The organism is Brevibacillus fulvus (assembly GCF_016908525.1).
Lineage (GTDB): Bacteria > Bacillota > Bacilli > Brevibacillales > Brevibacillaceae > Brevibacillus_G > Brevibacillus_G fulvus.
Genome location: NZ_JAFBEB010000001.1, coordinates 632,872 through 676,071, shown reverse-complemented (window position 1 = coordinate 676,071; position 43,200 = coordinate 632,872). Strand labels below are relative to the sequence as shown.

The 43,200-nt window shown below is 50.1% G+C and carries 54 protein-coding genes and 2 riboswitches (1 of these 56 only partly in view); of the genes, 40 read left to right on the top strand and 14 right to left on the bottom strand.

What is annotated here, in order from left to right:
* The first annotated feature begins 626 nt into the window (after positions 1 to 626).
* The 6 genes from JOD01_RS03380 (at position 627) to JOD01_RS03355 (ending at position 6,176) form a co-directional block, all read left to right on the top strand.
* On the top strand, positions 627 to 1,976 hold the full coding sequence (locus JOD01_RS03380; protein WP_204516787.1) for a DNA sulfur modification protein DndB: 1,350 nt from the start codon (positions 627 to 629) through the stop codon (positions 1,974 to 1,976).
* A complete protein-coding gene (locus JOD01_RS03375) occupies positions 1,969 to 2,973 on the top strand; it encodes a site-specific integrase (protein ID WP_204516786.1) in 1,005 nt (334 codons plus the stop codon). Before JOD01_RS03380 ends, JOD01_RS03375 begins: the two co-directional genes overlap by 8 nt.
* Positions 2,974 to 3,099: 126 nt before the next feature.
* Positions 3,100 to 4,467 (top strand): helix-turn-helix domain-containing protein, encoded by a 1,368-nt coding sequence (locus tag JOD01_RS03370; RefSeq protein WP_204516785.1) that lies wholly within the window; start codon positions 3,100 to 3,102, stop codon positions 4,465 to 4,467.
* A gap of 15 nt (positions 4,468 to 4,482) precedes the next feature.
* Positions 4,483 to 4,626, top strand: a complete 144-nt coding sequence (locus JOD01_RS03365) for a hypothetical protein (RefSeq protein ID WP_204516784.1) — start codon at positions 4,483 to 4,485, stop codon at positions 4,624 to 4,626.
* Between the two features lie 330 nt (positions 4,627 to 4,956).
* Complete coding sequence (locus JOD01_RS03360; protein ID WP_204516783.1) at positions 4,957 to 5,394, top strand: hypothetical protein; 438 nt, start codon at positions 4,957 to 4,959, stop codon at positions 5,392 to 5,394.
* Positions 5,395 to 5,513: 119 nt separating this feature from the next.
* On the top strand, positions 5,514 to 6,176 hold the full coding sequence (locus tag JOD01_RS03355) for a C39 family peptidase (protein ID WP_239565130.1): 663 nt from the start codon (positions 5,514 to 5,516) through the stop codon (positions 6,174 to 6,176).
* 21 nt (positions 6,177 to 6,197) lie between these two features.
* Here the strand turns inward: JOD01_RS03355 and JOD01_RS03350 are convergent, their stop codons facing one another.
* The 3 genes from JOD01_RS03350 to JOD01_RS03340 form a co-directional block, all read right to left on the bottom strand.
* Positions 6,198 to 6,551, bottom strand: coding sequence for a group I truncated hemoglobin (locus JOD01_RS03350; RefSeq protein ID WP_204516782.1), 354 nt, complete (start codon positions 6,549 to 6,551; stop codon positions 6,198 to 6,200).
* 210 nt (positions 6,552 to 6,761) lie between these two features.
* Entirely contained in the window at positions 6,762 to 7,220 is a 459-nt protein-coding gene (locus tag JOD01_RS03345; RefSeq protein WP_204516781.1) for a CBO0543 family protein, read from the bottom strand.
* Positions 7,221 to 7,501: 281 nt separating this feature from the next.
* Positions 7,502 to 7,708, bottom strand: a complete 207-nt coding sequence (locus JOD01_RS03340; RefSeq protein WP_204516780.1) for a hypothetical protein — start codon at positions 7,706 to 7,708, stop codon at positions 7,502 to 7,504.
* A gap of 72 nt (positions 7,709 to 7,780) precedes the next feature.
* Here JOD01_RS03340 and JOD01_RS03335 point away from each other — a divergent pair, with 72 nt between their 5' ends.
* From JOD01_RS03335 to JOD01_RS03315, 5 genes are all read left to right on the top strand, one after another.
* Positions 7,781 to 9,271, top strand: a complete 1,491-nt coding sequence (locus tag JOD01_RS03335; RefSeq protein ID WP_204516779.1) for a helix-turn-helix domain-containing protein — start codon at positions 7,781 to 7,783, stop codon at positions 9,269 to 9,271.
* A gap of 169 nt (positions 9,272 to 9,440) precedes the next feature.
* Entirely contained in the window at positions 9,441 to 11,108 is a 1,668-nt protein-coding gene (gene hutU / locus JOD01_RS03330; RefSeq protein WP_204516778.1) for a urocanate hydratase, read from the top strand.
* 47 nt (positions 11,109 to 11,155) lie between these two features.
* Complete coding sequence (gene hutI / locus JOD01_RS03325) at positions 11,156 to 12,433, top strand: imidazolonepropionase (RefSeq protein ID WP_204516777.1); 1,278 nt, start codon at positions 11,156 to 11,158, stop codon at positions 12,431 to 12,433.
* Positions 12,430 to 13,431: an agmatinase family protein gene (locus JOD01_RS03320; protein WP_204516776.1), complete on the top strand. Its 1,002-nt coding sequence runs from the start codon at positions 12,430 to 12,432 to the stop codon at positions 13,429 to 13,431. The genes hutI and JOD01_RS03320 overlap by 4 nt, the downstream gene beginning before the upstream one ends.
* A 62-nt stretch (positions 13,432 to 13,493) precedes the next feature.
* Positions 13,494 to 14,822 (top strand): YjiH family protein, encoded by a 1,329-nt coding sequence (locus JOD01_RS03315; RefSeq protein ID WP_204516775.1) that lies wholly within the window; start codon positions 13,494 to 13,496, stop codon positions 14,820 to 14,822.
* 48 nt (positions 14,823 to 14,870) lie between these two features.
* On the opposite strand, the gene JOD01_RS03310 is transcribed toward JOD01_RS03315, so the two are convergent.
* Entirely contained in the window at positions 14,871 to 15,089 is a 219-nt protein-coding gene (locus JOD01_RS03310; protein ID WP_204516774.1) for a hypothetical protein, read from the bottom strand.
* 249 nt (positions 15,090 to 15,338) lie between these two features.
* Between JOD01_RS03310 and JOD01_RS03305 the strand changes: the two genes are divergently transcribed.
* Positions 15,339 to 16,007, top strand: coding sequence for a CBO0543 family protein (locus tag JOD01_RS03305; RefSeq protein ID WP_204516773.1), 669 nt, complete (start codon positions 15,339 to 15,341; stop codon positions 16,005 to 16,007).
* 110 nt (positions 16,008 to 16,117) lie between these two features.
* Here the strand turns inward: JOD01_RS03305 and JOD01_RS03300 are convergent, their stop codons facing one another.
* Both JOD01_RS03300 and JOD01_RS03295 read right to left on the bottom strand, forming a co-directional pair.
* A complete protein-coding gene (locus JOD01_RS03300; RefSeq protein ID WP_204516772.1) occupies positions 16,118 to 17,542 on the bottom strand; it encodes a glycosyltransferase family protein in 1,425 nt (474 codons plus the stop codon).
* A gap of 129 nt (positions 17,543 to 17,671) precedes the next feature.
* Positions 17,672 to 18,184: a CBO0543 family protein gene (locus JOD01_RS03295; RefSeq protein WP_204516771.1), complete on the bottom strand. Its 513-nt coding sequence runs from the start codon at positions 18,182 to 18,184 to the stop codon at positions 17,672 to 17,674.
* Positions 18,185 to 18,316: 132 nt separating this feature from the next.
* On the opposite strand from JOD01_RS03295, the gene JOD01_RS03290 reads away from it, so the two are divergent.
* Both JOD01_RS03290 and JOD01_RS03285 read left to right on the top strand, forming a co-directional pair.
* Positions 18,317 to 18,790, top strand: coding sequence for a CBO0543 family protein (locus tag JOD01_RS03290; RefSeq protein WP_204516770.1), 474 nt, complete (start codon positions 18,317 to 18,319; stop codon positions 18,788 to 18,790).
* Between the two features lie 81 nt (positions 18,791 to 18,871).
* Positions 18,872 to 19,750 carry a GNAT family N-acetyltransferase gene (locus tag JOD01_RS03285; protein ID WP_204516769.1) on the top strand — a complete coding sequence of 293 codons (879 nt, stop codon included), beginning with the start codon at positions 18,872 to 18,874 and terminating at the stop codon, positions 19,748 to 19,750.
* Positions 19,751 to 19,798: 48 nt separating this feature from the next.
* On the opposite strand, the gene JOD01_RS03280 is transcribed toward JOD01_RS03285, so the two are convergent.
* The 3 genes from JOD01_RS03280 to JOD01_RS03270 form a co-directional block, all read right to left on the bottom strand.
* Positions 19,799 to 20,434 carry an FMN-dependent NADH-azoreductase gene (locus tag JOD01_RS03280; RefSeq protein WP_204516768.1) on the bottom strand — a complete coding sequence of 212 codons (636 nt, stop codon included), beginning with the start codon at positions 20,432 to 20,434 and terminating at the stop codon, positions 19,799 to 19,801.
* Between the two features lie 89 nt (positions 20,435 to 20,523).
* A complete protein-coding gene (locus JOD01_RS03275; protein WP_204516767.1) occupies positions 20,524 to 20,853 on the bottom strand; it encodes a YnfA family protein in 330 nt (109 codons plus the stop codon).
* Between the two features lie 101 nt (positions 20,854 to 20,954).
* The gene (locus JOD01_RS03270; RefSeq protein ID WP_204516766.1) at positions 20,955 to 21,182 is read right to left on the bottom strand and encodes a hypothetical protein; all 228 of its coding nucleotides are present in this window, start codon (positions 21,180 to 21,182) and stop codon (positions 20,955 to 20,957) included.
* 99 nt (positions 21,183 to 21,281) lie between these two features.
* Between JOD01_RS03270 and JOD01_RS03265 the strand changes: the two genes are divergently transcribed.
* Together JOD01_RS03265 and JOD01_RS03260 are read left to right on the top strand one after the other, a co-directional pair.
* Positions 21,282 to 21,713: a GNAT family N-acetyltransferase gene (locus JOD01_RS03265; RefSeq protein ID WP_204516765.1), complete on the top strand. Its 432-nt coding sequence runs from the start codon at positions 21,282 to 21,284 to the stop codon at positions 21,711 to 21,713.
* Positions 21,714 to 22,178, top strand: coding sequence for an aminoacyl-tRNA deacylase (locus JOD01_RS03260; RefSeq protein WP_204516764.1), 465 nt, complete (start codon positions 21,714 to 21,716; stop codon positions 22,176 to 22,178).
* A gap of 75 nt (positions 22,179 to 22,253) precedes the next feature.
* Here the strand turns inward: JOD01_RS03260 and JOD01_RS03255 are convergent, their stop codons facing one another.
* From JOD01_RS03255 to JOD01_RS03245, 3 genes are all read right to left on the bottom strand, one after another.
* Positions 22,254 to 22,739 (bottom strand): GNAT family N-acetyltransferase, encoded by a 486-nt coding sequence (locus JOD01_RS03255; RefSeq protein WP_204516838.1) that lies wholly within the window; start codon positions 22,737 to 22,739, stop codon positions 22,254 to 22,256.
* A 107-nt stretch (positions 22,740 to 22,846) separates the two neighbouring features.
* The gene (locus JOD01_RS03250; RefSeq protein ID WP_204516763.1) at positions 22,847 to 23,824 is read right to left on the bottom strand and encodes an NTTRR-F1 domain; all 978 of its coding nucleotides are present in this window, start codon (positions 23,822 to 23,824) and stop codon (positions 22,847 to 22,849) included.
* A gap of 168 nt (positions 23,825 to 23,992) precedes the next feature.
* Positions 23,993 to 24,187, bottom strand: a complete 195-nt coding sequence (locus tag JOD01_RS03245) for a hypothetical protein (protein ID WP_204516762.1) — start codon at positions 24,185 to 24,187, stop codon at positions 23,993 to 23,995.
* Positions 24,188 to 24,404: 217 nt separating this feature from the next.
* On the opposite strand from JOD01_RS03245, the gene JOD01_RS03240 reads away from it, so the two are divergent.
* From JOD01_RS03240 to JOD01_RS03215, 6 genes are all read left to right on the top strand, one after another.
* Entirely contained in the window at positions 24,405 to 24,653 is a 249-nt protein-coding gene (locus JOD01_RS03240) for a hypothetical protein (RefSeq protein WP_204516761.1), read from the top strand.
* 16 nt (positions 24,654 to 24,669) lie between these two features.
* Complete coding sequence (locus JOD01_RS03235; protein ID WP_204516760.1) at positions 24,670 to 25,020, top strand: DUF952 domain-containing protein; 351 nt, start codon at positions 24,670 to 24,672, stop codon at positions 25,018 to 25,020.
* A gap of 6 nt (positions 25,021 to 25,026) precedes the next feature.
* A riboswitch (cobalamin riboswitch) is annotated at positions 25,027 to 25,219 on the top strand.
* A gap of 162 nt (positions 25,220 to 25,381) precedes the next feature.
* Positions 25,382 to 26,416: a DUF4430 domain-containing protein gene (locus tag JOD01_RS03230; RefSeq protein ID WP_204516759.1), complete on the top strand. Its 1,035-nt coding sequence runs from the start codon at positions 25,382 to 25,384 to the stop codon at positions 26,414 to 26,416.
* Positions 26,413 to 27,078, top strand: coding sequence for an ECF transporter S component (locus tag JOD01_RS03225; RefSeq protein WP_204516758.1), 666 nt, complete (start codon positions 26,413 to 26,415; stop codon positions 27,076 to 27,078). The genes JOD01_RS03230 and JOD01_RS03225 overlap by 4 nt, the downstream gene beginning before the upstream one ends.
* Complete coding sequence (locus JOD01_RS03220) at positions 27,068 to 27,964, top strand: energy-coupling factor transporter transmembrane component T family protein (RefSeq protein ID WP_204516757.1); 897 nt, start codon at positions 27,068 to 27,070, stop codon at positions 27,962 to 27,964. Before JOD01_RS03225 ends, JOD01_RS03220 begins: the two co-directional genes overlap by 11 nt.
* Positions 27,965 to 27,966: 2 nt before the next feature.
* Entirely contained in the window at positions 27,967 to 29,568 is a 1,602-nt protein-coding gene (locus JOD01_RS03215; protein WP_204516756.1) for an ABC transporter ATP-binding protein, read from the top strand.
* Between the two features lie 4 nt (positions 29,569 to 29,572).
* On the opposite strand, the gene JOD01_RS03210 is transcribed toward JOD01_RS03215, so the two are convergent.
* A complete protein-coding gene (locus JOD01_RS03210; RefSeq protein WP_338028511.1) occupies positions 29,573 to 30,208 on the bottom strand; it encodes a LysE family transporter in 636 nt (211 codons plus the stop codon).
* A gap of 209 nt (positions 30,209 to 30,417) precedes the next feature.
* Here JOD01_RS03210 and JOD01_RS03205 point away from each other — a divergent pair, with 209 nt between their 5' ends.
* From JOD01_RS03205 to JOD01_RS03180, 6 genes are all read left to right on the top strand, one after another.
* Entirely contained in the window at positions 30,418 to 30,603 is a 186-nt protein-coding gene (locus tag JOD01_RS03205) for a hypothetical protein (protein ID WP_204516754.1), read from the top strand.
* An 82-nt stretch (positions 30,604 to 30,685) separates the two neighbouring features.
* Positions 30,686 to 30,907, top strand: coding sequence for a small acid-soluble spore protein Tlp (gene tlp, locus JOD01_RS03200; RefSeq protein ID WP_204516753.1), 222 nt, complete (start codon positions 30,686 to 30,688; stop codon positions 30,905 to 30,907).
* 202 nt (positions 30,908 to 31,109) lie between these two features.
* Positions 31,110 to 32,213, top strand: coding sequence for a tRNA 2-thiouridine(34) synthase MnmA (gene mnmA, locus JOD01_RS03195; RefSeq protein ID WP_204516752.1), 1,104 nt, complete (start codon positions 31,110 to 31,112; stop codon positions 32,211 to 32,213).
* Between the two features lie 24 nt (positions 32,214 to 32,237).
* Entirely contained in the window at positions 32,238 to 32,561 is a 324-nt protein-coding gene (locus tag JOD01_RS03190; protein WP_204516751.1) for a hypothetical protein, read from the top strand.
* Positions 32,562 to 32,589: 28 nt separating this feature from the next.
* Positions 32,590 to 33,111, top strand: a complete 522-nt coding sequence (locus tag JOD01_RS03185; RefSeq protein ID WP_204516750.1) for an ACT domain-containing protein — start codon at positions 32,590 to 32,592, stop codon at positions 33,109 to 33,111.
* Positions 33,112 to 33,348: 237 nt separating this feature from the next.
* Positions 33,349 to 33,675, top strand: a complete 327-nt coding sequence (locus tag JOD01_RS03180) for a thioredoxin family protein (RefSeq protein WP_204516749.1) — start codon at positions 33,349 to 33,351, stop codon at positions 33,673 to 33,675.
* Between the two features lie 151 nt (positions 33,676 to 33,826).
* On the opposite strand, the gene JOD01_RS03175 is transcribed toward JOD01_RS03180, so the two are convergent.
* On the bottom strand, positions 33,827 to 34,225 hold the full coding sequence (locus JOD01_RS03175) for a DUF2203 domain-containing protein (RefSeq protein WP_204516748.1): 399 nt from the start codon (positions 34,223 to 34,225) through the stop codon (positions 33,827 to 33,829).
* Positions 34,226 to 34,318: 93 nt separating this feature from the next.
* Between JOD01_RS03175 and JOD01_RS03170 the strand changes: the two genes are divergently transcribed.
* From JOD01_RS03170 to JOD01_RS03120, 12 genes are all read left to right on the top strand, one after another.
* Positions 34,319 to 35,560, top strand: a complete 1,242-nt coding sequence (locus tag JOD01_RS03170; RefSeq protein ID WP_338028515.1) for an alanyl-tRNA editing protein — start codon at positions 34,319 to 34,321, stop codon at positions 35,558 to 35,560.
* 6 nt (positions 35,561 to 35,566) lie between these two features.
* Positions 35,567 to 35,953, top strand: a complete 387-nt coding sequence (gene kapB, locus JOD01_RS03165; protein WP_204516746.1) for a kinase-associated lipoprotein KapB — start codon at positions 35,567 to 35,569, stop codon at positions 35,951 to 35,953.
* A 79-nt stretch (positions 35,954 to 36,032) separates the two neighbouring features.
* Positions 36,033 to 36,143, top strand: a riboswitch (TPP riboswitch).
* Positions 36,141 to 36,275: a hypothetical protein gene (locus tag JOD01_RS19820; protein ID WP_275581910.1), complete on the top strand. Its 135-nt coding sequence runs from the start codon at positions 36,141 to 36,143 to the stop codon at positions 36,273 to 36,275. It overlaps the preceding riboswitch by 3 nt.
* Positions 36,276 to 36,334: 59 nt before the next feature.
* On the top strand, positions 36,335 to 36,535 hold the full coding sequence (gene thiS, locus JOD01_RS03160) for a sulfur carrier protein ThiS (protein ID WP_204516745.1): 201 nt from the start codon (positions 36,335 to 36,337) through the stop codon (positions 36,533 to 36,535).
* A 3-nt stretch (positions 36,536 to 36,538) separates the two neighbouring features.
* The gene (locus tag JOD01_RS03155) at positions 36,539 to 37,312 is read left to right on the top strand and encodes a thiazole synthase (RefSeq protein WP_204516744.1); all 774 of its coding nucleotides are present in this window, start codon (positions 36,539 to 36,541) and stop codon (positions 37,310 to 37,312) included.
* A gap of 1 nt (position 37,313) precedes the next feature.
* Positions 37,314 to 38,603, top strand: a complete 1,290-nt coding sequence (locus JOD01_RS03150; protein WP_204516743.1) for an acetylornithine deacetylase — start codon at positions 37,314 to 37,316, stop codon at positions 38,601 to 38,603.
* Positions 38,600 to 39,274, top strand: a complete 675-nt coding sequence (tenA, locus tag JOD01_RS03145; RefSeq protein ID WP_204516742.1) for a thiaminase II — start codon at positions 38,600 to 38,602, stop codon at positions 39,272 to 39,274. Before JOD01_RS03150 ends, tenA begins: the two co-directional genes overlap by 4 nt.
* Positions 39,271 to 40,053, top strand: a complete 783-nt coding sequence (locus tag JOD01_RS03140) for an ABC transporter ATP-binding protein (RefSeq protein ID WP_204516741.1) — start codon at positions 39,271 to 39,273, stop codon at positions 40,051 to 40,053. Before tenA ends, JOD01_RS03140 begins: the two co-directional genes overlap by 4 nt.
* Positions 40,050 to 40,838: an ABC transporter permease gene (locus tag JOD01_RS03135; protein ID WP_204516740.1), complete on the top strand. Its 789-nt coding sequence runs from the start codon at positions 40,050 to 40,052 to the stop codon at positions 40,836 to 40,838. Before JOD01_RS03140 ends, JOD01_RS03135 begins: the two co-directional genes overlap by 4 nt.
* Complete coding sequence (locus JOD01_RS03130) at positions 40,835 to 41,878, top strand: ABC transporter substrate-binding protein (protein WP_204516739.1); 1,044 nt, start codon at positions 40,835 to 40,837, stop codon at positions 41,876 to 41,878. The genes JOD01_RS03135 and JOD01_RS03130 overlap by 4 nt, the downstream gene beginning before the upstream one ends.
* A 117-nt stretch (positions 41,879 to 41,995) precedes the next feature.
* Positions 41,996 to 42,247 (top strand): CDGSH iron-sulfur domain-containing protein, encoded by a 252-nt coding sequence (locus tag JOD01_RS03125; RefSeq protein ID WP_204516738.1) that lies wholly within the window; start codon positions 41,996 to 41,998, stop codon positions 42,245 to 42,247.
* A gap of 355 nt (positions 42,248 to 42,602) precedes the next feature.
* Positions 42,603 to 43,200, top strand: partial view of a glycosyltransferase gene (locus JOD01_RS03120; protein WP_204516737.1) — the 5' portion only. Its footprint extends 191 nt past the window's final position; 598 of the gene's 789 nt are visible here — the first part of the coding sequence; it begins with the start codon at positions 42,603 to 42,605; its stop codon lies beyond the right edge, outside the window.

The window sequence follows — 43,200 nt, the reverse complement described above, 5'->3', positions numbered from 1 at the left end:
CTTTCATATTCCATCACTCTTTCAATTCATTGTTACCGTATAATTCGGCAACACCGTGGGAAAAGCCTGCTTAGGCGGACTTTTTCACCGGACTTTTAGACACGTTCTCAATCGCTCGATTTGTTCTTCCAGATTTACCTTATCTGGGTTCGTCACCATAATCACATCCGTCATGGTTTATTGGGGGTATTTACCAACAAATCTCAATATCTAACAGCGGATTCAGTTCGTGCTGGACGTTTTTTGGGACAATAAGACAGACATTTCACCTAAATAGGAAGATTGCAGGCTAAAGATTCGTTCTGTGAGGACTTCCATTGAAAATGCGCAAGGTGAGTGAGGAATATTTATAAAAATAATATATTATTAAATAAAAATATAACGCATTTTCAACTTCGGAACAACTGTGAAATCAACACTTCAATTATTTTTATATCTGTTTGACCGCAAAACTCATCGACATTTCTTATGAACAAAAGTAAACACGGATCACCGAACAAGAGTGGAATGTGCAAACCAACGCTGGTAATTAAATCTAAAATTGTATTGTAATACATAATAGTCAGATAATATAATAAAAATAATGGAACTGTAACGGGATTCTGCAACAATAAGGAGTCGAGCTCATGCCAAAAGTTGAACGAGCCATACTGGAAACGACAATTGGGGAGCATTTGGCTGCTTTCAAGAAAAACAAAAGGTGGACGAGCAAATTTCGCAAGGAGTTGTCGCGGTATGGAATCAGTACGGCAGATACTCAGGAGATTTTGTCTGGCAAGAAGTCTTTGCAAACGCTTTCCCTGGAAGTTTTATGTATCATGACGACGACATTGTTCGAACTGAGCAACCATACAACCGTTCATCCTGAGGCGCTGTTTACCAAGCAGGAATTGAAAAATTCACGGACCTTTGAACGCCAGAAGGTTGCAAAATTATCCTTTCCATATACATTTCAAAACGTTATCTATGTCAAAGACGGAAATTATACGACAACGATTACAGCGCAAGAAATTAAAAGACTTTGGGAGAGCAATCTGCTTGTCTATAATTTCGAAGTGCAGCGAGAGGCGCGAATCGAGAAAAATAAAGAGGACCAGATTGTTTACAAACCAAAAACTATCCCCAAAAGCGTCAATGAGATTGCGCAACTGTTGCTGTCTGGAGAACTGGAAACAACCATGCTTACCTTTAACGCGCGTGCCAACACAGCGGACAGCGGGGAAGAAGCAGTCTATGACCATCAGCACAAAACGCTGACGATTACAAAAGGAACCCAATTAGACATCCTTGACGGCTACCACCGGATTAGCGGCATCATCCAGGCGCTGAGCACGGATGAATCGATCCATGCCGTGTTCGATTTAAAAATTTTAAATTACAGCACCCGCAGAGCGGTTCAGTATTTTAACCAGATCAACACAACCAATCCCGTTTCGGCATCTCGTCTGCAAGAAACAAATACGGGAAATCTGGCAGCGGTGGCGGCAGAAGAGTTGAAAGACAAGTGCGAATATTTGCTGGGGAAAGTTGCTTCCGGCGACAAATTGTCTGCTGCCGCGGAGCAGTTGGTCAGCGCAAAGGTTTTGATCGAGTCGATTGATGCGCATTTTCGTCCAGCCGATCGTCTGCAGGCCAAAGAGGTTGGCAAATATTTGGCCGAATTTTTCACGGAGCTGTTTGAACAGCACCCGGATGGTTTTATTCGCAACATCAACGAGGTGCGGAAAACTTCGCTTATAAACGCCAATTATATGTTCGATGGGTATATCTGTTTGGCGAAACGGATGCGGGACAAGCAGATACCAGTCGAACAAGCAGGTTCCATTCTCAAGCAAATCAATTTTGAACGAACCAGCGAAATGTGGCGGGAGCTTGGAGTGTTGGATGACAACAAAGCGATTACCGCAAATCCGAAAGGAAAGATACGTCACCTATTTCACACTCTTGATTTATGCGAGGTGAAAGCGAATGTCTAATCTCGTCTTTGAAGATCGATCCATGTACAATCGGGAGCTGAAAGAAAACTTTTTGCGCAGATACCCTGAGCATACGTGGAATGCTTACAAGCGCATTTTTTATTATAGCGAACCGCTCGAGCAGATGTATCAGACCGATCTTTACGAGTTTCATCTGGATCAAATTGGCGAAATTATCCGAACGATGGAACCGTCATCCCTTGCGTCGGTTAAGGCAGCCGTTTCCGTAATTAAGTCGTATATTGACTGGGCGATCTCTTATCGTACGAACAATCTCAATCCGCTTGACGTGATCCATGCAGACTGGGAAAAGAAGTTTGTGGATACGTCCAAAAAGTTATATTGGTCATATGAGGAGATTCAGGAGATACTGGACAATTGCTTGAACGCGCAAGATGCGGTGATTATTGCTTTATTGTTTGAAGGGGCCAGCGGCAAAGAAGTTTCTGAATTACGGAATTTGACATACAAAGACATCGATTTTGCCACAAACACCGTCAGATTGGTGAATGAAAAAGCGGCAGAACGAACGATCACCGTTTCCGCGCGATGTCTCCAATTGTTAAAAGAGGCTTGGCAACAAACGGAGTATTTGAAAAGAAACGGACATCTTTCAGCCAATGCGCGAAACATCAAACCGACGAGCGATCTGCTCCAGACAGGATACATCATCAAGCCTGCCAATACGAAGAACGTTCATCTGGCACAGGTCAACGCGCATGTAATCTATTCCCGCCTGTCGATCATCAGCGAGTTGTTTGATTTGCCTCATTTTACGGTGAAAAATATCCAACGCAGCGGCATGATTTATTGGGCCAAAGTCCTGCTCGAACGAGACGGAAAATTGCAACGCAAACAATTACATGAGATTTGCGAGAAATTTGATGTCAGCAAGATCGATAATCACGGTTATATCCAATACAATACATTCGGATTGAAAGATTATATTAACCTTGGAATGATTCATAAATTGTACGGAGAAGGCAGTTCAGAGTAAGCTACTGAACTGCCTGTTTTGGCAAAAACAGACAAATGAGTTCATAATTTATTAAAAATTGACAATTTATGGTTAGTTAGTCTATTATTATTTATAGCAAATAGGTTCAATCAAGGAGTTGAATCTTTGAAGACGAGCAAACTTTTTCATCCGGATGACAATTCAATCGGCCTCTATGATTTCTATAAGAATGAGTTGCGGAAACGGCTCAATTTCACCATTAAAGCGAGACAGATCAAACAATATGAAATGGCAGTTTATCTTGGTTTACCTTCGTCAACGATTTCCAAATTGTTGACGGTGAACAAGCCGCAATTGTTTTCCTTGGCACAATTGGACAAGCTGACAGAGATGCTCGGTTTCGAAGAAGGACATTATTATGATTGGTTTCTATCTGAGTTGCGGAGAAAACCGGTAAAAGGTGAGAGCAGCTATTTTGATTTTCAAAAAACAGAACAATTTTTGCAAAAATGCGTCAAATTGTCGAAGTTTTCTGTTATTAAAGAAGCATTGCGCTTAATCGTGGAAGAGCGTTGGGGGAACCTTGAATTTGTCTACAATTTTACCGAGAAATTGTTCGACTATGCGGAAGCGAAATACAAGCGGCTGGACCCGACGTTTGATTCCGAAGAATACCAGCTTTGCGCCTCTCTGTATCAATTAATCATCGACACCGAGCAGTTTAACCGTTCTGAACGTTTGGCGGTAAGCCATTTCAAGCTTTACTACCTGCGTCGAAATGATGGCAAACAAGTGCATCGGTTATTTGAATTAATGCTTGGTTTTGTGAAGTTTTTGCCGGAAAAATATATCCTGGAAGCTTATGAGCGCATCTGCTCCTACTATTACATTAACGATAACTTTAACGAAGTGATCGAGTACTCGTTGAAATTGGAAGAGCTTGCAAAAGCCATTGATGAAGACAAGTATGGATACAGTTTGTTGATCAGGGGATTGGCGTATAAAGGTTTGGGCAAGTATCAACAATCGTTGCAGATGATTGATAAATACAAAAATATAAAAGGCTTTGAACATCATGCGTACATTAATCAACTAGAAATAAGATTCGCTTTGGGAGATTTAAACGTTCTTACAGAGATGCTGCGATATATTCGGCATGAAGATGAGTACAAGGAAGCCAATTTGTCCGTCATCATTGAGCACTTAATCCGGTTCGATATGATTGATATGGCTTATAACATTATCAACGAATTTAAAGAAAACATTGACGCAAATCAACTGAAAAATTTTCATCGGATTAAGCGAATTATTACCTATAAGAAAGTGGAAGGCTTATGTTATTTACTGAAGGAAGAATATGACCAAGGATTTGATTCACTCCTTTTCGTTATTGAGAAGGCATTGGAGATTGGCGTGAAAAATATTTTTGGCGAGGCAATGGTCATTCTGCATAAGTATAGAAAATATTTACGAGAAAAGCATGAAGCAAAGATCAATGACATTTTTACCAAGATCAGCCTCGGGGACTTATGAGAGGAGGTGATTTCAATGAAAAAAGCTCTTTTGCTTGCTGTTCTACTCATCTCGTTAGTATCGTCAACTGCATTGGCCAGCTCTGGTGATCGTGGTGTAATATCAAATGATACGCCTGATACACCGATTACGATTTTAAGTTCAGGTGACAGAGGTTAATAAGATAAACAATGGATGGGGCTGTCCCAAAAGGTCTAAGTTAGACTGAGGGATGGCCCCATCTTGTGTTGCCGATACGCAAAACGTTGCCATATCTCAATCGGGTATAAAAACGGCATGTCGAATTGTGCGGAAAAGTTTCTGTTAAACTGGCTACTATACAGAATATGGGCAAAATGGTTAAATGAGTGTATCAATAGCTTCATTATCTTGTTTTTTCAGAAACACCTATTATAATATTGAATTTTCCGTATGAAATGGTGTTACGATCCCTCGCCAGAAGTTCGTGAGCAACACATCGACTCACATTAAAACCAAGGGGTGATTTTAATGTTGAATCATGAAATCGCAGTACAATATGGCAAATTAAAAGGGAGTACTCACCATCTGGTTCTCTGCGGTGTTCTGAAAATTCATGCGATCCTTGATCGCAACAAACAACCATTGATCAACAACGAGTCGGTTGCGCTCAAATCACTGCCGCTCAAAACCACCTGTGGACAAGCGATCAGCTTGACCGTAAATCACCTTCATATAGAGTGGACAGAGGCGGAAGAATACAGTTATTGTACCTTGACCCTGTATGTATCGAGAGATTATCACAGTTTCCTGAATGAGCAGGAAGTATTCGTCAAAACACAGTACGACATGAATATCCAGAATCTTTCCATTCCCCGGATTGAAATCCCGCTTCGAACAGGCGAGTCAACCGTTCCTGTAAAAGTGGACGACTTCGATTTTGAGTGGACCATTGCTTACGAGCCGTAGGAGGGGCCGATCATTGCGGCTCGCCGTTGTTGGCAGACGAAGCAGCACATATTCGAACAAGATCGAGAACCGAACGGGGACTTTGGAATGAAGCACGATACGATGGAAACGACAAGGAAATGAGCCGACGATTGTTCATGCCGATCGCGAAAGAAGGGTTGGAAATGAATGCAGTGCCGTATTTTGCACAATGGGAATCTCGAGACATGGTAGCCAAATTTATTTCCGGGGAGGCGAACGCTGCCGAAGATCCATTGTGGCAGATGTCCGGGGCGTCCGATCCGCAAGAGTATGCGAACTGGAGTCAACATCTTTGCGGAATGGCCTGTTTGAAAATGCTGCTTGCCCACTGGCAAAACAAAATCGTTCCGACGTTTGAACTGATGAGAGACTGCCGTGATTACGGCGGTTATGTCGTTGCGGCCGACGGGATGATCAAAGGATTGATTTATCGTCCGTTTGTTACCTTTATCGCTGAAAAGTTTGCTCTGTCAGCCGAGGTAAAGGAGCATACGCCGCTCGCGGAGATATGTGAGTTGCTCGGCAAAGGATACGTTTTTTTCGCCTCCGTTCACCCGTCTATTCGCACGCCGGAAGTGACTCCGCCAAGACAGGGGGGACATCTGGTGTATGTGTTCGGATGGGAGGAGCATCGGCAAGAGCTGTTGTTTCACAACCCGTCCGGCCATACTATGGCGAGCCAGGAGAACGTTCGGCTCAACCGGGACACCTTTGCACGATTCTATGCCAATCGCGGCATATTGATCAAACCCGTGGAATAAACGACCACGGGCCATTCACTTCTATTTGTACTGAATATCGTCTCGTAATGTTTCAACTTTGGCGATTGCCTGTTCGATATCTGCCGCTTCCACGCCAAAATGGGCAAGTGCCGTCCGTAGATGTTTGAGGATCGCATCGAAATGGACGGGCTGCAAGTTCATCCCTTCGTGGACTTTGGCCATTGCCTGACCGGTGTATTGATTCGGCCCGCCAAGCGCATAGCTGATAAATTTTGTTTGATGCCGACGTTGCTTCTCCATATCCGTATGTTCAAAAAAGTGGTTGACGGTTTCGTCGGCGAGCACAAGATCGTAAAAGGAATCCACGACTTTGGCAATAGTCCCTTCGCCGCCGTATTTTTCGTAAATGGTCATCTTGGTATTTTTTCTTCCTCCTTGGTGGATCAAAATTTATTTTAGCTATTCCCCGTCAAGAAAAAATTATTAACAACGGGTGGGACAGTCATCGTTCACGATGATCATATGGCAACGAAAAAACGATTGGGATACAAGCGATTAGCGGGGAGCGCAAAGGCCGGCGGAATGGTTGATCCGCGAACGGATGGCATACTGGCAAAGGATAGCCTATGAACGCGTATGGAAAAACTTGCGGATCAACCGGCAATGGAGGAGCAAAACCAGCAGGAGGACCGGATACGCCAATAATGAATAGAATAACGTCCAGCCATTGTGATAAAAGAAGCCATATTTTTGGGTATAGACCCATTCAAGTGCCGTGGAAAGCACGGACATCAGCAAGATGTAGAGCACCTTCGTCCATCGTTTTGCCTGAGCGGGATACAAATTGAGATAAATGATGTTGAATGCGGGATATAATCCGAAGAAGATCAGCAACGTACGATAATCAGGTCCGGGACTAAAGTAGCCGTATAATTGATGTCTTAAGTTCAGGTACACATCAACTTCGCAAGCCAGGTAAACCGCAAACAAAGAAGTGACATACATTTCCAGACGAGTGAGCTGTTTCGGAATATAATAGGCGATCAAGTTCAATATGATGATACTAACGAGTAATATGTACATATTGTTCTTCCTTTACAACGATTTGCAACCAGACAGTACGAACGGCTGATCCGAATAGGCCTTTCTGTTGATTGTTTTCCTTACTATTCCACCGAAAAGCATCCCTTATGACAGTGGTCAGCGGGACTGGCGGTACGATCGGTCGGCGTTTGGGAAAGAGCGGAAGCTTCATTTCACCGGAAAGCGCGGCGGTTTTTGCTCCTGGCCTTTCTCCCAGACGATCATGAGCGAACCAAAAAACAAGAGCAGAAACAGGCCGACGATCACAATCCAAACTTGCATCATTTCCAGATCCCTCCTTTGGCATGTAAATAAATACGAATCAGTTGGAAAGTGGTTACACACAATTTTGCCCCGTTTGGTAATAGGAAAAAGCTACCATTAAAAATGTCTTTTGTGATATGATTTGGATGGAAGGTCACAGAGATCCCTTCCTGTGCTGCTACTTGCGGTGCTCTTTTGTTTAAAAAGTGCACCGCTTTTTTCATTGCGCCACTCTAGCGGCATAGCTGAGGGAATGATTTGAAAGATGTTATGCGGGGAAACAGGGAGGTGAACAAGTGGCTACTTTGTTGATTGCAGACAGAGATCCTTATGAACGGACCGGATTGAACTGGCTGATACACTCTTACGGATTACCATTTGACCGCGTTTTGCTGGCGGAGTCGGCCATGGCGCTGATCGAGCATATCGAAACCAGTCAGCCGGAGATTATCTGTATGGAATTGGATATGGTTCCCAAAGAGTTATGGGAACGGACAAAAGCTGTGCTGCGGCAGTATCGACCGGTTGTCCTGGTGATGACGGCGGAAGCGACGTTTGAACGCGCGTTGCAAGGCATTGAGCTGCATGCCTGGGATTTGTGGGTTAAGCCGCTTTCGCCGGACCAAATCCGTCGCGTCCTCTCGAGATTGAGCAGACGAGCCCAGGAGGCGAAAGCAAACCCGGCCGTCTCCGCAGCCGGGGAAGCACGGCAAGCGGGGATCACTTATCGGAGTCTGTTTTTGCCAGGTGAATCGGCCGGGCGGGATTTGGAGCTTATGCTGCTGCAATTGGAAAATACGGCGAAGCATCCCTTGCTGCTCTCCTTCCTGGAGGAATATCCATTTCGGCAGATGCCGGTGCTGTTGCCGCTGAGTGATTTAATTGTTTGTATTTTTCCGCAAATGAAGGAGAATTCGCTGGTCGATTTGACGCTGGCAGGCAAAAGGCTGCTGGCAGATTGGGAGAGCGCCAGTGCTGAACCGCTCTCGTTGATTATCTACACCTCCACCGACCAGGAGCTCACCTTGCACCAAAAATATTTGTATGCGAAGCAAGCATTGGAAATCCGCTTTTTCCGGGGGTATCGGCAAATATCCGTTGTGGAGGACCGAATGGATTGGCTGATGATCGATCCGTTTTTGACCCCGGCGGAACAGCGCACCTGGATCGGCATGCTGAACGACGCGGACAAGCAAAAGATCAAGGGGTGGATGTACCAGGAATTTCTCAATCGGGGGGAGCCATATCCGGAGCCAGGGCTGTTGCGGATTCGTCTTACCAGCATCTTGGCGCAGATTCGCCGGTATATGCTGTCTTTTTGCATGGGAGATTTGCGATTGGAAGAGAAATACCATCGCGTATTTGAAACAATCCTGTATACGCCGATCCTTTACCGGATTGTCCAGGAGTTGTTGCTGTTTGTGTTTGAAGTGTTGGAAGTAGCCAACAGCAAGCAGGAACATGTACGGACGGATGTGGTCGAGCAGGCGATCCGCTACATGGAAGAACACTTTCATGAACCGGATTTGCGGTTGGAGGACGTAGCGGCACATGTAGACAGAAGCCCTGCCTATTTCAGCGCTTTGCTCAGCAAAAAAATGGGCACATCCTTTCGACAATTGTTGACATCCATGCGAATCAAGGAAGCGGAGCGACTGCTGATGACCGGCAAATTGACCGTCCAGGAAGTGGCGGAGCGGGCCGGCTTTGGCAACAGCAACTATTTCAGCAAAGTTTTTAAAGAAAAAACGGGAACAACCCCACGTTCATTACGGAATCGTAAATAATGTGAAAAATCGTAAAAAAAGAGAGAAATAAAGTGAAAGCGCTTGCCTTCTGCTCCCCGCTATCATAAATAACAACTGATATTCAAAAGCGAACCATCTGTTTTCGCTTTTTTTCCTTTTTTATACTACCTGTAGGGTTCAAAATTAACGAGGAAGCAGGTGATTCGCTTTGAGCAGACAAACCATTGCCAAATTGATTGAACAATACTCCGGAACGACCTTGCATACGAAAGGCTGGATTCAAGAGGCGGCGCTTCGCATGCTTTTAAACAACCTGAATCCTGACGTGGCGGAAAAACCCGATGAATTGGTTGTTTACGGGGGAATCGGCAAAGCGGCCCGCAATTGGGATGCTTTCCACGCAATTATCGAAACATTGCAAAAACTGGAGGGCGATGAGACTTTGCTGGTACAGTCCGGCAAACCGGTGGCTGTATTCAAAACCCACGCAGATGCACCGCGCGTATTGCTGGCCAACTCCAATCTGGTGCCAGCGTGGGCGACTTGGGATCATTTCCATGAGTTGGACAAAAAAGGTCTGATGATGTATGGACAAATGACGGCAGGAAGCTGGATATACATCGGCAGCCAGGGGATCGTGCAAGGAACGTATGAAACGTTTGCCGAGTGTGCTCGCCAGCATTTTGGCGGCACGTTGGCGGGAACGATCACACTGACCGCCGGACTTGGCGGCATGGGCGGCGCCCAACCGTTGGCAGTCTCCTTAAATGGCGGTGTCAGCATTTCGATCGAAGTGGACCGATCGCGGATTCAGCGTCGGCTTGATACGCGCTACCTTGATGTGATGACAGATAGCCTGGATGAAGCGATTCAAATGGCACAGGCAGCAAAGGCTGAGCGAAAAGCGGTCTCGATCGGTTTGCTGGGCAATGCGCCGGAAGTATTAAATGAAATGCTGCAGCGCGGTTTTATCCCTGATGTACTGACCGACCAAACGTCGTCACACGATCCGCTCAATGGCTATATTCCGTTGGGGATGTCGCTTGCGGAAGCAGCCGAACTGCGCAAACGGGACCCGAAAGCTTATGTAACCAAATCCAAGGAAAGCATTGCCGAGCACGTTCGGGCGATGCTGAAAATGCAGCAAAAAGGCGCGGTGACGTTTGACTACGGCAACAACATACGTCAAGTAGCCAAGGATATGGGTGTCGAAAACGCCTTCGACTTTCCGGGATTCGTTCCTGCGTTTATCCGTCCGCTGTTTTGCGAGGGCAAAGGTCCATTCCGCTGGGCGGCACTCTCCGGTAACCCGGAGGACATTTACAAAACCGACGAAGTGATCTTGCGCGAGTTCAGCGACAATCCTCATCTGTGCAACTGGATCAAGATGGCGCAACAACGTATCCAATTTCAAGGCTTGCCGGCGCGTATTTGCTGGCTCGGTTACGGGGAACGTGCCCGTTTTGGCAAGTTGATCAACGACATGGTGGCCAGCGGTGAATTGAGCGCGCCGATCGTGATCGGGCGGGATCATCTCGATTCGGGTTCTGTGGCATCGCCCAACCGGGAAACCGAAGCGATGCTTGATGGCAGCGATGCCGTTGCCGACTGGCCAATCCTGAATGCACTGGTTAATGCGGTGGGCGGAGCCAGTTGGGTATCGGTGCATCACGGCGGCGGAGTCGGTATGGGCTATTCCTTACATGCCGGCATGGTGATCGTGGCCGATGGCACAAAAGAAGCGGAAAAACGATTGGAACGCGTCCTGACAACCGACCCCGGCATGGGTGTCGTTCGTCATGCGGACGCCGGCTATGAATTGGCGAAAACAACCGCGAGAGAAAAAGGGATTCACATCCCGATGCTGAAGGAGTAGGCCCCGGCCTGCTCCGCCTCGCAATTTTGCAAAGAGAGGAGTCGCCTATGAAGAACAGACCGATATGGATTCGGCATGCCAGCCAAATGGTGACCTTGGCAGGGAGTTCGGCTGCGCCGCTGGCAGGCAAACGGATGAGCGAACTGGGCTTGCTTGAAAACGGCAGTCTCTGGCTGGAAGATGGCTTGATTCAAATGGTGGGGACAACCGATGAGGTAGCCGCTGTCTACCAAGAGCGGCTGGGCGAGGCCGAAGTCATCGACGCGGCGGGAAAACTGGTGACGCCTGGGCTTGTTGATCCTCATACGCACCTCGTCTATGCCGGCAGTCGTGAGCATGAGTTTGCGATGCGTTTGAACGGGGCGACCTACATGGAAATTATGAACAGCGGCGGCGGCATCCACGCGACTACCCGGGCGACCCGAGAGGCCAGTCACGAGACACTGTTTAAAGAGAGCTTGCAAAGACTCGATCAATTTCTGCTGCATGGGGTGACGACCGTGGAGGCGAAAAGCGGCTACGGGCTGACCCTGGAAGCGGAGCTGAAACAGTTGGAAGTGGCCAAGGCGCTGCATGAACATCATCCGGTTGATCTCATATCGACCTTTATGGGAGCGCATGCGGTTCCGCCGGAATACCGTGAATGCCCGGATGCGTTTGTCGATTATTGCGTCGATGTAATGATTCCTGAAGTAGCCAAGCGGAGACTGGCCGAATTTAATGACGTTTTTTGCGAGCGCGGCGTCTTCACCCCCGCCCAGTCACGCCGGATTTTGCAAGCCGGCATCAAGCACGGTTTGCTGCCGAAAATCCACGCGGACGAGATTGAGCCTTATGAGGGGGCAGAACTGGCGGCGGAGGTTGGCGCTGTGTCTGCCGATCATCTGTTGCGCGCATCGGATACGGGAATTGTCAAAATGGCGGAGGCTGGCGTCATCGCCGTGCTATTGCCGGGGACCGCGTTTTTTCTGATGGCGGCGTCGGCTGATGGCCGGAAAATGATTGATGCCGGTGTACCGGTCGCTCTGTCGACCGATTGCAATCCGGGCTCGTCGCCAACGGTCGCCATGCCGCTGATCATGAACCTCGGATGCCTGAAAATGGGAATGACCCCGGCGGAGGTGCTTGCCGCAGCCACGATCAATGCCGCGCACGCAATTAAACGAGGGCATGAGATCGGCAGTCTGGAAGCCGGCAAAAAAGCGGACATCACGTTGTTTAATGTCCCCAATTACATGGCCTTGCAATACCGATACGGGGTGAACCATGTTCATACGGTGATCAAAGCGGGTGTGAAAGTGGTCGAAGGAGGGGTTCGTCTATGAGTCAATATCCGTATCCGCTGCTAAAGCCGCCCAGCTTTTGCTGGGATCGCAGCGCCGCGTCTGTCGAGCCAAAGGTGAACGAATGGATACAAACGCTTGATCCGCTGTCGGCCGAGCAACCGGACTGGAGCCGATACGATGCCGCGCTGCTCGGTGTGCCGCTGTCCCGTTCGTCCATTTCCGCGTCGGCGGCAAGCGAGAATCCCGATGCACTTCGGCGGGCATGGAAATATTTCACCACCTACAATCTCGACTATGAGGAAGATTTGTCAACGCTCAATGTGGTCGACCTCGGCGATGTCCGGCAACATGTCACCGATATAGCCAAATGTCATGACAACATCCGGCAGGCGATGAAGGCAATGCGAACGTATCATCCCGGGGTATTGCCCATTTCGCTGGGAGGTGATCATTCGATAACCGCCATGCTGGTGAAAGGCTGGAAGGATGTGCATCCGACCGAACGAATTGGCATTTTGCAGCTCGATACGCACTTCGACCTGCGTGACCTGGCAGACAACGGTCCGAGCAATGGCACGCCAATCCGCAATTTGTTGGAGAGCGGCACCGTTCGCGGAGAAGATGTGCATAATATTGGCCTGCACGGCTTCTTTAATGCCCGTTCGCTGAAGCTATACGCTGATCAGGCCGGCGTCCGTTATACAACACTCCGGCAGGCGCGTCGGCAGGGGATCGAGGTTACCATTCAGCAAGCGTTGGATGAATTGGCTCGCAAGGTCGATACGATTTATCTTACGGTTGATATGGATGTGCTCGATATTGCCTATGGGCCGGGCGCTCCTGCTTCCACACCTGGCGGAATGCGGACAGACGAACTGTTTGAAGCGGTCTACACTGCGGGGCGTCACGATAAGGTAAAAGCCATGGATCTCGTGTGTCTTGATCCTTTTAAGGATCGCGGGGAAGCGACGGTCAAGGCCGGCGTGCATGTGCTGCTTTCTTTTTTAACCGGGTTTAAACAACGAGAGAGAAAATAGAGGAGCCATCCGGGAGCGAGTGGAGAAGAACCAGATTATCCAAAAAGAGGGGGTTTTCCGAGATGAGCAATCCGCAATCCGAGTTGATAACCAGGCCGAAAGCAACGTCTTCCGCAAACGCAGCCAGGTTCGTCTTGTTCAGTTTAATTGGAATTTTCATGTTTTTTGTACCGATTACTATTAACAATACCTCATCCATTCCATTGGATCATCTGACAACTTGGATCCGGACGATGTTTCCATCAGTGGTGCCGTTGTATGCATTGCTTGTCATTTTGCTGGGCGCGATCTACCCGTTTGTGAAGAACACTTGGCGCAAGGATGCCGTAACGATGGTTTTCTCGTTCCTGAAAGTGGCTGGGGTTGTCGTTGCCCTGATGATTTATTTTCAGGTCGGACCAGCCTGGCTGATGGACAAAGACATGGGCCCCTTTCTTTTCCAAAGTCTGGTCATCCCGGTGGGGCTGGTCGTTCCGATTGGATCGATTTTCCTCGCTTTGTTGGTCGGTTATGGGCTGATGGAGTTTATCGGTGTGCTGGTACAGCCGATCATGCGCCCCATCTGGAAAACGCCGGGGCGATCAGCCGTCGATGCGGTCGCATCGTTCGTCGGGAGTTATTCGATTGGTTTGCTGATTACCAACCGAGTCTTTAAAGAAGGAAAGTATACGGTGAAAGAGGCGGCGATCATTGCCACCGGTTTTTCGACGGTTTCCGCCACGTTCATGATCGTGATTGCCAAAACTTTGGATTTGATGAGTTATTGGAATTTGTATTTTTGGGTTACCTTGGTCGTCACGTTCATTGTCACCGCGTTGACGGTTCGGCTTTGGCCGCTCAGCAAAATGAGCGACAGTTATTATGACGGACAGGGGGAACCGGAGGAAGTGGTTACCGCCAACCGTTTGCAGCATGCCTGGAATGAGGCGATGGTATCGGCAGACAAGGCTGCGTCGATCGGCCGCAACATTTGGGAAAATTTGCGCGACGGTTTTATCATGACCATGGGCATTCTGCCGTCCATTATGTCCGTTGGCTTGCTTGGTCTTGTTCTCGCGGAATTTACCCCGTTGTTTGATTGGGTGGGCTACATTTATTATCCGTTTACCTGGTTGTTGCAAATTCCGGAGCCGCTGCTTGCTGCCAAGGCATCGGCAATCGAGATCGCCGAGATGTTCTTGCCGGCATTGCTCGTTACGACAACACCGCTGGTCACCAAATTCATTATTGCCGTCGTCTCGGTCTCTTCGATTCTGTTCTTTTCCGCCAGCATTCCTTGTATTTTGTCTACCGATATTCCGATCAGTATCCCGCAGCTTTTGGTGATCTGGCTGGAACGCACCATATTGACGCTCATCATTACAACACCGATCGCCTACTTGTTATTGTAGGGGAGCCGGCCCGGCGAAAGGAAAGCCTGATTGTCAGCGTGGCGGGCCTTACAAGGGATAAGGTTCGCCATCGCGTCCAAACAATTTTCGCACCATGCCGTACAAGCTCGCGGGCATATTGGGAAAAACGATCCGGCAGGCAGAGGAACCTTCCCGCAGCAAAACGACCGGTTCTTCAACGAGATAAGGCACTTTCATCAGATTCAGGATTTTGGTATATTCGGGAACGACCGATTTGTCAATGGTGTAAAAAAAAGATTTGTTCAAGATGGCACACACTCCTTTTGTGATATTATAGCAAAAAAGGCGGGCGTCCGCTGAACATGAGCAAACAGGAACTGCTTATACGAGGGTGGTTTTTCAGGCTGTCGACAAGTCGGCAGCCTTCTTTGACTTTAACTGGCCGTAGGAAGGATTTTGCCAGCCGCGGAAAGTTTACGTCTTTTGGCCACACAATACATAGATACGTATCCTTTAACGAATTACTATAAGAAACTCATTCGGGAGGAGTATTCTGTGAGCAGTGAGCAACAAGCAATGCTCGTTAAGATTCGAGAACTCAGCGAAGAAAGAACGCAAGCATCCATCGACCATTGGCTGCAGTTTTCCAATATGGGCACTTGGCAATTTTGGGTTAGTGTTGTAGCACTCATTTTTCCTCTTGCCGTTCTGCTCATTTATTTGGATCGTCGAAGAACATTCGAAATCCTTTTTTTCGGTTTTGTGGTTCATGTATTAATGAACTATCTAGACGCTTATGGAGTAGCCAATGGATTAGTGGAACATCCTTACATAATCATACCGGGTATGCCGATTAACCTGGCCATCAACACGGCTTTGATCCCTGTCCTGTTTATGCTAACGTATCAGTACTGCATCAATCAGAGCCGTAATGTGTATTTTTTTGGACTCATTGCGGCAGTCTTCACCGGACTGGTACTTGGCGGTCTTGCGACTGCAACGGAATTTCTTCATCTCTTTAAAGGCATGAATATCTGGTATATTTTCGTCATTGATTATTTGGAATTTGTGCTTGCTTATTGGCTGACCTCTTTCTTCCTGAAAATTGGTAATCAAGACCTCAACCGCAAGGAAGGCAATCAAGCGATAACATCACCGAGGAAAAGACAAATCCGTTATGATTTCTTCCGTAAAAAAAGAGAAGCCGGTGGCGGAGCTTCATAACGCCGGAAGGGCGCCGTGTTGGTTCAACAAACGAAGCCAGTCGGACACGTTCGCAGCGTGTTGACTGGCTTACTTTAATTCACCTTTATAACGGATGTTTGGGGGGGCAGCTATTGTTGTCGCTGTATCTCCACTTTTTGCAACACAATCGGAGCGCTGGATGGCTGGGGAAGTTTATTGAGAATCACCAAAGCATAGCGGGCGTTCTCCGGAACCTTTGCCAATGAATAGGTAATCGTTTGGCGGGAGGGGCTTTTGATTGGGACCGTTGCGGCCAACCCGTAGGAAATGAACAGATAATCGCTATTGAGATATTGCACAATGGTGTTTAATTCCGGATGGTTTCCGATTTGTTGGCGGGCCGCAGTGACGGCCAAGGTACCGAGCTCATTCGTTTGAACGGGAATTATTTTTTGCACAAAACTGTTTACTTCTCCGCCAGCCAGCAAATAACCAGGGCGAGTATTGAGAGCATTGTAGGAAGACCAATCATCAAAGGACATTTTCTCAAGCTCAAGGGTGATTTTCGGGCGGTTTTCCACCGGATTTTTCCGGAAAGCGGTGTAGTATTGGAGTATAGTCGGCCAGATCGTGGTCAATGTCTTTTGATAAGCAAAATGCTCGATGGCATATTTGCGTCCGGCATTGGCGATTTCTGCCCGTTCGTCCGGATGAGCCAAATAATATTGGATCAGCTCAATCGTTTCTTGCGGCGAGCTGGAGACAACACAATGCACCCCGGGAGTCAGCTTTTCCCTGACACAAGGTGTATCGGAAGTCAGCAGGAAGCCGCCGCTTGCCAAAATATCAAAGGTCCGGTTGCTTAACTGATCGTTACAGGTTTGCACGCTGATCGAGATTTTCGCCGAATTGTATACCTTCGGTGTTTCCGTGAACGGCAAGCTTCCCTGCAGCATGTGAGCAGGCGCTGATACCCCCGCAAAATAATGCTGCAATTGATCCCAGCCTCTTCCCCAGATTTTGGTGTGAAACGGTTGATCGAATAGAGGGAGAACCAGATCTGAGATGCTTTTTTCCCGGATTTCGCCAAAACCAAAGTGAGGGTTGGCTGTGACGGCGACATCGCAAGCATAGGCGGGTTCGAACGGAACCGGTTTGTGAAACTCAGGGTTGCAACCAACATCAAAAAAGGCGGCGGGTACGCCCATTTGCTCGTAACGCTCGATGCAGGCAGCACTTCTTGTCAGGACAAAATTGGGCTGAATCTCGGACACATAAATGCGCGACCAGGCATCATGATGCAGCCAATCTTCTTCGGCAAAATAGACGTGAAACAGATTGTGCTTGTGCAAAATCTCCTTGACGGCGGGGATACGTCCTTCATTGGAATAGTTCACATGCCAAATATCCCATCCCATGCTGAAGGCCAGATCGGGTTGGAATTCCTCGATTGTTTGGTCCAACTGATCCAACTCAAAACTTCCCAGATAACACACTTCATGTCCGAGACTTTCCAACGCCTTGCCGATGGAGCAGCTGAAAATGTCGAACGATAATAAGGCGAGAATACGCATTGCACCACTCCTCTCCCATGCTCATGACGGCTGACATGCAGGAAACATTCACTACATCATATGAATAGCGTCAGGGAAGGAATGGACGGATCACCATTCATCAGCCTGTTTTTGGAAAGGCTGTTCGATTTATTTTCGCTGTTCGATCGGAATATGGATCGGAACGTTGAAGTACCATACCAAAATGATGATGATAAGAACGGAAAGCCCGTACGCGACGAGCGGTCTTTTGTGATGCAGATGCAACATTGGGAACATGATCAGGTCAAACAGAGCGGACCATAACAAGTTCCAGCCATATTGGTAATCGATGTGATGCGTCAGGACGAACACCGATTCCATCCCGACATAGAGCAGATACCAGCGTACATAGTGCCTCCACTTTCCGCCGCGAGAAGCGGGGAAATTGCCAAGAAAAAGCAGGGCTGTGCCAGGGAAGATCAGGAAGGTGTAGAGCAATTCCGTCAAGGTATGGTTCAGAAAACGATCAGGAAGCAGTCGCCAAAGGTAATGATTGGCCGTCAAATATTGATAAAGCAGGTTGCCGGCGGCATAGTAGAGCATGGTGGGATGGTACCGTGCCCAGTTTCGCCAGTCCCCCCAGCGCCAAAAAATAACGTACAGGCCAATAAGCACGTGCATAAAAAAATCACCTTGGAGTTCATATTGTCAACTATCATTACCAATAAAAGGAAATTTATAAGACTTTCTGGCGTAATAGGTCCGTTTAGGCGAAAGCAAGCGAGGAAAAGCTAGGATGAGAAAAACAGAAAAATGGTGATACGGTTGATTGTGTTGGTTGCCTCCATCTTGCTGTTCAATGCGTGCGCTTTTTTGGTGCCTAAACGGCTGTCTCATATCGAGATTTACGCTACGATGCTGTTTTCCTGCTTTTTTCAGCTGTTATTGGATTTTATTTTCAGCGCCAAGTACCATCTGTATGGTTATTTTAACGAGAATGCGGAATGGAGGGATTTGCTTGTCATCCTGGGGATCTATCCGGCGATTAGCATCTTGTATGTCAATTACATTCCTTCCGGCAAACGGTGGGGTGCAAAAGTTTGCTATATACTGGGCTGGTCAATCTTTTCCCTCATCTACGAATGGGTTTCGCTTAAAGCGGGCTACTTTTATTACCACGGGTGGAAATTTTGGTATTCGGCACTCTTATATCCAATCTTGCTGACGATTGTCGTGGGAAATTTAACGTTTGTGCGAAATATGGCCAAAAAACAGAAGTCGGCCTGACAGGAAAATGGTTTCATTTGTATAATTCGACTGGTAGTATGGTGGATAGGATCTACTTTTTGAGAGGAATAGAGTTATTCGATGGAACCATTCCGATTTTTAAAAGGGTATCAAACAGAGGAACTATATCGCGCCAGTTTGCATGAACTGGCCGAACGCACATTCGGCATAGATTTGGAAACGTGGTATCAAGCGGGTTACTGGACGGACAAGTATATTCCTTATTCCTTTGTTGATGAGGGGCGTGTCGTTGCCAATGTCTCCGTGAATAAGATCACGCTGTTGGTGGAAGGGGAATGCAAGCCGGCGGTTCAAATCGGAACCGTCATGACCGATCCCGCATACCGCAACAAAGGGTTGGCGAACAGCCTGATGCAGCGGGTTTTGGCTGATTGGGACAGCCCATCAACTGTTTTGTACTTGTTTGCAAACCGAACGGTGTTGGATTTTTATCCAAAATACGGTTTTCGTCCCGTGCCCGAACAACAGTATAGATTGCACTATGCACATGTGCCCGCGACACGGAACTTGCGCAAACTTGATGGGAGCAAGCGGGAAGATCAACAGTTTCTCTTTGAATTTGCCCGCGACAGAGTTCCGCTCTCCCGTATTTTTTCCGCGACGCACACGGCGGAGCTGTTTATGTTTTATTGCCTGTCGGCGTTTCGCCAAGACGCGTATTATTTGCCCGAGGAAGAAGCGATTGTCATTTTTCAGGCTGATCAAGCGCAACTGCATTTGTTTGACATCATCAGCAAAAAGCCGATTCGTCTCGACAACATATTGAAATCAATCGTTCGGACAGAAACGACGGAAATTGTGTTTCATTTTACTCCCGACGACCGGGAACTTGATTTTCAGCTAACACCATACGCGGGAAGTGAAGTCATGTTTGCGAAGGTTCCCGCCGGGTATCGCTGGCCGGCCGCTTTCAAACATCCGTTGACCGCACAGGCGTAACCTTGATGAAAGAAAAACAGCAGCCCGTGTGGAACTGCTGTTTGTCGGCTAGAAAGTTTTCGCTAATTGTTTCGCCTTGGCGATTGCGTCTTGTTTGATCTGTTCAGCCCGATCCGGATACTGGTTGTGTCCTTCCACAAACAAGCCCTCGAAGGAAGGAACCCCGAAAAATTTCATGATGACTGACAGAAAGCGATGGCCCATTTCCAATTCCGCCATCGGACCTTCCGAATAAATCCCGCCGCGGGCCTGAATATGCAGCGCTTTTTTGTCCGTCAGCAGCCCCACCGAACCTTGTTCTGTGTATTTGAAGGTTTTTCCGGCTGTACAAATCGAGTCGATGTAAGCCTTCATAATCGGCGGGAAAGAGAAGTTCCACATCGGTGTAACAAAGACATACTTGTCTGCGGCGACGAATTGATCGGTCAGTTCGGACAATCTGCCGACTTTGGCTTTTTCCTCTGCGGAGAGCTGATCAAAGGAACTGCCGGAGCGCAGCTTGCCCCAGCCGCTGAATACATCAGCATCGATGTATGGAATATTTTCCTTGTACAGATCAAGATGGATCACTTGATCGTCGGGGTGGGCCGCTTTGTATTCGTCGATGAACGCTTTGCCCACCGCCATGCTGTATGACTGTGTTTCGTCATTTGGATGTGCGGTAATGTAAAGTACAGTTGCCACGGATAAGCCCACCTTTTGTTAAGAGTTACAAGACTAGCGTTTCCCTGGCGGGTATCCCTGATTCTATGCAAATGGTACCAATGCTTGTGTCAGCCGGGACGCGGCGCAAACAATATGATCGCTGTGCCGAGCAGACAAAATAGCGCACCGATCCAATCATACAGATCGGGACGATTGTGGTCGATCCACCAGCCCCACAGAAGGGCAAGGACAATAAAAAGGCCGCCATAAGCGGCATAGATGCGGCCGAACGCGGGATACGTTTGCAGGGTAGGGATGATGCCGTAGAGAATCAAGATCAGGCCGCCGACCAACCCCAACCAGAAAGGTTTGCCTTCCCGCAACCATAGCCAAACCAGATAGCCTCCGCCGATTTCAGCCAGGCCGGCCAGCAAAAACAGAACGATCGAAACCCACAAAGGAATCACCTCAAAAGCAATTTGGGCGTAGCGATTCCTTTCATTTTAGCAGGTCTGATTATATTTACCAACGGAAGGATCGTGTTGAACAGCAATGGCTGTTAGCGATTTGCGCGAATTGCCAACCAAACAATGACAGCAAGCAAAATGAGGATGATCGCCAGCAATAGCCAAATCCATTTTCGCGAAGGTTGCTGCGGGATTGCTTGGTCGATCGCTGACGGCGGCAGCAGTATTTTGAGCAAGAACGGGATTTGCGCAGCCAGCATGGCGACAACTCCCGAAAAGATCCAAAATCTCATTGTTTTCTTCGCTTCATTTTTACTCATGATCGGTTTTCCCTCCTGATGGGGGATAGTATTGCCCAAAAAGCAGCCGCTCGGTTAATTGCAAACAATACATACAGATCTGCATGTTCAGGAGGGACTATGGCTGAAATCCGACCAATCCGTAAAGAGGAACTTGAGAGGTTTGCCCGACTGTTCGCCCAGCAGGAAGGGAATGAAACCGGCATGCTGCTGGCGATGGGCGATATGATGGAAGAAGGGCTGCCCGCTTATGGTTACTGGGATCAAGGGCAATTGCTTGGCGTGATTCATTTTCAAAAAGAACGATCGGCTCATAAACAACATCGTCCCTATACCTTGATTGGCATCGTCATCGTCCATCCTGCGTACCGGGGAAGAGGGATTGGCGAACAGTTGGTCAATTTTGTCAAGGCCGCATCCGAGACAGACTGGGTGCTCACTTCGCCGGCGGATACCGCCGCCGATCGTTTTTTTGCCAAGTGTGGCTTTTTTCCGGTTGATGATTCGGGGGAAGAACAGATGATGGCTTATTTCAAATCGGGGGAATTTTAAATGGACTTGTATCATCAAAAAGTGATCGATTTCATCGCCGATTCCGGTTTACAGGCCGAACATATCATTCTCGCGCACTCCTGCCATTCGGTTACGGAAGCGGCGACAGCGGTGAACGAACCCATTCAGCACTTCGTCAAAAACATCTGTATGGTCGCAGATGACGAACGCTTGATCGTTGCCATTGTCAAAGGAGAAGATCGCGCCAGTACCAGTCGGGTAGCGAAAGCATTGCAGTCAAGCCCTCCGCGGCTGGCGACGGAAACGGAAATCCTGGAAAAGACAGGGTTCCCTGCCGGCGGTGTTCCGTCCTTCGGTTTTCCGGCAACGTTTCTGATTGATCCGAAAGTCATGGAGGTTCCTTATCTGTATACGGGAGGAGGCTCACCGTTTTCATTAACCAGGCTAAGTCCGCAGGAACTGTTGGCCCATAACAGGGGAAGTGTGGTCAGGGTTCGAAAATAACGAACGAATCCGGCAGCTTGCGCCTTGCTGCCGATTTTTGCAAAGACGCGCCAGGCGATCCCATTCTTCCTTTCATCAAAGAAACAGCTGATAAAACTCCACATCTTGGTATTGGCCAAATTTGAAGCCAACTTCCCGAAACACGCCGACATATTGGAAGCCGAGTCGTTCATGCAGCACGACACTGCTTTCATTTCCTTTCGTGATCCCTGCGATCATCACATGGTATTGGAGCTGTTTCGCCCGTTCAATCAAGCGCTGCATTAACTGCTTGCCGATTCCCTTTCCCTGGTGGCGATGATCAACATAGACCGACGATTCCACGGTTTGTTGGTACGCAGGTTTGTCGCGATATTTGCCAAAGCAGGCGTAGCCGACAATCGCTCCGGCTTCCTCCGCGACCAACAGCGGATAGTTTTCATTGTATTTGGCAAACCATGCTTGACGCTGTTGTAACGTCTGTTCTTGCAAATCAAAGGTTGCCGCGGATGATCGGACAGAATAATTGTAAATGGCCAACAAGGCCGGCAAATCATTTGGTTCAGCGTCGCGTATGACGATCTTTGACAAGGCGGGACACCTCCGCTACTTTTTGAGGTAATTATATGTCATAATTTCTAACATGAAAAGTAATTTATTTACGGAACGGTCCCGCTGGCATCCCGTTGCTAGGGACCCAAACGAACCAGGCGGAGCGAGGCATTGACATGATTCAAGGAGTCGACGCCCAGCACGGCTGGCAAGGTCACCGGAAAGTTGCCGGCGTTGAGCAGGCGGATTTGCTGGCCGGCCGCAAGCCTGAGAATGCTGGAACCGGTGATTTGCAAGCATCCGCTGATCGGGGCGGAAAATTCCTGCCCATAGCTGGCTGTTGCTTGCGATTGATGATCGACCGTCACATGGAAGGCAGACTGGTAAAATTCCGCCGTCTGATTTTGGACAAGCACATCAAACAGGAGCAGGTAGTCCCCGTCAAGCACGATTTGCAACATGTCGGGAGCAGGGTGCAGCACTTGCTCGCAGATTCCTTTGCGATCGAAAGAGACGGTTGAATTCGGATGAACGATCTGTCGGGTATTATTGCAGACATGTCCGTAAGCTGTGCGGAGGGGAAACGGGGACGATGGCAGGACGCCGTCGAGCGTTCGTTGCGATTTGCTGACATCCGGCTGTTCCGCTTTGTCCGAATGTGCGGTCAGTGTCAAACGATCCACAAACAGCGCGGCGCTTTCCTCGAGCGGCAGTTTGTTGATCAGCACCATTGCCCGGGCCGTCGACGCAGGTGCGTCTGTCGTGACCAAAAGCAGGTCAAGCCATGCTTGTTCAGGGACTTCGCCGCTGGTCAGATTGTAGACGAGTCCGTATTCCAGCAGTTGAAAAGCGTCGTTATAAAAAGCGATCGAAATGGAGACCGGCGGGCTGGCGATGGGGGCAAATTTGCCCAAAGTCACCTGCAGGGTAAAGCTTTGACCGCTTTCGGCGGCAACGGTTTGCCCAAGATAGGCATTGACCGCGCCTCCCTCCAATCTCGCGCTGAACGAGCCGGTTTGGCTGTATGTTCGATCGAGCTCCACATGATCGGCAAACCAAGGAGCCAATGATCCCTCGGAAAAACTGCTGTTGACGATTCGATTGTTCGTTGACAAGTTGTCACCCCTTTCCGATTACTATTGCATATGCCAATCGCCGGCCGAGGGAAAGGGGAGAATGTCACAGGAAGGCAAATTTCAACAGGTCTGGCGAAAAAGTCGCTTTGCCGGTGAAGGGACGCGGGAAAAAGAAAGGCCTCCGCAAAGGGGAGGGCCAGTTGTTGTTCAGGAAGTGGTTTCATTTTCTGCAGAACGTTTGCCTGGTGCGGAAAACATTTGATTTTGCTGACGATTGGCTGCCGCCTGTTCACTGGCGAATTCTGTTGACGTCAAGTTTGCCGCCGAGTCGGGGGAGCTGTTTTGAATCTGTTCCGCAGCTTGTCGAGCGGTCATAGCGGAGCGTTCTTCTCGCTTGGCCATGGATGCATTCACCTCCTTGCCTTCCTAATTTGTTCATTCTTGCTGGCGGCTATGCCCGTGAGAAAACGCGCGGAACGGTTCGCCGACCGCCGTCCGATTGTTGCTTAAACAGATAGAGCATGATACACTCTTGCTGGTTGTTGACAAGCGTGCACGGAACGTTTGGGCGCAGAGTCAATAAGAATTCGGATGTTTACAGCGAAGAGAGGTGGTTAGAATGAATATCCCGATCTACCAGATTGCCTATAAAATCGGCATACATCCAACCGAGCTGGCAAAAATCGTCCGGGATGGAGACGTAACGGGAGAAGTGCCGGGAAATAATCCGCAGTCGAAGGATGCTTGGGTCGACCTGCTATCGCTGCGCAATTACTACGTTTGGATTTTTGAAAAAGGGCAAATCAGCGAAATGACGTATCAAAAGGCAATTCGTCATATAGATAATGCCATAAAACAGCAGAAGTGAAAGGAGCGATGCAGACATGTCGACGATCTACTGTCTGGTGCCGTCTGAGTATTGGCAACAATTTGCCGAGCGCCGTGATTACGTGCCGAGAGATTATGATGAGGAAGGGTTCATCCACGCGACAAAAGGGGAAGACTTGGTGGAACGGGTGGCCAACAGGGTCTATCCTGATTTTGAACAAGAGCTGCTGTTGCTGGTTATTGACGAATCGCAAGTTACCGCCCCCATTCTGTATGAACGGGCAAAAGACGGCTTGTTGTACCCGCACATTTACGGTCACTTGAACAAGGAGGCGATCAGCGACATCCGCAAGATGCGCAAGGCGGCGGGGGCATGGCAAATCGGAGAATCTTGTTGCGCACCCTAACATAACTTCATAACGACTCCGCTTCGGTGATGACCGGAATGGTCATTGAAAAGGGAAAGTGGTGAGAAGCCACTGCAGTCCCCGCTACTGTATGCACGGACGTTGCTCAAACGAAAAGCCACTGGCCGCGGTTGGCCGGGAAGGCATGAGTTGCGGTTGATGTGCGAGCCAGGAGACCTGCCAAGCGGTTTGAATCCTACTTTTGCGGGTGTAACAAAAGAGGGGTGTCGATCGCGGTCCGCTAGTCTTTGATGTAGGGGATTCGAACGTCTTTTCGCACCTCTCTGTCTGCAGGGAGGTTTTTTTCTGACCTCTTTTGCCCCAAAATTTTTTCTACTGGGATTACCAAGGGAGGATTAACGTGAAACGCAAAGAATGGTTGACGATCGCAATGGTCTGCGTTTTTTTGCTTGCCGCTGCGGTGGGACTTTATCAATATCGCGAAGCGCAGACAAACGAGCGTCCGCTGCCTCAAGGACAAACTTCCGTAACACCGCAACCAGATAAGCAACCAGAGCAGCCGATTGCGCACTTGTGGATCACGCGCGATTTTGGCGCCAGCACTTTGCTGGATGAACAAGTGCCGATCGGACAAGCCGAAACGGTGAGCGATCTGTTACAGGATACAGTCGACGAGGTAGAAACAAGCTACAATGGCTCGTTTGTTCAGTCGATCATGGGAATCGGCTCGACCGGTTCTGGGGAGCAAAAGCAGGACTGGTTTTACTATGTCAACGGGAAGGCGGCGGAAGTAGCCGCGACCGAATATACGGTGAAAGCGGGAGACGTCGTTTGGTGGGATTATCACAGCTGGAAATATGCGATCAATACGCCCGCGCAAATCGGAGCCTATCCGCACCCATTTGTTGATGCGGCTGCAGAAGCGGCGCAGACTGCCGTGGTGATGGCTAGTCCCGGTTATGAAGCGCTGGCCAGGCAAACGGCGGCGTGGCTGACAGCGCACAAAGCCGGGCAAGTCAAGCAAATCGCTTGGAATGATGAAGAATTGCAGGCGGCTCATCCGCTGATCCTGGTCGGTGACAGCAAAGCGTTGGCCAACTCTGCGTTTCTTCGGTCGCTATGGGAGCAAAAGCAGCAGCTCGGACTGTTTGCCGAACTGACGGCTGACGGCATTCGTACGTTTGATCAATATGGAAAGCCGCGGAAAGTGTGGACCAGCGGAGGGACAGGAACGCTTCTGGCCACGATCCATCCTGCAACCCGCCAGCCGTTGTGGATCGTGTCCGGTACGGACCGCCAAGGGGTTGAGAATGCGGCTGCTTTGCTGCGGACCGATGAAGCTGAGCAATGGCCCTTGCAACCGTATTTTTCTGTCGTACTCAATCAGCAGCAAAAAATCCAACTGCCGATTGTCGATAAAGAGGTTCAGCAATGAATATAGGCATTGTGCTGCTGGTCGCGCTGCTTTCCCTGTTTGCGCTGATTCTGCTGGTGGCGGAAAAAGCGAGAATGGATGAAAAAAAGCTTGCGGTCGTAGCCACGCTGGGCAGTTTGGCGGCAATCGTCCGCATACCGTTTGCTGTGCTCCCGAGCGTCCAGCCGAGCAGTTTCCTGATCATGTTGAGCGGGTATATTTTTGGCGCGCGTGCCGGGTTTTTGGTCGGAGCGATCACGCCCTTGTTTTCCAATCTGTTTTTGGGACAAGGTCCTTGGACGGTGTGGCAAATGCTGGCCTGGGGGCTTTGCGGCGCTTCTTCCGGCTTGCTGGGAAAACTGCGCAAGCGCGGTGCGGCGCCGCTGTTGGACCGGCCAGGCAGACGTTGGCTGTTTATCGTTCATTGTACGCTGTGGGGTTTTCTCTACGGCTGGATCATGAATTTGTGGATCTATACCGGAATGGGGGCATTGGCCAATTTTCGTACATTCATCGGCCTGTATGTCAGTTCCCTGCCGTTTGATGCCGCGCATGCGTTGGGGAATTTTTTCTTTTCCGCGCTGTTTGCGCAAAATACGGCGAGAATTTTGGCGCGTTACCATCGCCGTCTGGTGATCGCCCGTTTTCCGGCATGGAAAGGAGGTGCGGACGGTGAAAAGTGAGGCAGAACGGAATGTTTGGCAAATCGCCCATCCGGCGATTGTTGTATTGCATCTGGCGACACAGCTGCTGTTTGCGTTTTTATGGGAACTGCATCCATTGTTTCTCTGTGGACAACTGGTATTGATCGCTGTCTGGGCAAAACAAGAAGGGGCATTTGCGCAGTTGCGGCCGTTTTTTGCAATGACGTTGCTGTTCGGGTTCGCCTATTTATGCTTGAACACGCTTGTTTTGCATGAAGGGCGAACCTATCTGTGGAAAGGGCCGATTTTGCCCTATTTGGGACGGCTGGATGCGACGGTGGAAGAGCTGAGTTATTCGCTTTGCGGCGTCATCCGTCTGGTGATTTTGCTGCTCGTCTCCCAACTGTTTCAACGGTTGGTTGATCATGACCGGTTTTTTTTCCTGTTTGCCGAAGCGGCGCCTCGCTTTGTTACCACAGCGCTTTTGTCCATTCGCCTGGTTCCATTCCTGCAGCACGAATACCGGCGAATTCGGGAAACCGCCAAACTGCGGGGACTGGAACCACAGCGGGCAAACGGGTTGGGACAGGTTCGGTATAGCTGGTTGTTGCTGCGTCCTTTGTTGCACAGCGCACTGGAAGGAGCATGGCTGACAGCGGAAACATTGTACGCGCGCGGGTTTGGCAGCGGGAAAAGGTCGAGCTACCAGCGAATGGCGTTGCGGCCACGGGAAAAAACCGGGGTCCTGCTGCTTTTGCTGCCGTTTGCATTTGCACTGTATGCCAAAGGGCTGGGTGTAGGTCAATTCGCCTTTTTTCCGCTTTTTTCCTGGCCCGATCCGCTTGGTGACCTGTTTGGATTGGGCTGTTTTCTGCTTTTATCAATTGTGCCGATCATTTGGTTTCGCAGAGGGGAGGAAATGTGACGATGGTGCTGTGCAGTTGCGAACAACTTACCTATCAATATCCGGAAGCCGAGCAGCCAGCTTTGCAAAACATCCAGGTCAAGATCGAAGAAGGAGAGTTTGTCCTGTTGCTCGGAGCGAGCGGGAGCGGCAAATCGACCTTTCTGCGGGCGTTGAACGGGCTGGTTCCGCGGTTTTATGGCGGAACCATCAGCGGAAACGTCATGTTTGCCGGCAAAGAGCTGCATACGTTGTCGCAGCGGGAGGTAGTCCGTTCGCTTGCCTTGCTCAATCAGGACCCTGAGCGGCAAATTTTGCTGGATACGGTCGAACGCGAACTGGTGTTTGCGATGGAGAATATCGGATTGCCGTGGACAGAGATGCGGAGCCGACTGGCCGAGATCAGCCATCTGTTTGGTCTGGGAGATTGGCTGCATCGCGCAACTTACACGCTCAGCGGCGGAGAAAAGCAGCGGCTTGCTTTGGCCAGTTTGCTGACTTTGTATCCGCGGGTGGTGCTGTTGGACGAGCCGACTTCACAGCTCGATCCGGTCCATGCCGAAGCGGTGCTTCATGTGTTGCGGCGGCTGAATGAAGAATGGGGGCTGACGGTGTTGATGAGCGAGCATCGAGTAGATCGCTGTTTCCATCTTGCCGATCGCATCCTCTTTTTCGACCAGGGGCGGGTCGCATACGATGGTTCACCGCGGGGGTTTATCCAACTGGCAGCGGATTCTGTCCCGGAATGGCAAAATTACTTGCCGCCAATTACCCGGCATTTTCTGAAGCCATCTGGCGGTCAGCGAGAGCATGTACCGATAACCGTCAAAGAAGCGCGGGCGCAGTCAAATACAGCCGAACAGCGGGAGCCGGCCGAGACTGCTTCGACAGCGGCACAAACGCGTGCGCCTTTGCTCGTCTTGGAACATGGCACAGCTGGCTATGAAAAGGGGCGGGATGTGCTGCATCAACTGTCCTATACCATTGGCGCAGGCGAGCGGATCGCGTTGTTGGGGGAAAATGGCGCAGGCAAAAGCACACTGGCCAAAGTGCTGGCCGGAGCAGTCCCGCTGCGACAAGGGACATTGTCCTGGGAAGGCCATGCCATTCATGCGAACCAGTCATTGATGCACGGCAGAATCGGGTATCTGTCGCAAAATCCGAGCGATTACTTTTTATATGAAACCGTGGAGCAAGAGTTGACTTTTGCCCTCGGAAATCCGGGAAAAGCCGATTGGACGTTGGCGGCTTTGCTCGATGTTACCGGGTTGTCGCTCTATCGCGATCGTCATCCTCATGATTTAAGCGGCGGGGAGCGGCAGCGGCTTGCTTTGGGGATTTTGCTGGCAGCCAGTCCGGAACTGCTGATTTTGGATGAGCCGACACGCGGCCTGGACCAGCGGCAAAAAGACAAGCTCAATCACTTGCTGCATCAGTTGCCCGGAGTGAAAAGCACGGTCGTCATCACGCATGACGTGGAATTTGCGCTCGCGTATGCCAATCGGGTGACGATTCTTTACCAGGGGCAAATCGCCTCCGACGGATCGCCGGACGCTGTCTTCCAACACTCTTTTTCCTTCATGCCGCAGTTGTATAAATGGCGGCGCAGGCCGGAGACAAGCTGACTTTTTACAAAGCGACAAATTCGGTATAGCCATTCCAGAACACATGGGCAGCGAAATACAGAAAGATCAGCGCAGAAGTGATGGAAAATGAGCGTAGCAGTTTGCCGCCCATCAGTTTTCGGCCGCGTGAACTGAGAAAGGCGATGACAAGCGACCAGAGCAAGCCGGCCGTAAAAAATCCGGCGAGAAACTGAAGGTAGCCGGTCTGCGCGTGGGCGGTTTGCGCAGCGATCAGACTGCCGCCGACTGTGGCGAACCAGAGAATGGCACTCGGCGAAGCCATCGCTAATGCCACGCCTTTGCCAAACAAGCCAAGCAAGTTTGGTTTTTTTTGCAGCGGGTCCCCACTCATGGAAAGCTGTTTGCCGCGGAAAGCCTCTTTCAGCATGTCATAGGTCAGTTTCAGCAAAAACAAGGTTCCGCCGATCCATAATATCCAGCGAACAACCGTATATTCAAGCAAAAGGGTCATCCCGACCATTGACAGCAAAGCATAGGCCAAATCTCCGAAGCAGGAGCCAAAGCCGAGGGAGAGGGAAGGCAAAAAGCCTCGTTCGATGCCGGTCTTGACCATGGCCACATTAACGATGCCCAAATCGAGACAAAGCGACAAACTTAACAAAAAACCGGTGACAAACACAATCACGCACCCCTTGGATAGCCACAATCGTTGCGTGCGCAAGAAAATGGCAACTATTCTGACATATCGTTATACTACAAAACGGTTCGCTTTTTTTCAAATCTTTTTCATCTTCTGCCAAAATTGCACAAAATCAAATGACACCAACGAGCGTATCAGGCTTATAATAAAAAAGGAATGAAGAAAGTGAGATAAGGAGGCTTTCTGTTTTGTCACAGGAGTGGGTTTCATTTTTTCTGAAGTTTTTTGTCGGCTACGTCTTGATCCGGTCGTTTTCGATGGCGCTGGGAATCCTGTATGAATATTATCGGGTCGGTCTTTGGGATACTGTCCTGTACTTGGCCATCTTTACATACGGTTTGTTTTTTGTTTATGGCCGTATCGGCAGATCTTGAGCGTTTGGCGCATACATAAACTGCCCCGAGGTTGTACAAACTGCTTAACGTAAGACAACTGTTTCCCAAAGGGGTGTTAGGTATGGCAAAGCCGGATGATCGTTCAGACAACGCAGAAAAACTTCAGAAGATGATTTCCAACACGATGGAAAACATGGATGAAGCCAAAGACTATCTGAATGCCCATGAAGATGAAATCTCCGCCGAGGAACGAAGCAACATCATGCAAAAAAACCGGCGTCGTGAGGAAAGCATCGAAGGATTCCGCGCCGAAATCAAGGACGAAGTGTCCGACCAACAATAATGTTCTTTTTACAACTGCTGATCTGCCTGTATATGTTCAGGCAGTTTTTTTATGCATCCGGGAACGGATTTGTCAGCTTGCTCGTCTCGAGCGGTCGCATGACTTGCATTGCGCTGTCTCTTTTTGTATCTTCAAACATGATTCTTTTTGAGAAACGTGGTAAGCTGTATAGAAAAGATATTTTTCAAGAAGGAGTCAGAACATGAAAAGACCTGAAGAGACGCGTGTCGTAGTAGGAATGTCTGGTGGCGTCGATTCTTCTGTAACTGCCTATTTGTTAAAACAGCAAGGTTACGATGTGATCGGAATTTTTATGAAAAACTGGGATGATACCGATGAATTTGGCCATTGCACGGCGGAAGACGATTTCCAAGATGTCAGACGCGTCTGTGACCAGATTGGCATTCCGTATTACACGGTCAATTTTGAAAAAGAATACATGGAAAAAGTTTTCCAATACTTTTTGGATGAATATAAACGGGGCCGGACGCCGAACCCAGATGTGATGTGCAACCGGGAAATCAAATTTGGCGAGCTGCTCAACAAAGTGATGGATTTGGGTGCCGACTTCATTGCCACCGGCCATTACGCCCGCGTGGAGCAACGGGATGGCGAGTTCAAACTGTTGCGGGGCATCGACGCCAACAAAGACCAAACGTATTTTCTCAATTTGCTCAACCAGGATCAGCTTTCCAAAACGATGTTTCCGATCGGCCACCTGCCGAAGCAAAAAGTGCGCGAAATCGCCGAGCAAGCCGGACTGGCTACCGCCAAGAAAAAAGACAGCACGGGGATTTGCTTTATCGGCGAACGGAACTTCCGCGAGTTTTTGCAGCATTACTTGCCGGCGCAACCTGGCGACATTCAGACGGTTGAAGGCGAAACGATTGGCCGCCACGATGGATTGATGTATTATACATTGGGACAGCGGCAAGGTTTGGGGATTGGCGGCGGCGTCGGAACGAGCGGGGAACCTTGGTTTGTTGTGGACAAAGATCTCAAACGCAATGTGCTGGTCGTCGGTCAAGGCGCCAAACATCCGCGGCTGTATTCCACCAGCTTGATAGCGACAGAGGTCAGTTGGGTAAGCGGCAAACAGCCGGAAGGTGAATTGGTTTGTACGGCGAAATTCCGCTACCGTCAGCCTGATCAAGGGGTGCGGGTGCGTCAAGCGGAAGGCGGCACATGGGAAGTGCTGTTTGACGAACCGCAAAAAGCGGTAACGCCCGGACAAGCAGTCGTCTTTTACGATGGCGAGGTTTGTCTTGGCGGCGGCACGATCGACCAAGTTACACCGATGGCATGATAGCAGAAAGGATAGGAGAACCGAGTGGAAGCTACAACGAAATCAAAAGTGGTCGTAATCGGCTTTTTATTGCTGGCCGTCGTCATGGGTTTGATCGGTTTTTTTGGCATGCGGGGAGCAAACGAACAGCATGTCCAGGAGATCAAACAGGTGATCGCCACACATCAGGGCGAAGTCCAGCATATTGAGATTGTATCGCAAGAGGATAGCCCGTTTGGCGAGAGCGGGAAGGGGAACACCGTATTCAAAATTACCTACGCAAAAGACGGTAAAACGATGACAGCCTGGTATCGCGCCAACAATTACTCTTCTATAATAAAAGAAAAAGAAGCATGGATTTTTGAATAGCTGCGAATGATTGAAGGTGTGTGGGAATATGGAGGAATTCAGCCAATTGACGAGTTTGGCGAAAATGATCCGTTTGTTGGAACCGGATTGGACCGAGGCCAGTCTCAACATATTAGCGCATGAACGGCAAAGCGAGATGACAGCCGCGCTTTTGGCCGGTTTGGGCACAGATGTGCGCGTACAGTCCAGTTCCGGCGAGTATTCGAATCAGCTGGCCATCGTGAAAGTCGCCGGCAACCGCTATTTGTTGGCGCGGGATTACCGGGATGTGTATATTGGGGAAGTCAATTATTGCACCTGCCGCATTACCGCTGGCGCTCACGGTGTCCTGGTCTATCATATTGATTATCCAGGGGTTATTTATGATGTTTCGCGAATCCTGGCGGAAAATCAATTGAACATATCCAAGCTGAACGTTTCACGGGAGCAAAAAGGAAAGAACGCCCTGCTTATCTCCTTGACGGATGAGCAGATCGATCCACAAGTGATTGCGGCGCTGAATCATTTGCCGAATGTGACCCGCGTCCTGCCTTTACCGACAGTTGTGTAGAGTCGACACGATCTGAGTATTACGATGCAGCGAAGGAGATCGAAAGCATGATCAAACAAATTGCGACGGTTGCCGTTTATGTGGAAGATCAACAAAACGGAACATTCGCTCGCTTTACCGACCCGGACGGCAATCCGTTTTTGCTGAAAGGGTAACGGTCGACAGCCTTGCAGCCGACAACAGGTTGCAAGGTTTTTGTTTGCGTAATCAATTCGGACATAGAGGGAGACGGATGCCATGAGACTGTTGAACCGGGAAGAGATCAGACACAAGCAAGCGCGGCAGGAGACATTTGCGTTGTTGTTGTTCACGCCTTTTTGCGGCACATGCAAGCTGGCTGAACGAATGTTGCAAATCATCATGGAGCTGTCGGCAGGGCAATTGGCGATTTGCCGAGCCAACATCAATACGATGCCGGACGTGGCACAGTCATGGCAGGTGCAAAGCGTGCCGTGTCTGCTTGTCTTTTCGCAAGGGCGGGAAGTGAAGCGGTTCTATGCGCTGCAGTCGGTCGATTATTTGTATCAGCAATTAAGGCCGTATTGGGAAAACGAGAATGGCTGAGACTGTTGCTTCTGAGCGGCAACATGATAAGATAAAAACAGAAAAGAAGCGGCGATCGAGGATTGCGCCTGAACGTTTTTCGCCGCATGCAGGCGGAGAATGCAGGAAGAAGCGTTGCAATTCCCGCCAGCAGTATTTGCGGGTGGCGCGGCTAGAGCGATTTGCGGCCGAGAAAGCCTTCGTCGAGTCCGTGATAATGCAGGACGGCGGGCTCTCCTTGTTTCCAACAGAGCAGCACTTCACGACCGTCAACAAAGGCCGGAAAATCAAATAAACCGAGATCGATGTCTTTCAGTTGGATGCCTTTTTCTTGAATCCGCTCGATATGAAGGCGCAACTCCAGCTCGAGAAATTCCAGCGAGCATTCCAAGGCAAAAACGGCCGACTCAATTTCAGCGGCAGATTGTCCGGAAGTCTGTTTTTTCAGCGCTTGCAGCTCGTGATACTTTTGATAAAATTCCGCTTTTGTCTTTTGCAAAAAAGTCAGTTCCGATTTTACATATGGTAAAAGTTCATTTGCTTCCTCAACGGTAAAATATTTTTTGACCATACAGGGCACCTCCTTTTTTTATTATCCGGCAAGAATCGCTGTTGGTCAAAAAATAGCATAAACGACGCAGAAAAAATCGTTCGACAAGGAGAAATTATGGAGAACAACGACAAATTGTATTACGCAGACGCTTATTGCCAAACTTTCACCTCCACCTTGGAAGAGGCGGGAGTTGACCAAGCTGGCAGACCGTACGTGGTGTTGCGGCAAACCGTCTTTTATCCGACAGGCGGCGGACAACCATGCGACCTTGGCACGATCAACGGCGTGCGGGTAGTGGAGGTTGAAGAGATCGACGGGCAGATCAGGCACTTTTTGGAGCGCAGTCTGCCGGAATCCGCTGCGGAGGTGACGGGTAGCATTGACTGGGAACGCCGCTTCGATCACATGCAGCAGCATACCGGACAACACATTCTCTCCGCCGTTTTTGATGATACGTTCGGCGCACCGACGGTTGGTTTTCATCTCGGAACAGAGCGGGTGACGATCGACATCGCCACCGCTGAACTGACGGAAGAGACAGCGCGGCAAGCGGAACAGTTAGCCAATCGGATCGTCTTTGAAAACCGGCCGATTACCGCCCGGTTTGTGACAACGGAAGAACTGTCCGCCATGCCGCTGCGCAAACAGCCGACTGTCACGGAAAATATCCGGATCGTTACGATCGAAAATATTGATCACAATCCGTGTGGAGGTACGCATCCGTCTCATACCGGCGAAGTTGGCCCGATCAAAATCTTGACCTGGCAGCGAAACAAAGGAAATGTACGGGTGGAGTTCATCTGTGGCTGGCGCGTATTGACCGAAATGGGCAAAAATATGCAAACCTTGCAGACGCTGTCCAAGCAATTGCTTGCACCGGAACGGGAGCTGCCCGCTGCCGTGGATAGGCTGCAGGCAGAAGCGGAGAAGATGAAAAAAGCGTTGCAAACGGCCGAAACCCGGCTTTTGGATACAGAAGCAAAAGAGCTGTTGCAGCAAGCCCGATCCGTACAAGACGCCTTGTTGGTGACAGCATGTTTTTCCCAACGGCCGATGCCGTCGCTGCAAAAGCTGGCACAGCGCATAGCGGAGTTGTCATCGCAAAGCGTGGCATTGCTGTTCGCGGCCAACGAGAAAACCCAATTGGTGTTTGCCAGCGGACAAGCGGTACACTATCCGATGAACCAACTGTTGCAAGAGGTTCTTCCCCTGATCGAGGGGAAAGGCGGCGGTAATCCGCATATGGCGCAAGGCGGCGGAATTGCCTCCATCCCGGTGCAGCAAGTGATGGAGCATGCCGCGAATCGACTGGAACAGGCGTTGAACAGCAAGACGACCGTAACGAAGGAGTGAAGTTTCATGGCGATTGATGCCGGTAACGCTGGAGATTTGGTTTTGGCGACCTACAAAAGCGGTCAGTATATCGCAGAACTGATAGAATGGACGCCGCCGCGGGCTGTGGTCAAAATTTTGGCGGTGGTGAAGCATCCGGAGCAAGGTGACTTGCATCATCCCCAGGAAGTCGAGGTACCGTTGTTCCATCAGCGTCGCGCACTGGCTTATCAAGAAAAGGCAGTCGTGCCGATCGGGCAATTGCAGCCGTACGCAGGCGAAGTTCCCGACTATCGGGAATCATTGCAACAAGCCTTGCTGCAAGAAATGAGGCTCGCAGAAAAACGAATCGCGTTTTGGCAGCGTTCCTTGCAAGAGTTGACACAATTGCGTCAGGATTACTTTGGCGAATAAGGCAGAGAAGCAATCCGGATAATTTTGCTTTACAAACGAAACACTGCGTGGTAATTTTAGTTCGTACCCAACTTCATAATCATTGCCAAACGGGGGCCGAGCATAGTCGGCTGAGATTGCAACGAAGGTGTTGCTGACCGTAGAACCTGACCTGGGTCATGCCAGCGGAGGAAGAGGTAAATCAACAATGAGCGTGATTTGTTCAGTGAAGCAGCTTTGCACTGACCAAACCATTCTGATGAGCGATAACCATCCGGCGGCGGATGGTTTTTTTATCATCTGCTTTGCACAACAGGATGTCTGCTTCTTCCTTGTCGGCTGACCGGCAGGCGAAGGAGCTTTTTTGTTTTTTTATCATTTCTGTGCCGATGGGGGGACATGATGCAACTTCAGGTTAACGGAAAAATCGTAGAAGTCAACAATGTGAGAACAGTCCATGAACTGCTGGATTATTTCCAATTGCAAGCCAAGATTGTGGTCGTGGAAGCAAATGGAGAAATCGTTGATCGCGCCCGTTATGAGACAACACCGGTAGCGGAAGGGGATCGGATTGAAATCGTTCATTTTGTGGGAGGAGGATGAAAAATGGAAGATGTATTGAAAATCGGACCCTATCAGTTTCATTCGCGGTTGCTGTTGGGGACCGGAAAATTTGCCGATTTGGAGACGCAAAGCCAAGCGGTTGCCGTGTCGGAGGCGGAAGTATTGACTTTTGCCATCCGCCGCCTGGATCTGGATAATCCGCACGCCGCCAATTTTTTGGAACAATTGGATTTGAAAAAATTTACGCTGTTGCCCAATACGGCTGGAGCCTATACCGCGGATGAAGCGGTGCGCATCGCCCGCCTGGCCAAAGCATCCGGCTTGTGCGACATGATCAAGGTGGAAGTGATTGGCGATCAGCGGACGCTGTTGCCTGACCCGATCGGCACGCTGGAAGCTTCTCGCCGATTGGTGGAAGAAGGCTTTATTGTCCTGACCTATACCAATGATGACCCGATTTTGGCCAAACGCCTTCAGGAAGCGGGCGTGCATGCGATTATGCCTGGAGCCTCTCCGATCGGTTCCGGACAAGGGATTCTCAATGAAACCAATTTGCGGTTTATTATCGAGGACGCTCGGGTGCCGGTGATTGTCGATGCCGGAATCGGTTCGCCTGCCGACTGTGCGAAAGCGATGGAACTGGGAGCCGATGGCGTGTTGCTGAACACAGCAGTGGCCCAGGCTGAACATCCGGTGCTGATGGCTGAGGCGATGAAACTGGCCGTGCAGGCTGGGCGGAAGGGCTTCCTCGCCGGACGGATTCCGAAAAAGCGCTACGCCTCGGCCAGCAGCCCGCTGGAAGGAATGATCGAGTAAGATGCTCGCGCAGATTACAGCAGCGATTAGCGAGCGGCGGGAGGAATTGTTCGCTCTCCTGCGGCAATTGGTTTCTTTTCCTACCGTCAGTCCGCCCGCCCGCAATACCGATGAAGCCCAGACATGGTTGGCCAAGCAGCTGTCCGACCTTGGCTTTGATGTCGATCGTTGGACGCTTTATCCCGGTGATGACAATGTGGTGGGCATTCGGACGGGCAGCGATCGGGAGCATTATCACAGCTTGGTTGTCAATGGTCATATCGACGTGGCCGAGGTTGGCGAGGAGCGCGGATGGCAATATCCGCCGTTTGCGTTGACCGAGGGAGCCGACGGTCGTCTGTATGGACGCGGCGTGGCCGATATGAAAGGGGCAATGGCGGCCAGTCTGTTTGTGTTGAAATTGTTCAAAGAGTACGGCGTGGAACTGCGCGGCGATTTGCTGTTTCAATCGGTCATCGGTGAAGAAGCCGGCGAAGCGGGCACGCTGTCCGCGATCGAACGGGGACATACCGCCGATTTTGCTCTGGTGATGGACACGAGCCATCTGCGGATACAAGGACAAGGCGGCGTGATTACCGGCTGGATTACGATTGAAAGCCCGACCACGCTGCATGACGGCATGCGGGCGAAAACGATCCATGCCGGCGGCGGAGTTTTTGCGGCCAATGCGATCGAAAAAATGATGAAGGTGATCGCTGCTTTGCAGGAGTTGGAACGCCACTGGGCGGTTACGAAAAGCTATCCCGGTTTTGGCCACGGGACGACTACGATCAATCCGGCGGTGATTGAAGGCGGACGACATGCCGCTTTTATCGCCGATCGCTGCGCTCTCTGGATTACGGTGCATTTCTATCCGAATGAATCGTTTGCGGACGTTGCGCGAGAAATCGAACAGCATGTCCTGGCGGCGGCGGCAGCAGACCCTTGGCTGCGCCATCATCCGCCAACTTTTCGCTGGGGCGGCCGTTCGATGATCGAGGAGCGGGGGGAAATCTTCCCGTCCTTGGAGCTGGCGGAGGGACATCCAGCGCTGCAAACGTTGCAACATGCGGTCGCTTCACAGACCGGAAGGGAGCCAACGTTGTCCATGTCTCCTTCTGTCAATGATGCCGGCTGGTTTGCCCACAAAGGCATCCCTGCTGCCATTTTTGGCCCGGGAGAATTAAACCAGGCTCACAGCGTCGATGAATCTGTTGATCCTGCCGAATTGATCGCATTTGCCAAAGTTTTGGCCCAGTTTATCACGGAGTGGTGCAACACTCCGAAAGGCAAAGGAGAGGTGAAAAGATGAACCGTATCAGTGAGCGGTTGTACCAAGCCGTGCAGCCGATTTGGGAGCAAACGCATCGCCATCCGTTCGTCACGGGATTGGGTGACGGATCGCTATCCCCGCATACTTTTTCCTTCTATATGAAACAAGACTATTTGTTTTTGCTGGAATATGCCAAATTGTTTGCCATTGCCAGCACGAAAGCGGTTGATTTGGAAACGAGCGCGCGTTTTGCCAAATTGCAGGAAGCCACGCTGAATGAGGAGATGGCTTTGCATCGGGCCTATGCCGAGCGCTTTGGCATCAGTGCCGCCGAACTGGAGGGCAGTCAACCGAGCTTTGTCATGCACGCCTACACGAGCTATATGCTAAAGGTGGCTTATCAGGGGACGTTGGCGGAGCTGGTCAGCGCCGTATTGCCGTGCATGTGGAGTTATTGGGAAATCGGCAAACGGCTGGCGAAAGCGGACGGCGCGCTCGCTCACCCGTTGTACGGCGAATGGGTCCGTACATACAGTTCTGACGAGTTTGGCGAATTGGCGCAATGGCTGATCGATTTGCTGGATCGGCTGGCTGCGGACAGCAGCGAAGCGGACAGGGCCAGGTTGGAACAGCATTTTCTGACGACTTCGAAAATGGAGTATTTGTTCTGGGAGATGGCCTATCGGGAGGAGCTCTGGCCAATCCGATGAAACTGCAATTTTCGCAAGTAAGCTTCTCTTATGGGACTCAGCCGGTCCTGCAAAAATTACAGTTGCAAGTGAACAGCGGGGAGTTTGTCAGTCTGGTTGGCCCGAGCGGAATTGGCAAAAGCACCATTTTTCAGCTGGCTAACGGGTTGTTGCAACCGGACGAGGGCACGATCGAGCTGGATGGCAAACCAGAGCAGAATCGGCTGGGCAAACTGGCTTACATGCCGCAAAAAGATTTGCTGCTGAACTGGCGGACAGTTGTCGAAAATGCCGCGTTGCCGCTGGAAATTCAGGGACTGTCCAGACGGGAGGCGCACAAACGGGTGATTGAACAGCTAGACCGCTTTGGCCTGGCGGATTGGGCCGATGCTTACCCCGAAGAGCTGTCCGGCGGGATGCGGCAGCGGGTGTCTTTCTTGCGCGCGGCGATCACGGGATGCCGCGTGCTGCTTTTGGATGAACCGTTTAGCGCGTTGGACGGCATTACCCGGGTGGACATGCAAGAGTGGCTGCTGTCGATGTGGCAAACGCTGGGCATCACCATCATCCTGATCACCCACGACATCGATGAGGCGATTTTGTTGGCCGACCGGGTGTTGGTGTTGAGCGAACAGCCCATCCGTCAAGTTCATGAGTTCAACGTCGCATTGCCGCGCCCGCGAACGGTGGGAAATCGTCATCTGCCGCAATTCCAGCAGACCAGCGAGCAAATCTGGAGGGTTTTGCGGGAAGCACGGCAACCGGCAACTGTGCGCTTGCAAAGGGGAGACAACCGATGACAAACGGGAGAAGGCAAAATATTGTTTGGTTTACGCTGTCAATCGTCCTCTTCCTCGTGGTCTGGGAAGCGGTTTGTCGCCTGCTGCAGATGCCGGCGTTCATTTTGCCGCCGCCCTCATCCGTACTGGCCGCTTTATGGCAACAGCGCGAACTTTTGTTTGGCTTGCATCTGTGGGTGACGCTGCGTGAAGTTTTGCTGGGGTTGGCTGTGTCGATCTTGGTCGCGCTTGTGCTGACCTTTTTGATGAATTTCAGCCGTACAGTGGAGCGGCTCGTATATCCGTACCTGGTCATTTCGCAAACGATTCCAATCATTGCGCTCTCGCCGGTGTTCATTCTCTGGTTTGGCTATGACCTGTCCGGAAAGATTGCCGTGACAATCCTTTTCACGTTTTTTCCGATCGTGGTCAGCGCGTTTGATGGAATCCGCAGCGCCGACCGGCAAATGGTGCAGTTGCTCAAGACGATGGGCGCCAATCGTTGGCAGGTGTTTGTCAAGCTGCAGGTTCCCAGCAGTCTGCCGCAATTTTTCAGCGGACTAAAAGTAGCCGCCACTTACAGCGTTTCCGGGGCAACAATCGGCGAGTGGCTGGGGGCCAGTGCCGGCCTTGGTTACTTTGGCAGAAGAGCGTCCGGTAATTTTCAGGCGCCTGCGCTGTTCGCTTCCGTTTTGCTGTTATCTTTTTTGGGCATTATGCTGTTCTGGCTGGCCGGTTTGCTGGAGAAACGGATGACCGGCCGCAGGCGGAAACGCAAAATCAATAAAGGAGAACGCTTTTTATGAAAAGATGGAAGTTTTTCACAAACGCTTGCTTGACTGTAATCATGGCGGCAGCGCTGTCCGGTTGCGGCAGCAACGCTTCCCCGCAAAATGGACGAAGCGCTCCAAACGCGGGACCAGCCCCAGACCAGTCGGCTTCGGACATCACAGAGTTGACGATTGGCTTGGACTGGTATCCGAATGCGGTACATTCTTTCCTGCTTGCCGCCGAACAACAAGGGTATTTTCGCGAGGAACATCTCAACGTTCATTTGCAAATGCCGTCCGATGCGAATGATCCGCTAAAATTGGCGGCTGCCAACCAGCTCGATTTGGCGATCAGCTACCAGCCGCAAATCATCCAGGCTCGTTCCGAAGGATTGCCGGTTGTGTCGATCGCCGCATTGGTTCAGCATCCGTTAAATGCGGTGATGGTCAGAAGCGAAAGCGGGATTGAATCGCCAAAAGACCTGGCCGGTAAAAGCATCGGCTTTCCTTCGATGCCGCTGGATGAATCGATCGTCCGCAATATGGTGAAGACAGATGGCGGCGATGACAGCGGTCTGACTTTTACTGATGTCGGCTTTGACCTGATCCCGGCGCTCACGGGCAAACAAGTGGATGCGATCGTCGGCGGTTATATTAACCACGAACAGCTCCTGCTCGAAAAAAATGGTGTGTCGTTGAAAGTATTCAAGCCAACCGACTTTGGCATCCCGGACTATTATGAGCTGGTGTTGGCGACGAGTGACGAGACGTTAAACAAGAAGCAACCGGCCTTGGCGGCGTTCCTGCGAGCTGCCAGAAAAGGGCAGGCTTATGTAAACGCTCATCCGGAAGAAGCCTTGAACTTGTTGTTAAGCAAACAAGCACAGGAATTTCCGCTGGACGAACAGGTGGAAAAACAAAGTTTGCATATTTTGCTGCCTTTGATGCAATCCGCCGATGCGTCATTTGGCTCCCAAACAGAAGCCAATTGGCAAACGCTGAGTGACTGGATGTATGCCGAAAAGCTGATCGGGCAACCTGTACAGGCAGATGCTGTCATGAAGCAAATCGACTAACCACACAAACGGACAGTTGTCTGGCAGAATCTCTCACCGAATCGTCATAGAGTCTTGCGGTTGCATGCAAAAAGTAAGATTATAATAAGAGGTAGTAGGAGCAAGGAGAGATGATGCATGGGACTGTACGACAAGAATAAACCGTACGTGATCAAGGAAGAGCCTGGCTTAAAAATGTATTGTGCCTGTGGCTTGACAGAAGAGCCTCCCTATTGTGACGGGTCGCATAATGGAAAAAATACGGGAAAACGCCCCTATTTGGTGAAAATCGAACATGAACAGGTCGTTTCGATTTGCGGTTGCGGCAGATCGGCAAAGTTGCCGTTTTGCGACAACGCCCATTTGCGGGAGGACAGGATGGATGAGTAAGCGCGATCAAGAGTCCAATAGCGGCAAATGGGTAATTCTGACCTTTGTTCTGGTTATTCTTGTTTGCGCCTTGTCTGTTGGACTGTTTATGTATACACAAATTTCCAAATGATAAATCGACATAAGACAGCTTATCCCCATCGGGAGCAAGCTGTCTTTTTATGTTTGCAAATAAGATGCCAAACGTTCTGCACTTTGCGGCTGCCTTTGCGATCGTCTTTAGGCGGTTTGTTTCTTTTGCGGATGAAATTTGTCCCTTTGGATTTTGTCCCGATGACAGCAGCCGTGTCCATTCTGATGTGGCATGCGTAAAGTATCGAAGAATGAAAAGACAACAAAGAGGGGGGAGTGAAGAGTGGATCAGAACCAAATGAGCACAGCGGACCTTGTCTCCGTCATCATCCCGGCGCGAAATGAGGAGCAGACGATCGCGAAGGTTGTAGAGGAAGCTAAACAAATTGCGGAGCACATCGAAATTGTTGTCATCAGCAATGGTACGAAAGATCGTACAGCCCAATTGGCCCAACAGGCTGGCGCCAGAGTGATCCAAATGGATGCTTCGCTGGGACACGACGTTGGCCGGGCGGTAGGGGCCTATTTCGCCAAAGGGAACATCTTGCTGTTCATTGATGCGGATTTCGTGATACCCGCTTATATATTACGCAAATACGTGGAAGATGTGCAACAAGGTTGGGATATTGTACTCAACTCCTACTCTGGCAATAAAACGAAAAAGCAGATTCATTCCACTTCGGTGGCAAAACGGCTGCTGAACAAAATGCTGGGCCGACCTGACCTCGTGGGCAGCTCGCTGACGACCGTTCCCCATGCGCTAAACCGCAAAGCGGTCGAAGTGATCGGTTATGCCGATTTGGCGATACCGCCGAAAGCGCAAGTAAAGGCGGTGCTCAATCAGTTGAAGATCAAGCGGGCGCATTTTATCAACACGGCAC

Excerpts from the sequence above, each read along its gene's own strand:
- JOD01_RS03380 (WP_204516787.1), top strand. The coding sequence starts at position 627 with ATGCCAAAAGTTGAACGAGCCATACTGGAAACGACAATTGGGGAGCAT.
- JOD01_RS03375 (WP_204516786.1), top strand. The coding sequence starts at position 1,969 with ATGTCTAATCTCGTCTTTGAAGATCGATCCATGTACAATCGGGAGCTG.
- JOD01_RS03365 (WP_204516784.1), top strand. The coding sequence starts at position 4,483 with ATGAAAAAAGCTCTTTTGCTTGCTGTTCTACTCATCTCGTTAGTATCG.
- JOD01_RS03360 (WP_204516783.1), top strand. The coding sequence starts at position 4,957 with ATGTTGAATCATGAAATCGCAGTACAATATGGCAAATTAAAAGGGAGT.
- JOD01_RS03355 (WP_239565130.1), top strand. The coding sequence starts at position 5,514 with ATGAGCCGACGATTGTTCATGCCGATCGCGAAAGAAGGGTTGGAAATG.
- JOD01_RS03350 (WP_204516782.1), bottom strand. The coding sequence starts at position 6,551 with ATGACCATTTACGAAAAATACGGCGGCGAAGGGACTATTGCCAAAGTC.
- JOD01_RS03345 (WP_204516781.1), bottom strand. The coding sequence starts at position 7,220 with ATGTACATATTACTCGTTAGTATCATCATATTGAACTTGATCGCCTAT.
- JOD01_RS03340 (WP_204516780.1), bottom strand. The coding sequence starts at position 7,708 with ATGAAAAAAGCGGTGCACTTTTTAAACAAAAGAGCACCGCAAGTAGCA.
- hutI (WP_204516777.1), top strand. The coding sequence starts at position 11,156 with ATGAAGAACAGACCGATATGGATTCGGCATGCCAGCCAAATGGTGACC.
- JOD01_RS03320 (WP_204516776.1), top strand. The coding sequence starts at position 12,430 with ATGAGTCAATATCCGTATCCGCTGCTAAAGCCGCCCAGCTTTTGCTGG.
- JOD01_RS03315 (WP_204516775.1), top strand. The coding sequence starts at position 13,494 with ATGAGCAATCCGCAATCCGAGTTGATAACCAGGCCGAAAGCAACGTCT.
- JOD01_RS03300 (WP_204516772.1), bottom strand. The coding sequence starts at position 17,542 with ATGCGTATTCTCGCCTTATTATCGTTCGACATTTTCAGCTGCTCCATC.
- JOD01_RS03295 (WP_204516771.1), bottom strand. The coding sequence starts at position 18,184 with ATGCACGTGCTTATTGGCCTGTACGTTATTTTTTGGCGCTGGGGGGAC.
- JOD01_RS03290 (WP_204516770.1), top strand. The coding sequence starts at position 18,317 with ATGGTGATACGGTTGATTGTGTTGGTTGCCTCCATCTTGCTGTTCAAT.
- JOD01_RS03285 (WP_204516769.1), top strand. The coding sequence starts at position 18,872 with ATGGAACCATTCCGATTTTTAAAAGGGTATCAAACAGAGGAACTATAT.
- JOD01_RS03270 (WP_204516766.1), bottom strand. The coding sequence starts at position 21,182 with ATGAGTAAAAATGAAGCGAAGAAAACAATGAGATTTTGGATCTTTTCG.
- JOD01_RS03265 (WP_204516765.1), top strand. The coding sequence starts at position 21,282 with ATGGCTGAAATCCGACCAATCCGTAAAGAGGAACTTGAGAGGTTTGCC.
- JOD01_RS03260 (WP_204516764.1), top strand. The coding sequence starts at position 21,714 with ATGGACTTGTATCATCAAAAAGTGATCGATTTCATCGCCGATTCCGGT.
- JOD01_RS03245 (WP_204516762.1), bottom strand. The coding sequence starts at position 24,187 with ATGGCCAAGCGAGAAGAACGCTCCGCTATGACCGCTCGACAAGCTGCG.
- JOD01_RS03240 (WP_204516761.1), top strand. The coding sequence starts at position 24,405 with ATGAATATCCCGATCTACCAGATTGCCTATAAAATCGGCATACATCCA.
- JOD01_RS03235 (WP_204516760.1), top strand. The coding sequence starts at position 24,670 with ATGTCGACGATCTACTGTCTGGTGCCGTCTGAGTATTGGCAACAATTT.
- JOD01_RS03225 (WP_204516758.1), top strand. The coding sequence starts at position 26,413 with ATGAATATAGGCATTGTGCTGCTGGTCGCGCTGCTTTCCCTGTTTGCG.
- JOD01_RS03215 (WP_204516756.1), top strand. The coding sequence starts at position 27,967 with ATGGTGCTGTGCAGTTGCGAACAACTTACCTATCAATATCCGGAAGCC.
- tlp (WP_204516753.1), top strand. The coding sequence starts at position 30,686 with ATGGCAAAGCCGGATGATCGTTCAGACAACGCAGAAAAACTTCAGAAG.
- mnmA (WP_204516752.1), top strand. The coding sequence starts at position 31,110 with ATGAAAAGACCTGAAGAGACGCGTGTCGTAGTAGGAATGTCTGGTGGC.
- JOD01_RS03185 (WP_204516750.1), top strand. The coding sequence starts at position 32,590 with ATGGAGGAATTCAGCCAATTGACGAGTTTGGCGAAAATGATCCGTTTG.
- JOD01_RS03180 (WP_204516749.1), top strand. The coding sequence starts at position 33,349 with ATGAGACTGTTGAACCGGGAAGAGATCAGACACAAGCAAGCGCGGCAG.
- JOD01_RS03175 (WP_204516748.1), bottom strand. The coding sequence starts at position 34,225 with ATGGTCAAAAAATATTTTACCGTTGAGGAAGCAAATGAACTTTTACCA.
- kapB (WP_204516746.1), top strand. The coding sequence starts at position 35,567 with ATGGCGATTGATGCCGGTAACGCTGGAGATTTGGTTTTGGCGACCTAC.
- JOD01_RS19820 (WP_275581910.1), top strand. The coding sequence starts at position 36,141 with ATGAGCGTGATTTGTTCAGTGAAGCAGCTTTGCACTGACCAAACCATT.
- thiS (WP_204516745.1), top strand. The coding sequence starts at position 36,335 with ATGCAACTTCAGGTTAACGGAAAAATCGTAGAAGTCAACAATGTGAGA.
- JOD01_RS03155 (WP_204516744.1), top strand. The coding sequence starts at position 36,539 with ATGGAAGATGTATTGAAAATCGGACCCTATCAGTTTCATTCGCGGTTG.
- JOD01_RS03150 (WP_204516743.1), top strand. The coding sequence starts at position 37,314 with ATGCTCGCGCAGATTACAGCAGCGATTAGCGAGCGGCGGGAGGAATTG.
- tenA (WP_204516742.1), top strand. The coding sequence starts at position 38,600 with ATGAACCGTATCAGTGAGCGGTTGTACCAAGCCGTGCAGCCGATTTGG.
- JOD01_RS03140 (WP_204516741.1), top strand. The coding sequence starts at position 39,271 with ATGAAACTGCAATTTTCGCAAGTAAGCTTCTCTTATGGGACTCAGCCG.
- JOD01_RS03135 (WP_204516740.1), top strand. The coding sequence starts at position 40,050 with ATGACAAACGGGAGAAGGCAAAATATTGTTTGGTTTACGCTGTCAATC.
- JOD01_RS03130 (WP_204516739.1), top strand. The coding sequence starts at position 40,835 with ATGAAAAGATGGAAGTTTTTCACAAACGCTTGCTTGACTGTAATCATG.
- JOD01_RS03125 (WP_204516738.1), top strand. The coding sequence starts at position 41,996 with ATGGGACTGTACGACAAGAATAAACCGTACGTGATCAAGGAAGAGCCT.